The sequence below is a fragment of the Exilispira thermophila genome, from assembly GCF_055389015.1.
This window is the reverse complement of record NZ_AP042476.1, coordinates 2,076,172-2,133,842: the sequence shown is the minus strand read 5'-3', so window position 1 is coordinate 2,133,842 and position 57,671 is coordinate 2,076,172. Positions and strand designations below refer to the sequence as shown.

At 24.7% G+C, this 57,671-nt stretch carries 49 protein-coding genes and 4 tRNA genes (2 of these 53 only partly in view); 26 read left to right on the top strand and 27 right to left on the bottom strand.

All coding sequences use genetic code 11. From position 1 onward, the window contains the following. Positions 1 to 69: the beginning of a hypothetical protein gene (locus ACZ5EC_RS09010; protein ID WP_464302145.1), read on the bottom strand. 648 nt of this gene lie to the left of the window's left edge; the window shows 69 of its 717 coding nt (coding positions 1-69); it begins with the start codon at positions 67 to 69; its stop codon lies beyond the left edge, outside the window. Positions 70 to 450: 381 nt separating this feature from the next. On the opposite strand from ACZ5EC_RS09010, the gene ACZ5EC_RS09005 reads away from it, so the two are divergent. Next, the gene (locus ACZ5EC_RS09005; RefSeq protein WP_464302144.1) at positions 451 to 2,118 is read left to right on the top strand and encodes an IS1182 family transposase; all 1,668 of its coding nucleotides are present in this window, start codon (positions 451 to 453) and stop codon (positions 2,116 to 2,118) included. 68 nt (positions 2,119 to 2,186) lie between these two features. Here the strand turns inward: ACZ5EC_RS09005 and ACZ5EC_RS09000 are convergent. The 13 genes from ACZ5EC_RS09000 to ACZ5EC_RS08940 form a co-directional block, all read right to left on the bottom strand. After that, a tRNA-Lys gene (locus ACZ5EC_RS09000) sits at positions 2,187 to 2,259 on the bottom strand. 152 nt (positions 2,260 to 2,411) lie between these two features. Then, positions 2,412 to 3,572 (bottom strand): PorV/PorQ family protein, encoded by a 1,161-nt coding sequence (locus ACZ5EC_RS08995; RefSeq protein WP_464302143.1) that lies wholly within the window; start codon positions 3,570 to 3,572, stop codon positions 2,412 to 2,414. A gap of 31 nt (positions 3,573 to 3,603) precedes the next feature. Continuing rightward, the gene (locus tag ACZ5EC_RS08990) at positions 3,604 to 4,419 is read right to left on the bottom strand and encodes a hypothetical protein (protein WP_464302142.1); all 816 of its coding nucleotides are present in this window, start codon (positions 4,417 to 4,419) and stop codon (positions 3,604 to 3,606) included. Positions 4,420 to 4,779: 360 nt separating this feature from the next. Next, positions 4,780 to 5,874 carry a glycosyltransferase family 2 protein gene (locus tag ACZ5EC_RS08985; RefSeq protein WP_464302141.1) on the bottom strand — a complete coding sequence of 365 codons (1,095 nt, stop codon included), beginning with the start codon at positions 5,872 to 5,874 and terminating at the stop codon, positions 4,780 to 4,782. 157 nt (positions 5,875 to 6,031) lie between these two features. After that, on the bottom strand, positions 6,032 to 7,135 hold the full coding sequence (locus ACZ5EC_RS08980) for a FecCD family ABC transporter permease (protein WP_464302140.1): 1,104 nt from the start codon (positions 7,133 to 7,135) through the stop codon (positions 6,032 to 6,034). Next, positions 7,083 to 8,159: a BMP family lipoprotein gene (locus ACZ5EC_RS08975; RefSeq protein ID WP_464302139.1), complete on the bottom strand. Its 1,077-nt coding sequence runs from the start codon at positions 8,157 to 8,159 to the stop codon at positions 7,083 to 7,085. The genes ACZ5EC_RS08980 and ACZ5EC_RS08975 overlap by 53 nt, the downstream gene beginning before the upstream one ends. A gap of 46 nt (positions 8,160 to 8,205) precedes the next feature. After that, complete coding sequence (locus ACZ5EC_RS08970) at positions 8,206 to 9,162, bottom strand: ABC transporter permease (RefSeq protein WP_464302138.1); 957 nt, start codon at positions 9,160 to 9,162, stop codon at positions 8,206 to 8,208. A gap of 257 nt (positions 9,163 to 9,419) precedes the next feature. Continuing rightward, positions 9,420 to 9,502: transfer RNA gene (locus tag ACZ5EC_RS08965), tRNA-Tyr, on the bottom strand. A 10-nt stretch (positions 9,503 to 9,512) separates the two neighbouring features. Beyond that, positions 9,513 to 9,585: transfer RNA gene (locus tag ACZ5EC_RS08960), tRNA-Thr, on the bottom strand. 191 nt (positions 9,586 to 9,776) lie between these two features. Beyond that, on the bottom strand, positions 9,777 to 10,367 hold the full coding sequence (locus tag ACZ5EC_RS08955; RefSeq protein WP_464302137.1) for a nucleotidyltransferase family protein: 591 nt from the start codon (positions 10,365 to 10,367) through the stop codon (positions 9,777 to 9,779). Positions 10,368 to 10,588: 221 nt separating this feature from the next. Continuing rightward, positions 10,589 to 11,236 (bottom strand): sulfur carrier protein ThiS adenylyltransferase ThiF, encoded by a 648-nt coding sequence (thiF, locus tag ACZ5EC_RS08950; protein ID WP_464302136.1) that lies wholly within the window; start codon positions 11,234 to 11,236, stop codon positions 10,589 to 10,591. A 23-nt stretch (positions 11,237 to 11,259) separates the two neighbouring features. Continuing rightward, the gene (locus tag ACZ5EC_RS08945) at positions 11,260 to 11,493 is read right to left on the bottom strand and encodes a MoaD/ThiS family protein (protein ID WP_464302135.1); all 234 of its coding nucleotides are present in this window, start codon (positions 11,491 to 11,493) and stop codon (positions 11,260 to 11,262) included. Positions 11,494 to 11,670: 177 nt separating this feature from the next. Further along, positions 11,671 to 12,912, bottom strand: coding sequence for a DUF1015 domain-containing protein (locus tag ACZ5EC_RS08940; protein ID WP_464302134.1), 1,242 nt, complete (start codon positions 12,910 to 12,912; stop codon positions 11,671 to 11,673). Positions 12,913 to 13,134: 222 nt separating this feature from the next. Here ACZ5EC_RS08940 and ACZ5EC_RS08935 point away from each other — a divergent pair, with 222 nt between their 5' ends. Further along, complete coding sequence (locus ACZ5EC_RS08935) at positions 13,135 to 13,401, top strand: DUF370 domain-containing protein (protein WP_464302133.1); 267 nt, start codon at positions 13,135 to 13,137, stop codon at positions 13,399 to 13,401. A gap of 201 nt (positions 13,402 to 13,602) precedes the next feature. Then, positions 13,603 to 14,160 carry a guanylate kinase gene (gene gmk / locus ACZ5EC_RS08930; protein ID WP_464302132.1) on the top strand — a complete coding sequence of 186 codons (558 nt, stop codon included), beginning with the start codon at positions 13,603 to 13,605 and terminating at the stop codon, positions 14,158 to 14,160. A 179-nt stretch (positions 14,161 to 14,339) separates the two neighbouring features. On the opposite strand, the gene ACZ5EC_RS08925 is transcribed toward gmk, so the two are convergent. Further along, positions 14,340 to 15,209 (bottom strand): YicC/YloC family endoribonuclease, encoded by an 870-nt coding sequence (locus tag ACZ5EC_RS08925; protein WP_464302131.1) that lies wholly within the window; start codon positions 15,207 to 15,209, stop codon positions 14,340 to 14,342. Between the two features lie 293 nt (positions 15,210 to 15,502). Here ACZ5EC_RS08925 and ACZ5EC_RS08920 point away from each other — a divergent pair, with 293 nt between their 5' ends. The 8 genes from ACZ5EC_RS08920 to ACZ5EC_RS08885 all read left to right on the top strand — a co-directional run bounded on the left by ACZ5EC_RS08920 (position 15,503) and on the right by ACZ5EC_RS08885 (position 24,229). Continuing rightward, positions 15,503 to 15,799, top strand: a complete 297-nt coding sequence (locus tag ACZ5EC_RS08920; RefSeq protein WP_464302130.1) for a hypothetical protein — start codon at positions 15,503 to 15,505, stop codon at positions 15,797 to 15,799. Beyond that, positions 15,783 to 16,883: a tRNA (adenosine(37)-N6)-dimethylallyltransferase MiaA gene (gene miaA, locus ACZ5EC_RS08915; protein WP_464302129.1), complete on the top strand. Its 1,101-nt coding sequence runs from the start codon at positions 15,783 to 15,785 to the stop codon at positions 16,881 to 16,883. Before ACZ5EC_RS08920 ends, miaA begins: the two co-directional genes overlap by 17 nt. 21 nt (positions 16,884 to 16,904) lie before the next feature. Next, the gene (gene dxs, locus ACZ5EC_RS08910; RefSeq protein WP_464302128.1) at positions 16,905 to 18,974 is read left to right on the top strand and encodes a 1-deoxy-D-xylulose-5-phosphate synthase; all 2,070 of its coding nucleotides are present in this window, start codon (positions 16,905 to 16,907) and stop codon (positions 18,972 to 18,974) included. Positions 18,975 to 19,270: 296 nt separating this feature from the next. Beyond that, positions 19,271 to 20,344 (top strand): IS110 family RNA-guided transposase, encoded by a 1,074-nt coding sequence (locus ACZ5EC_RS08905; RefSeq protein WP_464301763.1) that lies wholly within the window; start codon positions 19,271 to 19,273, stop codon positions 20,342 to 20,344. A gap of 82 nt (positions 20,345 to 20,426) precedes the next feature. Further along, positions 20,427 to 21,647, top strand: coding sequence for a dihydropteroate synthase (gene folP, locus ACZ5EC_RS08900; RefSeq protein WP_464302127.1), 1,221 nt, complete (start codon positions 20,427 to 20,429; stop codon positions 21,645 to 21,647). Continuing rightward, on the top strand, positions 21,637 to 22,425 hold the full coding sequence (gene cdaA / locus ACZ5EC_RS08895) for a diadenylate cyclase CdaA (RefSeq protein WP_464302126.1): 789 nt from the start codon (positions 21,637 to 21,639) through the stop codon (positions 22,423 to 22,425). The genes folP and cdaA overlap by 11 nt, the downstream gene beginning before the upstream one ends. Continuing rightward, on the top strand, positions 22,418 to 23,413 hold the full coding sequence (locus ACZ5EC_RS08890) for a CdaR family protein (protein WP_464302125.1): 996 nt from the start codon (positions 22,418 to 22,420) through the stop codon (positions 23,411 to 23,413). Before cdaA ends, ACZ5EC_RS08890 begins: the two co-directional genes overlap by 8 nt. Positions 23,414 to 23,494: 81 nt before the next feature. Then, positions 23,495 to 24,229 carry a pyridoxine 5'-phosphate synthase gene (locus ACZ5EC_RS08885; RefSeq protein ID WP_464302124.1) on the top strand — a complete coding sequence of 245 codons (735 nt, stop codon included), beginning with the start codon at positions 23,495 to 23,497 and terminating at the stop codon, positions 24,227 to 24,229. Positions 24,230 to 24,233: 4 nt separating this feature from the next. Here ACZ5EC_RS08885 and ACZ5EC_RS08880 read toward each other — a convergent pair whose 3' ends face one another. After that, positions 24,234 to 25,292, bottom strand: coding sequence for an endonuclease/exonuclease/phosphatase family protein (locus tag ACZ5EC_RS08880; RefSeq protein WP_464302123.1), 1,059 nt, complete (start codon positions 25,290 to 25,292; stop codon positions 24,234 to 24,236). A gap of 21 nt (positions 25,293 to 25,313) precedes the next feature. Beyond that, a complete protein-coding gene (kamC, locus tag ACZ5EC_RS08875; protein WP_464302122.1) occupies positions 25,314 to 27,050 on the bottom strand; it encodes a lysine 5,6-aminomutase reactivase ATPase KamC in 1,737 nt (578 codons plus the stop codon). Positions 27,051 to 27,475: 425 nt separating this feature from the next. Here kamC and ACZ5EC_RS08870 point away from each other — a divergent pair, with 425 nt between their 5' ends. Then, on the top strand, positions 27,476 to 28,441 hold the full coding sequence (locus tag ACZ5EC_RS08870) for an Rpn family recombination-promoting nuclease/putative transposase (RefSeq protein WP_464302121.1): 966 nt from the start codon (positions 27,476 to 27,478) through the stop codon (positions 28,439 to 28,441). A gap of 565 nt (positions 28,442 to 29,006) precedes the next feature. Here ACZ5EC_RS08870 and ACZ5EC_RS08865 read toward each other — a convergent pair. Then, a tRNA-Gly gene (locus ACZ5EC_RS08865) sits at positions 29,007 to 29,077 on the bottom strand. A 74-nt stretch (positions 29,078 to 29,151) separates the two neighbouring features. Then, positions 29,152 to 30,030, bottom strand: a complete 879-nt coding sequence (locus ACZ5EC_RS08860; RefSeq protein WP_464302120.1) for a hypothetical protein — start codon at positions 30,028 to 30,030, stop codon at positions 29,152 to 29,154. 254 nt (positions 30,031 to 30,284) lie between these two features. Between ACZ5EC_RS08860 and ACZ5EC_RS08855 the strand changes: the two genes are divergently transcribed. Further along, complete coding sequence (locus ACZ5EC_RS08855) at positions 30,285 to 30,452, top strand: hypothetical protein (protein WP_464302119.1); 168 nt, start codon at positions 30,285 to 30,287, stop codon at positions 30,450 to 30,452. Between the two features lie 50 nt (positions 30,453 to 30,502). Here the strand turns inward: ACZ5EC_RS08855 and ACZ5EC_RS08850 are convergent, their stop codons facing one another. Further along, complete coding sequence (locus ACZ5EC_RS08850; RefSeq protein ID WP_464302118.1) at positions 30,503 to 31,795, bottom strand: hypothetical protein; 1,293 nt, start codon at positions 31,793 to 31,795, stop codon at positions 30,503 to 30,505. Positions 31,796 to 31,859: 64 nt separating this feature from the next. Beyond that, the gene (locus ACZ5EC_RS08845; protein ID WP_464302117.1) at positions 31,860 to 32,711 is read right to left on the bottom strand and encodes a bifunctional 5,10-methylenetetrahydrofolate dehydrogenase/5,10-methenyltetrahydrofolate cyclohydrolase; all 852 of its coding nucleotides are present in this window, start codon (positions 32,709 to 32,711) and stop codon (positions 31,860 to 31,862) included. A 291-nt stretch (positions 32,712 to 33,002) separates the two neighbouring features. On the opposite strand from ACZ5EC_RS08845, the gene ACZ5EC_RS08840 reads away from it, so the two are divergent. The 3 genes from ACZ5EC_RS08840 (at position 33,003) to ACZ5EC_RS08830 (ending at position 38,216) form a co-directional block, all read left to right on the top strand. Beyond that, complete coding sequence (locus tag ACZ5EC_RS08840) at positions 33,003 to 34,184, top strand: ABC transporter substrate-binding protein (RefSeq protein ID WP_464302116.1); 1,182 nt, start codon at positions 33,003 to 33,005, stop codon at positions 34,182 to 34,184. Between the two features lie 83 nt (positions 34,185 to 34,267). Continuing rightward, entirely contained in the window at positions 34,268 to 36,562 is a 2,295-nt protein-coding gene (locus ACZ5EC_RS08835) for an ATP-binding protein (protein WP_464302115.1), read from the top strand. Positions 36,563 to 36,758: 196 nt separating this feature from the next. After that, positions 36,759 to 38,216 carry an RtcB family protein gene (locus tag ACZ5EC_RS08830; protein ID WP_464302114.1) on the top strand — a complete coding sequence of 486 codons (1,458 nt, stop codon included), beginning with the start codon at positions 36,759 to 36,761 and terminating at the stop codon, positions 38,214 to 38,216. A gap of 170 nt (positions 38,217 to 38,386) precedes the next feature. Here ACZ5EC_RS08830 and udk read toward each other — a convergent pair whose 3' ends face one another. From udk to ACZ5EC_RS08810, 4 genes are all read right to left on the bottom strand, one after another. Continuing rightward, positions 38,387 to 38,995 (bottom strand): uridine kinase, encoded by a 609-nt coding sequence (gene udk, locus ACZ5EC_RS08825; RefSeq protein ID WP_464302113.1) that lies wholly within the window; start codon positions 38,993 to 38,995, stop codon positions 38,387 to 38,389. Between the two features lie 32 nt (positions 38,996 to 39,027). Then, positions 39,028 to 40,179, bottom strand: a complete 1,152-nt coding sequence (gene hflX / locus ACZ5EC_RS08820) for a GTPase HflX (RefSeq protein ID WP_464302112.1) — start codon at positions 40,177 to 40,179, stop codon at positions 39,028 to 39,030. A 190-nt stretch (positions 40,180 to 40,369) separates the two neighbouring features. Further along, a complete protein-coding gene (locus tag ACZ5EC_RS08815) occupies positions 40,370 to 41,626 on the bottom strand; it encodes a class I SAM-dependent RNA methyltransferase (protein WP_464302111.1) in 1,257 nt (418 codons plus the stop codon). Between the two features lie 83 nt (positions 41,627 to 41,709). Beyond that, positions 41,710 to 42,474, bottom strand: coding sequence for a hypothetical protein (locus tag ACZ5EC_RS08810; RefSeq protein WP_464302110.1), 765 nt, complete (start codon positions 42,472 to 42,474; stop codon positions 41,710 to 41,712). Positions 42,475 to 42,782: 308 nt separating this feature from the next. On the opposite strand from ACZ5EC_RS08810, the gene rny reads away from it, so the two are divergent. The 3 genes from rny (at position 42,783) to ACZ5EC_RS08795 (ending at position 46,673) form a co-directional block, all read left to right on the top strand. Beyond that, entirely contained in the window at positions 42,783 to 44,387 is a 1,605-nt protein-coding gene (gene rny, locus ACZ5EC_RS08805) for a ribonuclease Y (RefSeq protein WP_464302109.1), read from the top strand. A gap of 94 nt (positions 44,388 to 44,481) precedes the next feature. Further along, positions 44,482 to 45,285 carry a TIGR00282 family metallophosphoesterase gene (locus tag ACZ5EC_RS08800; protein ID WP_464302108.1) on the top strand — a complete coding sequence of 268 codons (804 nt, stop codon included), beginning with the start codon at positions 44,482 to 44,484 and terminating at the stop codon, positions 45,283 to 45,285. Positions 45,286 to 45,434: 149 nt separating this feature from the next. Beyond that, positions 45,435 to 46,673: an MFS transporter gene (locus tag ACZ5EC_RS08795; protein WP_464302107.1), complete on the top strand. Its 1,239-nt coding sequence runs from the start codon at positions 45,435 to 45,437 to the stop codon at positions 46,671 to 46,673. Between the two features lie 98 nt (positions 46,674 to 46,771). Here ACZ5EC_RS08795 and ACZ5EC_RS08790 read toward each other — a convergent pair whose 3' ends face one another. Beyond that, complete coding sequence (locus ACZ5EC_RS08790; RefSeq protein WP_464302106.1) at positions 46,772 to 47,530, bottom strand: purine-nucleoside phosphorylase; 759 nt, start codon at positions 47,528 to 47,530, stop codon at positions 46,772 to 46,774. A gap of 194 nt (positions 47,531 to 47,724) precedes the next feature. After that, a complete protein-coding gene (locus tag ACZ5EC_RS08785; protein ID WP_464302105.1) occupies positions 47,725 to 48,792 on the bottom strand; it encodes a BMP family lipoprotein in 1,068 nt (355 codons plus the stop codon). 247 nt (positions 48,793 to 49,039) lie between these two features. Between ACZ5EC_RS08785 and ACZ5EC_RS08780 the strand changes: the two genes are divergently transcribed. The 7 genes from ACZ5EC_RS08780 to alaS form a co-directional block, all read left to right on the top strand. After that, positions 49,040 to 50,371, top strand: coding sequence for a GntP family permease (locus ACZ5EC_RS08780; protein WP_464302104.1), 1,332 nt, complete (start codon positions 49,040 to 49,042; stop codon positions 50,369 to 50,371). Between the two features lie 421 nt (positions 50,372 to 50,792). Then, positions 50,793 to 51,452 carry a tetratricopeptide repeat protein gene (locus ACZ5EC_RS08775; protein WP_464302103.1) on the top strand — a complete coding sequence of 220 codons (660 nt, stop codon included), beginning with the start codon at positions 50,793 to 50,795 and terminating at the stop codon, positions 51,450 to 51,452. A gap of 40 nt (positions 51,453 to 51,492) precedes the next feature. Then, positions 51,493 to 52,869, top strand: a complete 1,377-nt coding sequence (locus tag ACZ5EC_RS08770; RefSeq protein WP_464302102.1) for a glycerate kinase type-2 family protein — start codon at positions 51,493 to 51,495, stop codon at positions 52,867 to 52,869. A 578-nt stretch (positions 52,870 to 53,447) separates the two neighbouring features. Then, a complete protein-coding gene (locus ACZ5EC_RS08765; protein ID WP_464302101.1) occupies positions 53,448 to 53,666 on the top strand; it encodes a hypothetical protein in 219 nt (72 codons plus the stop codon). Positions 53,667 to 54,204: 538 nt separating this feature from the next. Continuing rightward, complete coding sequence (locus ACZ5EC_RS08760) at positions 54,205 to 54,702, top strand: ferritin family protein (protein WP_464302100.1); 498 nt, start codon at positions 54,205 to 54,207, stop codon at positions 54,700 to 54,702. Between the two features lie 293 nt (positions 54,703 to 54,995). After that, positions 54,996 to 55,832, top strand: a complete 837-nt coding sequence (locus ACZ5EC_RS08755; protein WP_464302099.1) for a M55 family metallopeptidase — start codon at positions 54,996 to 54,998, stop codon at positions 55,830 to 55,832. A gap of 185 nt (positions 55,833 to 56,017) precedes the next feature. Further along, positions 56,018 to 57,671, top strand: the 5' portion of a protein-coding gene (alaS, locus tag ACZ5EC_RS08750) for an alanine--tRNA ligase (protein WP_464302098.1). It continues 1,142 nt past the right edge of the window; only the first 1,654 of its 2,796 coding nucleotides appear in the window; it begins with the start codon at positions 56,018 to 56,020; the stop codon falls past the right edge of the window.

Genomic DNA, 57,671 nt, shown 5'->3' with positions numbered 1-57,671 from the left:
ACCATTATATGCATATATGCTTAAACTAAAAAGTAAAAATAAAATCAGTAATAATATAAATTTTTTCATTTTGATTCCCTCCAGTTTTGTATAAAAATAGTTAATGTATTAAAATCATATACAATATAATAATAAAATCAATACCATTTTATATTCTTAAAAGGCATAATTTAATTAAATAAAATATAATATAATATAGTATAATATAATAACAGATTATAAGTACTATTAAAAAAGTTAAATTAATTAAAATTAGTTTTAATAAAAAAAATACAAAAAAAATAAAATTAAGAAAAAATAAGTTTAATTATAAAAATGTAAAAAATTTAAATTAATAAAAAATTAGATTTTATAAAAAATATTTAAATATAAAAGAAAATAAAAAAGGGGTTGTCTCAAAACTTGGGGACAACCTCTTTTTTTTTATAATTTATTTGCTATAATTGAATTATGAAAAAGAGAAGAACAAAAGTACATAATAAGGTAGTATTTAAAAGATATATACAGGATGAACCACTATTATTTCCAGAAAGATTAGAAGAATATATACCAGAAAATGATATAGTAAGAATAGTAAATGATTTAATAGAAAATATGGATTTAAATTTTCTTTACAGAAGCTATAAAGGAGGTGGTAGAAGTAGTTATCATCCGAAGATGCTTTTAAAGGTAATAGTTTATGCTTATACCCAGAAAATATATTCATCAAGGAAGATAGCCAAGGCATTAAGAGAGAATATATATTTCATGTGGTTAAGTGGGAAGAATTATCCAGATTTCAGGACAATAAACAAATTCAGGAAAGAGAAGTTAGGAAGACATTTGGAAGAAATATTCAGTATATTATTATCCTATTTATATGAAACAGGTTATGTAGATTTAAACAATTATTTTTTAGATGGGACAAAAATAGAAGCTAATGCGAATAAATATAGTTTTGTATGGTCAAAGAGCATAAAAAATTACAAAAAGAAGCTTAAAGAAAATGTAAAGAAATTATTAAAAGAGATAGATTATTTAAATGAAGAAGAAGATAGATATTATGAAGAAAAAGAGTCTGAAGAATCTAAAGGTAAAAAGGAAGTATTAGATTCAAAGAAACTAAAAAAGATAGCAAAAGAATTAGAAGATGTATTGAAAGAAGGAGGAGAAGATAAAAAAGATAAAAAGAGCAAACAATTAAAAAAAAGTATTAAGAAGTTAAAACAGGATTATATACCAAGATTAGAAAGATATGAAGAGCAGGAAAAGAAATTTAAAGGACGTAATAGTTATTCTAAGACAGATGAAGAAGCTACATTTATGAGGATGAAAGAAGATGCAATGTTAAATGGTCAATTAAAAGCAGGCTATAATGTACAGATAGGCACACAAAACCAATTTATATTATGGTATAGTATCCATCAAGACAGATCAGATACAAACACATTAATTCCTCATTTAGAAAGTTTAATATTAAAGACAGGGAGAAAACCAACAAATTTAATAGCTGATGCAGGATATGGTTCTACTTATAATTATTTATATTTAAAAAGGAGAGGAATAAATAATTATGTTAAATATTCAGGATATTTTAAAGAAAGTAAAAGAAGTTTTAAAAAGGATAAATTAAACAGACAGAATTGGAAATATGATGAGTCAAAAGATTGTTTTATATGTGCAAATGGGAAAGAATTAAAATATGTTTATACTGCAAGATCTACAAAAAGGAAGAAATTAGAATTATACAAAGTATATTCAACAAATGGATGTAAAGGTTGTATTTATCAGGATAGGTGTAGTAAAGGAAAACCTTACAAGAATATATGGGTAAATCCAGTATTTTTAAAATTAAAATCAGAAGTTAAATCGAATTTATCAACATTAATGGGACAGGAGTTATCATTTAGAAGGAAGATAGAAGTTGAGACCGTATTTGGAGATATTAAACACAATATGGGATTCAGGAGATTTATGTTAAGAGGAATAAATAATGTAAAAATAGAATGGGGATTAATAAGTATAGCACATAATATTAGAAAGTTGTTTAAACTAAATAAAGGAAAAATTTTACCTTATTTTTTATATTTATTAAATAATTCATTTGAAAATTCTTTTATTTTTTCCTTTAATTTATAAATTTTTATATTTTTATTTTTTTTAAAAAAAAGGACTGCCTTAAGATCTAAGACAGCCCCTTCTTTGAATGAGCTGCAAAGGATTCGAACCTTTGACCCTCGGCTTAAAAGGCCGATGCTCTACCGACTGAGCTAGCAGCTCAACCACTCATCGGTAGAAATAAACCAAATTTTACTAATTTTGTCAACTAATATTTTTATTTTTTTTAATTTTTTTTGTTTTACTAAATTTGTTTAAAAAATTCATTTTTAAAATATAATATATAATATAAGATTTATTATATTTTATTATAATTACCATATCATAGAAATATTAATTAAAAAGTTTTCTTCGGGTAATAATCCAGGTATTGGTGATAATTCTCTTGTAAAATAAGTAAAATTAAATTGAATTATTGCAAGATTTACAGTTAAGCCAAATGATGGATATCCCTGATATAAACCACCTCTAATTTTAAATAATCCTAAAACTCTTGCTTCTGCACCAAGATATAGTTTAGTTCCTAAAGTATATTTATTACCAGATTTATATTCTTCAATAAATCCATTTAGGTCATGTATATCAGCAGTAAGTACAACTTTATCAAGGATGATTGGTATTATTGAACCTATTCTCAATGCAATTCCTGTATTAATTTGCATTGGGATTCTAATGTTGTAAACATCATCTCCAACAGGTGTACCAACTTCATCTATATTATTTGTTGAATAATATTTAATATTAGTGCCAATATCTTTAGCAACTAATCCAATTTGTAAATTTCCTAATCTTAATAAAGCACCGAGGTCAAACCCAATTCCCTGACCTAAATTCATATCGAAAGGTAAGGAGTTTGGATCAAGAGATGATAAATCGGAAGTTAAAGATAATAAACCTGTTTCATAATTTGTCCACATTCTGTAAAAATATTTTACATTAGCACCTAAATAAATAGGACCAAGATTAATAGAATATCCTAAAATTGCTCCAATATCAGCAGAAAGATGAATGTTAACAGAAGGTGCAATACCTGAAGGTAATGTAACAATTGATGTATTAACAGTATCAAAAACGCCAATACCAAGGCCACCACCAACCCAGCCAACAAAAGGTAATCCAGAAGCACCTATACCTAATTTAGCAGATAATAATGAATTAATAAAATCAGGATCAGCCAATAAAGTAGCAGCATCAAAATTTGCATTGCTAGCTTTTTTAAGAATTTCAACACTATCCCTATTTAATCTAAAAGTTGCATCTATAAGAAATAAATCTTTATTTCCTGGTAAAGAATAACCTGCAGGATTAAAAAACAATGCATCAGGACCCATTGCATACCCTGTATAAGCTCCTCCCATTGCAGCTACTCTAGGTGAGGGATAAAAAATTGGTGGTGCTTTTTCTTGAGCAAAAACAGGTAAAGATAAAAACAATAATATTGTAAAAGTTATTAAAATATATTTTAATTTCTTCATATTTTACTCCTTTCTTATAAATAATTTAAAATTATGGTAACATCTGAAGTAAACCATCAGCTAATTGATATACAGGATTATCAGGTTGTAAAGTACTAGTCAATTCCTGTAAAGAATTTTTGGCTTCAGTTAAAGAAGCTAAAGCATCTGGAGAAGCATTATCTCCGATTTTTCCATCACCATTTGGATCATCAAAAACAGTAGTAATAGCATCTTGAATTGCAGAATCAGAAGGAACAGTAGCAGTATCCGCTGTACCATTACCATCAGAATCTTCTGTAGTAGTACCAGATTGAATAACAATAGCTGCACCAATGTTTAAAATAGCATTTGTAAGTTGTAAATCAGCGTCAGGTGTTCCATCAGGATTCGAAGCGTCATAATCAGCAGCCAGGTTTGTAAATGTAGCACCATTAAGTAATCCAATAACAAGACTTTCTTGAGATTCAGGATCCTCTGCAAGATTATTTAATATTCCTTCAATATCTGGTTCAGTACCAGATGCTTGAGCATTAGCAATTTCTCCGATAATATCACCAACAGGTGAAGCTTGAATATAAGCAGTTGCAATAATTTCAGCAGCATCTGCTTCAGTTTCATTATCAGCTGTTCCATCACCTAAAGCATTTTGAAATTCAGTTGCTAAGGCATCACCAATGTTTATGTAATCTTCATCAGTTTCTGCAGAAGATAATGCTTCCTGTGCAGTTGATACCTGTTGATCTGGTGGAAGATTTTTTATAACCTCATCAATATTTTTAGGTTTAAAAAGATTAAAACCAGTACATGACATAAACAATAGTATAAAAGCAACAAAAATAGCTAATATAAAACTCTTTTTTAACATAATTACCTCCTCAAATATTTAAAAAGAAATTGTTTTACTTAATTTATATTATACTTCCTTTTTTATTCTATAAACAATTTTCTATAAGATTTTTATAAAAAATTAGTTTATACTTCATAAAATTTCAAATTTTACTTACTTTAATAATATAATACAAAACCTACAAAAAACAACTGATAATTATTTTAAATGAATATTATTTTCAATAATTTATTTAAAAATTTTTGTAACATTTTTATATTTTTAATAATATGCTATAAATAAAAGTTTGTAAAAGAGCAAATAATTTGCTTAAAGCAAATAAATAAAAAAATAATCGAGTTCTATTTTAGGTTAAATATTTTAAATAAATTTAAAATATTATTTTGAATTATATATTTCAAGTAGTATTAAAATATTTTTTTGTATTTTAAAAATATCTAAAAACTTATCCCTTTTTATTTTTCCTTTAATCAGGATCAAATACTTTTTAATTATTTCAATGATAATTTTAGTAAACAATTTTTTATTGTTTATTAAATCTTCAATATAAATTAAACAAAATCTAATAAGGCTTTTAATACGAATTTCCTCATAATTTTTATATTTATGGCTTAAATTATTGTATTTTTTTGACTGCCTTATAACTGTTAATTTGTCATTAATAATTAAAACTTTAAAATTATATGTTAGGTTTAAATAAAAAAAATAATCTTCTAAAACCTTAAAATTTTCAGGAAAAAACTCAAAATTTTTATAAATAGATATTAATTTATCAATAATTTTTCTATGAATAAATAATGATGAAATAGAAATCCTGTTTTTTTCTAATTGTTCTAAAAATATATCTCCTTCAATTTTTTTTCTTGATTTAGGTAATTCTATCCTTTTCCCTTCTTTCAAATAAATATCATAAGATTGACACGCATAAACTTTTTTCTCTTTTAAGAAATTTACACACTTTTCTATTTTGTCTTGAATAAAAAGATCATCAGAATCTAAAAATCCAATATATTTAAAATTAGAAAAGTATATGCCTAAATTTTTTGCAAATGCAGTTCCTTTGTTTGTTTTTAGTTTTATATATATAAAATTTCTTAAAAAAAGTTTGTTTTTGTTCATTTTGCTAATAAAAGAAGTAGTACCTGTTATTATAGATGTAATGTCTTTTTTTGTTTCTATATTTAGATTTTTGATTTTATCATCAATAGTTGTTTTATCATATATTACTTTATAACTATCTTTTTTTATTGAATGAAAAAATTTAAGAAAAGTGTTTTTAAAAGGAAAATTTATATTAATAAAATATGAAAATGGATTTGTAATAAATTGATTAAATTTTTGCATTGAATTATCATATGAGCCATCATCAATGATAATTATTTCAATTTTTTTAAAATTTTGAAAAAAAACAGAACTTATAGAATCAAATAATGTATTGCTTCTATTATATGTTGGAATGATAATGCTAGCCATAGAGATTTATCTTTGAATCTTTTTAGTTTTTGTTTAACTAATAGTATTTAATTTTTATTCATTTAATTATTTTAATATAATTTTGATAATATTTATTTTAAATTATAAAGATATAAAAAAGTAAATGATATTATTTTTTTGTAAATATTAAAAATGATTATACAAAAAAAACTGAACGTTTTTTTAACAAAATATATAAAAAAAATGGAGCACCGAACAAAGCAGTAATAACTCCAATAGGTAACTCAGAAGAAAAACCAAAAAATGCTGGAATTAATTGAGATAATATATCTGAAGCTACGAGAAAAATTCCTCCCCAGATAAATGAATATATAGATAAAATATGATAATGCGGTTTAGTAATATTTCTTAATATATGAGGGATAATGATTCCAACAAAACCAATAATTCCAGTTTGAGAAACAATAATTGATGTCATTAAAGATGAAAAAATAAAAATAATTTTTTTTATTTTTTCAACATCAATACCAAGATTTAAAGAATATTTTTCTCCGGTATAAAATATGGTTAATTCTCTTGAATAGATAAAAGTAAGTATGAAAATAGATAATTCAATTAAATAGAGCCATTTTAAACTAATATTTGGGGAAGAAGTAATATAACCCATCATCCATGAAATCGCAATATATGATTTATTGGATAATAAGGAAATAAAAAGTGTGATAAGAGCAGAAAAAAATGAATTTAAAATAACTCCAATTAAAATTATTATAACATTGTTAAATTGTTTTATTTTTAAAGAGATAAAAAAAATGATAATGATAGAAATTATACCCCCAATAATAGCACCGATAGGTAAAAATTTAAGTAAAAAATAATTACCAGAAAAAAAAGCAAGATAAACAGTTATAACTGCTCCAAAAGAAGCAGATGATGATATTCCAAGAGTAAATGGGCCAGATAAAGGGTTTCTCAATATAATTTGTAAAAGTAATCCACTTATTGATAAGATGCCACCAGCTAAAAAAGCTAAAAGAAACCTGGGTAAACGGATATGTAAAATAATATTATAATAGTTTAAAAGATTAGAAGAAATTAAATTTTTATTAAAAATATGACTAAGAATAAAAAAGAAACTGTTTATGTTAATTTTTACTGAACCAAAATACAATCTTAATATAAATATTAAAATTACAGATAGCAGAGAAAATATAAAAAAAGCCAGGTTAAACCTGGCTTTTTTATAATTAACCTTCGTAACCTGCTTCTTTTCTTGAAGCTGGAACTTTGATTGTACCATTTTTGATACCTTCAATAGCTTTATTTACAGCATCTTTAACTTCTTGTGGAATTATAGAGTCAAATGAATGGAAAGGAGAAATTCCAGTAGCACCTTCATTAATACCAAAAGTTAAGTTTTCTCCACCTTTGAATTCACCATTTAATAATGATTTAATAACAAGGAAAGTAGCCTGTGTAATACCTTTTACTGCAGAAGTAATAATAGTATCAGGAGCAAGATAGTTTTGGTCAACATCAACACCAATTGCTAATATTCCTTTTTCTTTAGCACCATTAAATACACCAAGACCTGTTAAACCAGCGATCTGGAAAACAATATCAGCGCCCTGTTCTGCTAAAGCGATTGTAGCTTCTTTTCCTTTTGCCTGGTCATTAAAAGAACCAGAAACAACAGAAATTACTTTACAATCTGGGTTAACAGATTTAACACCAGCATAAAATCCAGCTTGATATCTTTCAACTGGAGGGATATCCATACCTAAAACCATACCAACAACATTCTGGTCATTTAATTTAGGTGATATAGATGCATATTTTTTTGTTAAAAGACCTGCAACAACACCTGCAAGATATCCTGATTCCTGTTCTTTAAATAAAATACCTACAGCATTTTTAGGTGCTTTAGCAGGATCTAACCAGATATCAATACCTGCAAAGTAAGTATCAGGGTTATTGTTTGCAGCTTCAACAATAGCATCAGCCATTAAAAAACCAACTGCAAATACAAGTTTACAACCATCTTCAGCTAAACCTGTTAAGTTAGGAATATAGTCAGTTTGTTGTTTTGATTCTACAACTCTAGTTTCAACCCCTAATTCTTCTTTAGCTTTTAAAAGACCATTATAACAACCATCATTAAAAGATTTGTCACCAAGACCACCAACGTCAGTAGCCATACCAACTAAAATTTTTTCTTTTTCACCAGTTTCTTTACTACCACCAGTACCAGCTATCAAAAACATTGATAATGCAAGTAATAAAATAAGTGATAGAGCAGTTACAATTTTGTAACCTTTTTTCATAAAAATCCTCCTTAAAATTGTAAATATATTTTTATAAATTAATAAATTAACTTTCCTCTTTTTCAACAATAAAATCCTGACCATCAACTTTTGGAGGTCTTGATTTTCTAACAAGTCCAGCAACAGCTAAAACAGTTAGTATATATGGAAGCATAATAAAAACTTCCGATGGTACAGCTATAAATTTAATAGCCTGTAATCTATATTGTAAAGCATCAGCAAAACCAAAAAAGAATGAAGCCAAATATGCACCAATTGGATTCCAACCACCTGATATCATAGCAGCTAAAGCGATAAAACCTCTACCACTACTCATCCCTTCAGTAAATGCAGTTGAATTTTCGATTGACAAAAAAGCTCCAGCAAGACCGGAAGTGAAACCTGATATTAAAACAGCAATGTATCTAATTTTATAAACAGATATACCAAGTGTTTCCAATGCTAAAGGGTGTTCACCAGAAGCTCTAATGTGCAATCCAGTTTTTGTTTTAAAAAGAAATATGTAAAGTATAATAACAAGTAAAAATGACATATATACAATAGGAGTTTGATCAAAAAAAGCTGGACCAATTACTGGAATTTTTGAAAGTAATGGGATTGCGAATTTATACTTTTGTAATGAAATAGGAATCTGTTCAGATGTTCCTGGATGTCCAAAAGTTAAAATCATAAAAAATCTAGTAATTCCAAATGCCAGGATATTTAAAACTGCACCAGAAACTATATGATCAAGATGCAAAGAAATTGTAGCAACAGCATGAATTCCAGAAAAAAGAATTCCTGCAATTACACCAGCCATTAGCCCTATCCATGGATTTCCAGTAAAATATGCAATTTGAGCTGAAAAAAAAGCTCCTATAATCATTATCCCTTCCATAGCAATATTAACAATACCAGCTCTTTCACATACAACAGCACCAATAGCTGCTAAAACAATTGGTGTAGATAATCTAACTGTAGCATTTAATAACTCTGTATTGAAAATAGAAAGAAAAGGTGACATTTTTTATCCTTTGAATTTTTATTAAATCTTTTTTACTTTTAATTTATAAAATATTATACAACAAGGAATAATTAAAAAAAGTAAAAGTTACTTAGTAAATAAAGCTATTTAAAATATATCTTCCTGTATAAAGTAAAATAAAATCAAATTTAAAAAAATCAAGATAAACTTATTAAAAATTGCAAAAAAAATAAAAAAATTATGTGATTTATAAAAATGTGATTTATAAAAAAAAGAAAAAGGAAAGAATATAAAAATGGGGAGGGCAGGATTTGAACCTACGAAGCCGTCTGGCAGCAGATTTACAGTCTGCCCCCTTTGACCACTCGGGAACCTCCCCGTTTGAAGATAGCTGGCGAAGGGAATTGAACCCCCAACCTGCTGATTACAAGTCAGCTGCTCTACCGATTGAGCTACGCCAGCATTTTGCTTGTGTTTACTTATTTACTTATTTATTTTTTTTTGTCAAGAAATTTTTAAACAATATTTATAAATATTTTAAATAAATTTACTAAAAAATAACTTAAAGATATTAAATAAAATTTATGTATAATATTTTATAAGAGATTCAAAATTTTAATAAAATTATGTGGATAGTTTTTTTAATATAGTTTTTAATATAAGGTAATTAAATTGTCTATGTCATTTTTCGAATCTATATCAATAATTATCCCTTTATCATCAATCTCAACATACTTTTTTCGAAACCTGTTTATAACATCTTTTAAAGTAGTTGAATTATCTGCTTTTAAAATAGCCTTTTTAACATTTTGTGATATTAAAATTGGATGTCCTCCTTTCTTATTATAAGAAGGAATAACTACATCTGCCATTTCTTTGAACAATTTTAAAGTTTCATAAACATAAGTTTTTATAAAAGGCATATCAGCTGGAACAATAAAAATATATTGTGACTTAATATTTTTTACACCAAGTATTACAGATTCAAACATATTTCCATTATTGTAGTTTTTATTAAATATTAATTTCGTTTTATTTGAAATGTTTTTTTCATAGTATGTGAGTTTATGTTTAATGATGTCAAAGTTAAATCCACCAACTACAACAATTTTATCTACAGAAGGAGCCATATGTGATATTGAATGATAAAACAAACTTTGACCATTCAATTTATAATCAAGTTTCCATTCAGGGAATCTTGAGGAAAGACCTGCAGCTAAAATAATACCACCAAATTTTTCCATTATTAATTCCTCATCTAATATATAAATAAATTAATAACACACAATCCATTAAAAAAAAACTATTTTATTTTTATTGATTGTCAATAGTAAATATTTGTTTTTTTTTAATAGTTTTATCTTTTTTTATTATAGTCAAAATTTTAAAAAAAATAAGCTAAAATTATCTATTTTTGCTAATTAAATTTGATTACCAATATATTAAAGTTTATAAAAATAATTAATTAAAGTGATATTACATTATTCATAATTAAATCAAATGCTAAATTTACCTGATACATTGCACTAAGAATAACTTTAGGTGCTACTAAACCCATTTCTGGGGAAGTTTTAAAATCGCCTATTATATAAATATTATGAGCTAATTTTTCAATATGAATTTTATTTGATAATCCAAAACCTGAAACCCCAGCTGCTCCAATAAGCAATTTATCTGAAAATAAGGGATTTCCAAATGATTTTATAATTAAAGATTTAGCTTCAACAGAATCAAATGCTTCAAAAACAATATTACATTTTTTAAATAATTTAAAAATATTGTTATTATTGATTTTTCCTATTATTGCTTTAACTTCAACAAATGGGTTAATCTTTTTAATAATATTTTTCAATGTAGGTGCTTTAAATTTTCCGATATCATTAAAAAAATATTGTTGCCTATTTAAATTTGAAATTTCTATTTTATCAAAATCAACTAGAATAATTTTTTTTACACCACATCTTGCTAAAGTTAATGCAATATTTGATCCCAGCCCACCACATCCAGCAATTCCAAAATTGATATCATTAAGTTTACTTAATAGATTTTCTGGCATTTTTGAAAACATTTGATTGAAAAGTAAATTTGAATTATTGTTTCTAGCATCTTTCATTTTTTTAATTTTTTGTGATTTAATTACCCACCACCAATTGGTAAAAAAAGACTAACTTCGTCATTGTTTTTTAATATATAATTTGCTTTAACTTCTTTTTGATTAACAAAAGCAATTATATATTTTTTATGCTCATTTTTGATTTTTAAAAAATCTAAAAGTTCATTTATTGAATAATTAGTGGGGATTTCCAGATAATCCCCACTTTTAATATTGTCAAATTTTAAAGTTGCAACAAATTTTAATTTTATTTTCATAATTAATTTTCTTAATTTTTTTAAAATACTATGATTATAGATTTTTTTCTTTTTATATTTTTTTGTATTATATTAATTTTTAAAATATTATATGGTTTATAATAATGTTTTTGTTATATATTTTTTTTTAATAATTATATTGTCTAGTTTTAGTATTTAAAAAAACATTTTTTTTAATCAATCTTCAAGTTTATGGATAACAAGTCCTGATCTTAATTTAGGTTCAAACCATGTTGATTTAGGAGGCATTATTTTATTTGCTGCAGCAACTTCAATTAGGTCATGAATTGATGTAGGAAACATAGAAAAAGCAACTTTAAAATTACCTGAATTGACAAGATTTTCAAGTTCACTTACACCCCTTATACCTCCAACAAATTTAACCCTTTTGTCAGTTCTTGGATTTGAAATACTTAAAATTTTATCTAATACATTGTTTTGAAGAATTGCAACATCTAAAGAATCAACAGGGTCATCAGAAATATATTTGTTTTTTACAGACAAAGTATACCATTTGTTATCAAGATACATACATATCTCATGTTTTTTTTCAGGTTCCTTTTTCCCATTTTGTTCTATATTGAAAATATTTTTTAACTTGTTTATAAATTCTTCATTTGATAAATTATTTAAGTCTTTGACAACCCTATTATAAGGTAAAATTCTTAATTGCTCAGCAGGAAAAATTACAGAAAGAAAAAAATTATAATCTTCAGTTCCAGTATGATTTTTATTTTGTTGTTTCTTTATTTTCCATACATTTGTTGCAGATGCAGACCTATGGTGTCCATCAGCAATAAATAGGATATCAACATTCTGAAAATATTTTTCCATTTTGTTAATTAGTTGATCATCTTTTAAGACATAAAAAATATGTTCAACATCTTTTTCATCAGTTATGTCATATTCAGGTTCAAGATTTTTAATTACATCGTCAATAAATTTAACTATTTCTTCATGATCCCTATAAGTTAAAAATACAGGCCCAGTATTAGCCTTTGTAATTAATATGTTTTTTGTTCTATCTTCTTCTTTATCTTTTCTTGTAAATTCATGTTTTCTAATAATCCCTTTATCATACTCTTCACAGGAAGTTACTGCAACAATTCCAGTTTGTGAATGACCTTTCCAGTTCTGTTTATAGATGTAAAAAACAGGTTTATTATCCTGAAAAAGAATTCCCTGTTTTAAAAAATTTTGCAAATTGTCATTTGCTTTTTCATAAACTTTTTCATCATGCTCATCAACATTATCTGGAAAATCAACTTCTGCTCTTGTTATATGCAAAAAAGAATATGGATTGCCCTTAACCATCTCTTTTGCTTCATCTCTATCCATAACATCATATGGAGGACAGGCAACTTTTTCAACAAATTCTTTTTTTGGTCTAACTCCTTTAAAAGGTTTTACAATTGCCATAAAAGTTCTCCTATAATTTTATTTGTCAAAATATTAACTAAATTAAAAAAAAATTCATCATAAATTTTAAAAAATCAGGATTTAAAAAATGTAAAAAAAATAAAAAAATATTATAAATAATTGTTTTTTTTTATAAAAAATATATAAATTTGCTAATGTATAGTAATTTGACATCATTATAATATTTATATATTATTCTATAAAATCAAGAGGGTAAATAAGATGAATAATAATTCTGGATTTGTTAGTATTGGATATGGTAATTATTTAAATCTTTCTAGAATAGTTGGGATTTTAAATCCTGAAGGGTCAGCTTCAAAAAGGCTTAAAGAATATGCAAGGGAAAAAGGGGTTTTATTTGATGCTACTCAGGGTAGAAAAACAAGGTCTATAATTGTTTTGGATTCTAACCAAGTTTTTTTATCAGCATTTCAAACTGAAACATTAATACAAAGAATATCAATCGATATAGATAATATAAAAAATTAGTATTGATTTATTCAGATTTATTTAGAATGAAATATTAATAAAAAAAGAGGCAAAAGTAAAATATAATAAAAAATCAAAAATAAAAATAACAAAAAAACTACAAATTATATTAAAGAATAGAATATATTTTTAAGATAAATTTATATTTTATATATAAACTTATAATAAATAATTATTATTTTAGAATTAAGGAAATAAAAATTGAGAAGAAGACTTATTTTGATTTCTGGTCCTTCAGGGTCAGGTAAAACAACTTTGAGAAAAATGATCGAAAAAAAATTTCCTGAAATAGAATTTTCTGTTTCTTATACCTCCAGACCAAGAAGAAAAGATGAAATTGATGGTAAGGATTATTTTTTTGTTTCAAAAGAAGAATTTGAGAAAATGATTGAAAATGATGAGTTTATTGAATGGGCAAATGTATATGGACAATATAAAGGTACATCAAAAAAATATGTTGATAGTATTTTAGATAAAGGGAAAATAGTTTTACTTGAGCTTGATGTACAGGGAGGTGAAAGAGTAATAGATTTGTATAATAACCTGTGTTCAATATTTATTTTACCTCCAGATTTTGATACTATGAAACAACGACTTATAAAACGGGGTGGCGAAAAAGATTTTGATTTAGAGAAAAGACTTGAAACTGCTAAAATTGAGCTTTTAAAAAAAGAAAAATATAAATATTGGGTTGTTAATGATGACCTTGAAAAAGTGTTTGCAATTATCGAGACAATTATTAATGAATATATAAAATAAAAATTAACTAAAGTTTTTTAAACTATCTGATTTCTTTAATTTGTTTTTACATAATTTAATTAAAATATCTATTAATGTTGTATAAAACAATAAAATTTTTATTAAGAAATAAAGTTTTTATTAAAAAACAAATATTGAATTTTAATTAAAGTTTAAAACCTTTCTTTATTTAATGATTTTTATTCAACATTTCTTGCTTGTTCTCTTATCTTTTCGATATAATCTTTCATTTCTATTGCTGCTTTTTTTATATCAGTTATTATTGATTTTGAGCATATTGTATTAACTTCTCTCATAAGTTCCTGGCATATAAAGTCAAGTTTTTTTCCAATAGATTCTTTACTTTCAATAATAGAATAAAAGTAAGTTAAGTGTTCATGAATTCTTTTTATTTCTTCAGTGATATCATATCTAGCAGCATATAAAGCAGCTTCTTCTACAATTAACTTTTCATCAAGATTAAGGTCTTTGATTAGTTTTTTCATTTTTTCTTTAACATAATCAAAATAATATTTTGTCTCTCTTGATTCATTATTTTCTATAAAATTTAATTTTTCATAAAGTTTAGATCTAGTTTGAATAAAAAAGTTATATATTGATTCCCCTTCTCTTTTTCTTTCTTCAACCAATTTCTTTAAAGTATCTTCAAAGTCAGATAAAAGTGAATCTTTGTATTCTCCAGAATTAAAAGAATTATTGATATTGACTATACCTTCAAAATGCATAATATGACCAAGATGAATTTTTTCTTTAATTTTTAGTATTTTTTTTAACTCTTCAAGTTTACTTTTAAAAGCCATAGCAAGTTTATGATTAATTGTAATTTCTTGAAAAGAGTTCAGGCTTATAAATCTAATATTAATTTCTAATTTCCCTCTTTTAATATAATTTTTAATGATATTCCTTAAATCTTTTTCAATTTCTCCAAAAAAATAGGGTATATTAAATTTTAAATCAAGATATTTATGATTTAAACTTTTAATTTCAATTGCATAAGAGTATTCAGAAGTTTCGCGTTTAAATATAGAATATCCTGTCATACTATTCATTTACATATCCTTATATATATAATAAAAAAAGAACAAAATTCTTTATCTATGAAAACAAAAGGTTTAATTTGTAAAAAGAAAAATTAAATGCAATATTTAAATTTTATTGAGTTTCATAATAAAAATTTGCATTTAAATATATCTATAAATATAAAAACAAAATTTTTAACAAATTTATAATTTTTTAAAAAAAAATCAAAGAAAATTTTTTAAATTTTGTAAAAAAAGTTGAAAATAAGAAAAAAAAATGTAAACTTTCCTTGCTTTAAAAATAATCCCGGGAGTATTTGTGGATGAAAAAAGATATGATTTTTCCTTTAAAAGAAATTATTAATTTTGAAGGGAATAGATATACACTTGTAAAAGCATGTTTTAAAAGAGTTTATTCTATTTTACTGGAAAAACAGAAAGAAGAAGAATTAAAACCAGCTGTTCAAAAAGACAATATGCCTATTCTTAATAATTATGAGCCTCTTACTTCAAAAGGGGAAAATGCTGAAATTGAACAAAAAATAACAGGTCTTGCTATGTTTGATGTTCTTACAGGAAAAGTTAAGTACTATAACGAAAAAGATGAACCATCTGACTAATAATGCTATTTTTATAGTAGGACCAACAGCGTCAGGTAAAACTGCCTTAGCACATAAAATTTTTGAAAATTTTAACATTTCTCTTATTTCAATGGATTCAATGCAAATTTATAAATATTTGGATATTGGTACTTCCAAACCTTCAAAAGAAGAGATAAATTATTATAAATATTCTGGAATAGATATTGTTGAACCTGATGTTCACTTTTCTACAGGTGACTATTTAAGATATTGTGAAAAAGTTCTGGATAATATTTATAAAAAAAACAAAATTCCTCTTTTTGTTGGAGGCACTGGACTTTATTTTGATTCCTTAACTAAAGGATTTGATGATATTCCTGAAGCTGATATGTCTATTAGAAGAAAACTTGAAGAAAAGGTTGCTAAATATGGTATTGAATATCTGTATAATGAGCTTAAACAGGTAGATGAAACTTATGCTATAAAGATAGCTAAAAATGATAAAAAAAGGATTATAAGAGCATTGGAAGTTTATATTTTAACTTCTAAACCTTTTTCAGCATTTCATAAGAAGATGTTATTTGATAATAAATCTGATTTTAAAAAATCAAAAATCATATTAGAAAATAGTAAAATTAATTTTAAAGATAAAAAAAATAATCTTGAAAATAATAAATTAAATTATGTTCATCTTGATAATATTGATTTAGATAGATTAGAACAAATAATATCAAAAAAAGAAAATAAAATTTTAAAAATAGGTACATATTTACCAAGAGAGATTCTATACAAAAGAATTAATGAAAGAGTAGATTTGATGATTAAACAGGGATTTGTTGAAGAAGCTAATTTTTTGTATAACAGGTACAAAGGTATAGATGCACCAGCTTTTAAAGCTATTGGTTATTCTCATCTTTTTAAGTATTTTGAGGAATCTTCAAAAGGGAATGAACTTGATGAAGTTATTGATAGAATAAAAAGGGATACAAGGAGATATGCAAAAAGACAGCTTACATGGTTTAAAAGGGATCCAGAAATAATATGGATTAATTTACTGAATATTGATAAAAATATTGATAAAATAATAAAAATAGTTAAAACATATATTGGTGATATATATTGATAATATTCTTAAGGTGTTTTTATGGACAATGGAACAATTAACTTAAATAATCAATCCAATGATAAACTATCATATTTAAAAAAATATCAAATTTTTGATAATTTTAACAACCCAGAATATTTAAAGTCATTAAATCGGCATCAATTAAAAGAAATTTCAGATAATATAAGAAAATTTTTAATAGAATCATTGTCTAAAACTGGAGGTCACCTTTCTTCAAATTTAGGGGTTGTTGAATTAACTATTGCTTTGCACTATGTATTTAACTTTTTTAAAAAAGATAAAATTGTTTTTGATGTTGGTCATCAAACTTATGTTCATAAAATATTAACAGGAAGGTACAAACATTTTCCAACTTTAAGACAAAAGGATGGACTTTCAGGATTCCCTGATCCAGAAGAGCATCCAACAGATTTATATAAAACAGGGCATGTTGGTACAGCAATTGCAATGGCAGCTGGTTTTTGTATAAACAATATTAGTAAAAACAATAATTTAAAAAAACATAAAAAAAATTCATATAATGATAGAAATATTATTGCTGTAATTGGTGATGGTTCCTTAACAAATGGGGAAATGCTTGAATCTATAAATTTTATAGCTAACTATAAGATTAAAAAGATGATTATTATTTTAAATGATAACGGGATGTCAATTTCAAGAACTGAATCTGCAATTAGTAAATCTTTAACACGATTTTCAACTGGAATGAAAATTAGATGTTATTTAAACAAGCTGGAAAGAAAAGGGTTATTACCTAAAAAGGTTAATAGAATATTAAAAAGAACTATTACCGGAATAAAAAGCACTTTTACTGCTAATGGACTTTTTGAAGAGTTAGGTATACCTTATGTCGGTCCAGTTAATGGACATAATTTAGATGAATTGATAGAATATTTAGAATTTGCTAAAAATTATCCTGAAACATTAATTTTGCATGTTATAACTAAAAAAGGATATGGATTTTCTAAAGCTGAAAGTGATCCTGAGGATTTCCATTCAGCTAAGCCGTTCAGTATTATTTCAGGAAATTTTGTAAAAAAGAGTGAAAAAACATTTACTCAAGTTTTTCAGGATGCAATTTCTATTTTAGGAGAAAAATATAAAAATGTTTATGCACTGACTGCAGCGATGAGAGTTGGATGTGGATTAAAAAAATTTCAATCCCTTTTTCCTGAAAGATTTATTGACACAGGGATTGCAGAAAGTTTTGCTGTGAGTTTATCTGGATCTTTATCAAAAGAATCAAAAAAAGCAGTTTGTTGTATTTATTCAACTTTTATTCAAAGAGCTATGGACCAAATTTATCATGATATTGTTTTAAACAAATTACCTGTTTTATTCTGTGTTGATCGTTTTGGACTTGTAGGTCCTGATGGTCCAACTCATCATGGTGTTTATATGCAAACATTTTTACAAACTCTTCCCAATACTTTTGTTGTTAATCCAGCATTAGAAGAAGAGTTTTTATATTTTTTAGAAAAAGGATTAAACTCAGATAAAACTTTTTTTATCCAATATCCTAAAACAAGAGCTTATTCTATAAAAGAGATAGAAAATGAATTTTTCAAAATAGATGAAGATGCTTTTGTTAAAACACTTCCTGATTTAGACAATTTTAATGAAAAAATAAATAAATTTAAAAATAATAATCATCTTATTGAATATTTAAGTAAATTAGATGATATTTCAGGTTATAAATTATCAAGTGGTGAAGAAGTTGCAATTATTGCTACTGGTTCTTTGTTAATAAGAACAATAAAAGCTAAAAAGCTCTTATTAGCAAAAGGGATAAATCCTGCGATCTATTCTTTTCCAATTATTAATCCTCTTAAGAATAATTTGCTTCTAGATATAATTAAAAATTATAATAAATTAATTATACTGGAAGAATCTCAATTTCCATCTCCAATCTATTCAAAAACTTTAGAAATTTATAAAGATATAAAACAAAGTAATAGTAAATTTAAAAAAAAAGAGATAATAGGATTTTATTTACCTAAAGAGTTTATTCCACATGCAAAAAGGGATGAACAACTTGATATGGCAGGATTTTCAGTTGATAGAATTGTAAATGTTGTTTTAAGCTAATATGTTTTAATTTAATATATTGGAATTTAAGTAAGTTTAGGAGATGTGATAAAAATCAATAGCAGGGGATAAAGAAACTGCTTTCAGGCAACGAAAATAAACCTGAAAGCAGATAGGCTTAGGTTCGACATTTAATTTGGTCAAAAAGACCGTTTAGGAGAATGAAGAGCCTACAGCCGAATCAACATAATAATCGGATTTTAACAATCCAGATTGAATAGGAGAATGGATTATTCTCTGTAATAAATATCGTAAAGAATCTGCTTTCAATTAAAAAAAATAATTGGAGGAGGCAGATGAAACTATCAGTGGGAGTTGATTTACACAAGCATCAAATGACAGTATGTATAAAAAATTTAGAACAAAGGATTGCAGATATTAATTGGAAATTTTCTACAAAAAAAGAAGGATATATGGAATTTGTAAGATTGTTAAAGAAATTATCCCAACCAGAAGAAATTGAAATAGCAGTAGAATCTACAGGAAATACAAGATATTTTAAAAGAGAAATGGAAAATTATGGATTTAAAGTACATGTAGTAAATACCTTAAAGTTTAAAGTAATAAATGAATCAATAAACAAAACAGATAAACATGATGCAAGGACATTAGCAGAATTTTTATCAAAAGATATGATACCAGAAGTAAATTTATGTAAAGAAGATAGTAAAAATTTAAGAGATTTATTAAAGCATAGGTCAGTATTAAAAAAGACCAATGTAAGTTTAAAGAATCAAATACATGGAATAATGTTAGAAATGGGTATAGAAACAAAGAATGGACAGCTTAACACAAAAACAGGAAGGGTAAAAATTATAGAACAAATATCGGACCCAATAAAAAAAAGTATAGTATCAGGGATAATAAAAACAATAAATAGTATAGAAAGTTTAATATCAGAAATAGAGAAAGAGCTTTCAAAGATGACAGAAAAAGATGAAGCAGTAAGAATACTAAGGACAATACCAGGATGTGGATTGATAACTTCAATTACTTTAAGGGCTTACATAGATGACATAAATAAATTTAGTTCATATAAAAAGCTTTCTTCTTATTGTGGATTGGTACCATGGGTACAAAATTCAGCAGACAAGGAAAGATATGGGAATATAACTAAAAGAGGTTCTAGTGAATTAAGAACAGCATTTGTACAGATGACAATGGGTATGATAAGGGTAAAAAGAGAAAGAGAAAACAGATATATGAAATCTTATAGAAATATGAAAAAGATAAAAGGAAGTGGAAAAGCAATAATAGCGACTTCAAGAAAGTTAAGTAAATTGGTATGGACATTATTAAAAAATGGTTGTGAATATGATCCAGGAAAATCAAATGATATATTGTTAGATAAAGATTATTCTGTTGCCTGAAAGCAATGATTTGAGGTTTTACCTCGTTTAGATAAATTAGCAGATTTTTTGATATTTAATATTGATTTTTATAGGAGAATATATGTTAAAACTAAAAATTTACGATTTAAGCCCACTAGATTATATTGATATTAAAAAAGAGCTTAAAGATATAGAAGTATCTCCAGAAGCTTTTGATATACTAATCCCAAAATCTAGATTTTATAGATTTTTGATAAGAGACATAAATTATAAAGCTGCGAATATTTTAAAGCAGGAAGCACTTTCTTATGGTGCAGAACTTTCAATTTCTTATAAAACATTTACAATGGAAGCTGAAAATAGTAATGTTTTACTTTCAGCTACTGAATATCAAATCCAGAAGTTAATTAAAAAACTGAAATTTCAACCATTTAAAAGTTTAAGAAATCTATCAGAAGATCTTGATAATATTCTGAAAGATAAAAATGATAAGGAAACATTTATTGAGATTGGTGATAAAAAATTTTTCTGGAAAAAAAATAAATATATAATGGGAATACTTAATGCTACACCTGATTCTTTTTATCCTGATTCAAGGGTAAATGAGAAAAATTTAGCTAAAACAGTTGAAGACATGATAGAAAATGGGGTACATATTTTAGATGTTGGTGGTGAATCAACACGACCGGGATCAGAAAGAGTTCCAGTAGATGAAGAAATCAAAAGGGTTAAAGAAATAATCTCTTTTATTAAAAAAAATTATAATATTCCTGTGTCAATTGATACTTACAAATCAGAGGTTGCTAAAATTGCATTTGATATGGGAGCTGATATGTTAAATGATATATCAGCTTTAAGATTTGACCCTAAAATGCTCGATATTATAAAGGAGTATGATGTTCCAGTTTGTTTAATGCACATAAAGGGAGAACCTAAAAATATGCAGAAAAACCCTTCATATGATAATTTAGTTGATGAAGTGTATGATTATTTTTATGAAAGGGTCTCTTTTTTAAAAGAAAATGGGGTAAGTGAAAAAAAAATAATAATAGATCCAGGAATTGGATTTGGAAAAAGACTTGAAGATAATTTAAGATTAACAAAATTTTTAAATCTATTTTCAACATTTGGTATGCCAATATTGTATGCAGGTTCAAGAAAATCTTTTATAGGTATGGTTTTAAATAAAGAGGTAGAAAATAGACTTTATGGTTCACTATCTTCCCATCTTATTGCAGCACTGTTTGGTGCAAGTTTTATACGGGTACATGATGTTAGTGAAATGAAAGATGTTTTAGAAATTTATGAAAATGTTATTAAGGTGAATAGATTTGAACTTTGAATATTATTTAAATATTATTCTTGAAAAATATTTAATCCCCAGTCTGGATATTACTTTTATGACTCTTATTATATTTTATATATATATTTTTATTCAAAAAACAAAAGCAGGTAATCTTGCTAAAGGGTTGTTATTAGTTTTCATCATCCTTTTTGTTTTAGATTTTTTCAAATTCCCAATTTTTTCATGGTTATTTGAAAGGATAATTTCATACCTTGTAATAATTTTAATTTTAATTTTTAGTCCTGAGATAAGATCATTACTTATTATGCTGGGTAAAAAATCTGGATTAAAAAAGTTAACCAAAGAGGAGTTAGAAAGTTTAAATATAATTGTAAACTCATGTGAACAATTATCTTTAAAAAAAATTGGAGCTTTAATAGTTATTGAAAGAAAAGAAAATATACTTCCTCTATTAACAAGTTATGTTCCAATTGATTCAACTTTATCTGAAGAGATTTTCTTCTTTATTTTTGATAAAAAGTCCTTAATTCATGATGGAGCTGCTGTAATTAAGGGAAATAGAATAATGTATGTTTCAGCAATATTACCTTTATCTGAAAAAGAACTACCAGAAAAACATATGGGTACAAGACATAGGGCTGGTATGGGTATTTCTGAAGAGTCAGACGCTATATCAATAATTGTTTCAGAAGAATCTGGGAGAATTTCATTATGTGAAAATGGGTCAATGCATGTTAATTTAACAAAAATTGAGTTAAAACGATTATTAAAAAATTTGTTGTTCATTGAAGAGGAAATGGAAAAGAATGGATAGTAAAAATATTTTTCAAAAATTTATTTTAGATGTTAAATCTCATTTTTTTGCTTTTATTTTAAGTATAATCTTTTCTTTATTGTTTTTTTACTATATAGAAGATATACAACTTTCCTCTGGTTTAATTGTAAATGATATTGATTTTAAAAATCTAGATACAAATTTTATAATAAAAGAAGTAGATAATACAAAAGTTAGTATTTACTTTAAAACAACTAAAGAAAATATTTCTTTAATAGATAAAAAGATATTAAAACCTTATATAGATTTAACAAATGTAAAATTAGGGAAAAATATAATAAAAATTAAATTAGAACAGGATTTATTACCTGATAAAACAAGAGTTTATAAAATTGAACCCAAATTTGTTACTATTGTAGTTGATAGAAAGGTTTCAAAGTTTTTAAAAATTAAACCTGATATTATAAATGACCCATTAACTGGATATGTAATTTCTAATGTTTATTTTACTTCTGATAAAGTTCTTGTAGAAGGACCTAAATCTATTCTTGAAAATATGGAAACAATTAAAACTGATCCAATTAATGTAGATGGTCTTGATAGAACAGTTTTAAAAGATATTACTTTTAATATAAAAAATATAAGAATAATATCTCCCAAAAAAGTTTCAGCGATAATTGAAATTAAGAAACAATATGAACTTCAAGAAATTAATAACATTAAGATAATCATTATTAATAAAAATCCAGATTTTGAGTATATTTTAAATACTGACAAATTATCAGTAAAACTTTTAGTACCACCAATGTTAAAAAATGAAACAGTTCTTAATAATTTATCTTTTAAAATCAATGGGGATTCTTTTTTTAGTGAGGGATCGTATAAAATTATTCCGGTTTTAAAAGTACCTGAACAATATGATATATTGGAAATAGTTCCTGATGAAATAATTTTAAAAGTAAAAAAGAAAAATATAGTAAATGATAAAGCATCAGATACTGTTCCTTACAATTTAAAAACTAAATAAAATTGACATCCATTTTATTAATGTCAAAATATTAAAAATAAGATTAAAAGGGTAAAAGATAATAATTAATGGAGATAAATTATGAACGAAATTCTTTTAGGAGTCAATATTGATCATGTTGCTACATTAAGAAATGCAAGGGGTGCAAAATATCCATCAATAGTGCAGGCAGCTTTAATTGCAGAATCTTCAGGAGCAACATCTATTGTTTCACATCTTCGAGAGGATAGAAGACATATTAAAGATGATGATATTTATCTTTTGAAAAAAGTGATTACAACAAAATTAAATATGGAAATGGCTTTAAATGAGGAGATAATAAAGATCTCTTTAGATCTAAAACCTCATAAAGTTACTTTAGTTCCTGAAAGAAGGGAGGAGATTACAACAGAGGGTGGACTCGACATAAGAAAACATGAGAAATTATTGAGAGAAATAGTTCCTGAATATAAGAAAAATGGGATTGAAACCTTTTTGTTTATTGAACCAGATATTGAGATGATTGAGTTATCATCAGATATTGGGGTAACTGGAGTTGAATTACATACTGGGAAATATGCAAATTCTAAAACAGATGAAGAAATAGAATTTGAATTTAAAAGAATTTTATATGGTTCTAGAAAAGGATTTGAACTTGGATTAAAAGTTGCAGCAGGGCATGGACTTGATTACCATAATGTATATAAAATAGCTTCCATTAAAGAAATATATGAATTAAACATTGGTTTTTCAATTATTGCACATTCTATATTTTATGGTTTGGATAATTCAATAAAGCAATTATTAGATATAATGTATAAAGCGCGAAATGGATGATTTTTTATTTAAGTTTGAGTTTAATTAATACGGGATTATGATCACTATCTTCAAATTCTAAATTAACACCCTTAACTGAAATGATGTCTATATTTGGAGACACTAAAAATCCATCAATGGTAGTAAGGAAATTGTACCCTTTTGTATAAGGAACATCATCAGATCTTGTTGTAGGGCATTGTGTATCAACTCCCCATTTCCATCCATAAGGTGTCCAGTCAGAAGGAAATTGAATAACCCAGTCAGGAGTTCCCTGCTTATGTGGGAAATAATTGTTGTCAACACCAGGAAGTGTATGGTTCCAATCTCCTCCAACTATAACATAGTTCCCTTTTTTATACTCGTTTGTAATGAATTCTTTTAGAAAAGCTAATTGTTTTTTTCTTAAAAATCCACCTTTATCAAATGCAGAGTTGTGTGTATTGATTAATATAAGTTTATTGTCTTTATTTTTTAGTTTAATTTCAGTTACAAGAAAACATCTATCAAGTTGAAATAATTTAACAGGCCATGGATAATTTCCTGGAAAAGAATACCTTGTGGCATTTTCTATTTTGTAATTGGAGATAGTCATATTTCCAGCTTTAACTTTTCCTAAAGGTGCAGAAAGTGGTACCGGTACAAATAAAACTTTATAATTTGTTGCAAATACATACTCTTTGTTTTGTAATGTATTTTTAATTTTATCATATTCATTAATATGAAAAGACCTTTTTGAATTAACATCTACTTCCTGGATAAGATAAAAATCTACATCATTTGAAGCTAAAAAATTTGTAATATTTTTAATATGTTTTTCTACAATACTTTTGTTAGCTGGAAGTGAATGTGTTCCCCCATCCATAAAAAAATCTGCTTCTTTTCCTAGTCCTGCATATCCGATATTCCATGTTAGAATAGTAAAAGTATCAGGAAGTTTTGTATAAGGAGCATTCCCTTCCACTTTCAGGGGAATAATTGGTTTTGGATTATAATCAAGAATTGTGAAAATTAGTAGAAATAATGCAAATAAAACTATTGGTGTAGCAATAATGATCAAAGTAATTTTTAATCCTTTTTTCATAATCTCCCCTTTAAAATTTGTTTAATCTTTTTTTTCTTCTTTTAAATATTTTTCACATAAAGATATAAAACCTTCATCAAAATTAAATAATTTAATTAATTTTATAGCATTTTTAGGAACTTCAAGTTTATCTTTAATTTCGATAATATTATGATCTATAAATTTATGTATTTTTTTTATATCCAGATTATCTTTTATAAGATAATTATTATTTAATTCATTATTTTTTGTTTTTTTATCAGTTTTATCTATATTTTTATTGTCGATATTAATTCTACTCTTTTTGTATAAAAAATCAATATATTGTATAAATTTTTCTTCATTAATACCTTTAATAATGAATTTTTTGCAAATAATACCATTTATAATTTCATCATAATGAGTTGTTATTACAGAAAAAGAATTAGAGTAAGCTAATGTTTTTGCTAAAGCTTTGACTATAGATTTCCCTTCGTAAGGGTTGGTTCCTTTAGCAGGTTCGTCTAGTAAAATCAAATAAAAATTATTAATAAAATTCCAGATTAATCTTAAAGAAAAAAGTTCAAATCCAAATGAAGATAATCCTTCCATTGATTGTAAATTCTGTGAACTGCTTATGAATATTCCATTGAATAAAGGGATAGAAACTTTTTGTGCAGGTACCATTAATCCAGCATGTACAATGTATGCAATTTGAGCAATTGTTTTTAAAACCCAGGTTTTCCCTCCCATATTTGAACCTGTAATAACAGCAAGCCCCTTATTTAACTCAATTGATAAAGGGGTATATTCAAGGTTTTCTTTTTTTAACATATTTTCTAAATAAAGGTTTTTTGCATTTACAAATAACAATTTGTCATAGTTAATTTCAGGAATAATTCCATTATATTTAATAGCAAATGTTACTTTAGCAAGGAAAGAATCAATTATTCCAATATATTTAAATGATTCAAGAATTATCTCCCTTTTTTCAAATATTTTTTTTGAAATGTTTTCAAGGATATTTTCTTTTTCATCAATAATTTTTTCATTGATATCAGAAATTAGATCTTCAAGTTTTTTAATAAGTTCAGTATTTTTTAATTTGATTTTTATATAAACAGGATTATCTTCAATTATTTCAAAAAAATTAATATAATCATTAAATTTTTTATATTTTTCTGATTCCTTTAAAATTATTTTCTGGTTACCAAAAGAGATATCAAGGAAATTTTTATTTATATTTTTTTCAATTTTATTTTGCTCTTCTAAAAGTTGGTTTTCAACTTTTTTTAATTTTTGATAGAGATTATGAAGTTTTTCAGTATAATCTTCAGATATATAAAATGTAGAAATATCTTTGTTTTTTTTCTCAAAAATATCTAAAATAGAAATAACATCTGGTGTATCTTCAATAAGTTTAATATTAGTTGTTTCAAATAACAAACTTATTTTTTTAAAATTCAAGATAAATTGTTTTAAATCAAAAAGATCAGTTTCTGATAGTTTGTAAAATTTGTTTCTGTATAAATTTCTTATATTTTTTATTTTAGATATTTTGATTTTGAGATTAGAAAGAATATCAGGTTGCTTTTTAAAAAATTCAACCCCTTTTTGTTGGGTATTATAATCTTTAATAAGATTTCTTTCATCCCCTTTTTTATAAAATTTTTCAAAAACAAAAAACTGCTCTTTACCAAATATAGATGAAAATTCTAATAGATTCTGGATTTCAGAAATATTTGCTTCATTTTTGTTAAATATAAAATTTTCTTCAAATGGGATATTTTTAAAAAACATTACAAATCAATATTAAATAAAAATTTTAAAAAATAAACCTCTTTTTGTTAATAATAAAATTGAAATTATTGGGATATTTAAAAAATAAGAAATAATTCTATCATTGTTAAAATTTTTTTCGTTAGGTTAGTTATGTAATTTTATAGTTATATCCATTATAGCATTAAACAAAAATAAATATTTTATCTTTTATGTCTTTGACAACAAACAATCACTCAAAAAATTTTAACAATGATAGAGATATAATTTTTAATTATTTAAGTAAATATTAAAATTTCAAATTTTGTCATTAACTGCACCAACCACGGAAATAAATTTTTTCATTTCTGCAACTTTTTTGAATATTTTTTTGTCTATATATAATAAAAGACAAAAAAATTATATAATGGAATAATTAAAAAGAATAATAAATGGAGATATATTTTATGAAAGAACTATATCATAATTTTATTAAACATCCTCATGACACTTTCTTTAAAATTGTTTTTAAAAATATTAATAATGCTAAAGATTTTATTAATATTATTTTACCTGGTAATATTAAAAATTATATTGATATTGATAACCTAAAAATTGTTGACTCTTCATACATTACAAAGGAATTTAAAAATAGATTTGCTGACCTTGTTTTTGAAACTAATTTAATTAACTCTAAACATAATATTAACATTTACTTCCTTTTTGAACATAAATCATATAAAGATAATGCTATCTTTATTCAACTATTACGATATATGTTAGTTAAATGGGAAAAAGATTTTCAAAACAATAAAGATTTATCTTTAATAATACCTGTTGTTTTTTATCATGGAAAAAGTAAATGGGATATTGATACAGAATTTATAAATAATTTTAAAATAGATAAAGAGATTAAAAATAATTTTAATAAATATTTATTAAATTTTAAATATCTATTTTTTAATGATAGTAAGAATAAATTAAGTTATAAAGTAATGAATTATAATAGATACTTGAAATTAGCACTTGATGTATTAAAATATAAAGCAGAAGAAGATAAGGAAATAATATACAGGATATTTGATATAATAGATGAAGAGATTGAAAATAGAGAGATAAAAGGAATATTTTATGTATATATATTTTCAATATTGAAAAGTGAAGATAGGGAAATGGTGATAAAAAAACTTGAAGAGAAGGAGAATAAGATGCCATCAATATTGGAATCATTGATAAAAGAAGGAACACTAAAAGGGCAAATACTTGATAAGCAACAGGTTTTAATAAAATTGCTTAATTTAAAGTTTGGAATAACTGAAGAAGAAAGACAAGTTATATTAAATTGTTTTGAAAAAGATAAGCTTGAGAGGGGGATCGAAAAAATCCTATTTGTTAATAATAAAATTGAAATTATTGGGATATTTAAAAAATAAGAAATAATTCTATCATTATTAAAATTTTTCTCGCTAGGTTAGTTATGTAATTTTAAAATTTAATCAAGATAAGCATTACTAATAATTTAATATTAAGTCTTTTAAGTCTTTGACAACTAACAATCGTTCGAAAAATTTTAATAATGATAGACATATAAATTTAATTTATTTTATCAAATATTATAATTTCAAGTTTTATTATTAACTGCACCTACCACGAAGTCATTATATTTCTTTAGCCTTTGGTAACTGACAACCATTCGAAAAATTTTAATAATGATAGACATATAAATTTAACTTATTTAATCAAATATAACAATTTCAAATTTATTATTAACTGTACTAGCTACGAAGTCATTATTTTCTTTTGTCTTTGACAACTACAATCCAGTCAAAAAATTTCAATTATGATATATATAGTTTTTATTTATTTAATTAAATACAACAATTTCAATTTTATTATTAACTGCACTAGCCACGAAGTCATTATAGTTCTTTAGCCTTTAGCAACTAACAACTACTTGTAAAAGATTTATTATTTTAAAAGAGGTAAGCAACAAAAAAAAGCGCCTGAGGGGAGTCGAACCCCCGTATCAAGCTTGGGAAGCTTGCATTCTACCGTTGAATCACAGGCGCTTTTAGTGAATATATATTTAAATTAATTTTAATTTTTGTCAATTAATTTAACGAAAAAAATCTTCTTTATTTTACTAAAATCCATTTTCTTTTAACATTTTATTTACATCATCTTTTTTTTCCTGATCCCATTTATGATAAACTTTTAAGTTTTGGAGTTTTTGATTTAATTTCAAAATTTCATCATGGTCTGATAAAGTTGGTTTATCCATTATACCATAAAAAAAGTATTGTCTCTTATAAGAGGTTTCTTTTGCATATCTCTTTTTAAAATCATTCCACAATTTTATTTTACTTTTTAAACTATAATTTCTTTTAATTAAAAACTCTATTAAATCATGATAGTATAAAGAGGCTATATCTGTTTGGTCCTCCCCTTTCTCATAAAGATCAATTGCTTTGTAAATTAATGAAATTCCTATATTTTTTAAATAAGATGATTTAAAAGGGTTAACAACAGCTCGACCTTTTACAAAAAGTGCTCCTAATACATAATATGCTCTTGAAAAATTAGGATTATATTTAATAGCAGCTACACACTCATTTTCCATTGGATCCATTAAAAAAACAGCATTTAAAGGTCCTTTGATTTCTCCAATTGTTCCTAAAACTGCAGCTTTCCAGTAGTGGGCAAAATCATTTTCAGGTTTTAAATTATTTGCTTCTTCTATATATTTTTTGGCTTCATCAAGCATAGAAAGCCTTTTGTCTTTGTTTTCTTCAAAGTCATCTGAATAATTTTTTAAAGCTCTTGTTAATTTCCAGAGTAGTTCAAAGCTTTTATTCCCTTTATCATATTCTGATTTTAAAATTTCATAGGCTTCTTTATATTTATCCTGAGAAAAAAATTGGTCACTTTTTTTTATAGGGTCTGAAGCAGAAATAAAAAGTATAAATCCAAAAACAATTATTAAAATTGTTATTATTAGTTTAGTAAAATTATTGTTTTTCATTTATTCCTCCTGTTTGAAAAATGAATATGAATTTATTTTTAATATTTTATGTTATTTTTTTTATTAATCAACTTTTTATTTTGTTTATTTTTACTTTTTAGTTATTTTCCAAATCCAGATTAAATACAAAATCTATTTTGAATAGCTATTTGAGAGATTTTCAGCCGGAATTGTTTTATTGAATAAAGATAAAAACAGGAGTAAATATACAGTTACTATTATTGATTTAATTGTTCCTTTGAGATTTAGGTGGTTTGAAATTAAACTATATTATAAAAACTATTGATGAAAATATAAAAACTGTTGTTGCCAGTGGATATTCTAATGATGATGTTATAACTGATTATAAAGATTATAATTTTGATGAAATGGTAAAAAAAAAAAACCTATTCTTTAAAAGATCTGGAAAAAATTTTAAATAATTTAAATTAAAAATAAATTTTGTTTAATTAAATTAACTTTAATTAAGTTATTAATCTGTAAATAGATCAATTACAGGAAAATTATCAAAATATTTTTTAATTAAAGCTTTTATAATTTTTGGATTTTTTAAATTTAATGATTTTGACAAATTTGAAAAAGATGAAATTGTTATCCCTTTTAATTCAGAGTAAAATAGTGGTAAAATAGCTATATTTCTATTTAATAATTTTTTATAGTAAATATTTGTCAAAAAGTATTTTGTAAAATCTTTAATAATGATATTAAAGTTATTTTTTTTAAAGTTTGCATTAAATAGAATTTCTGCTATGGAATCTGTTAAAGCACCGGGTGTGTACAATCCAATTAAATTGTATTTGAAAAAATATTGTAAAATAAAAGTTAATTTTTTGCTAATAGTTATAAGAGAGTCTGTATTTAAAATAACAATAAAAAAATTAAGATTATTATAAAATTTAAACTTAATTTCTTTATTATTTAAAAATTTATCCATTATACTTTTTATGCTTTTCATTATGGAAGTTTTTGTGTTATTAAAATTTTTTTCATTGTATTTTTTTGAATTATTAAAATCAGCTATATTTGTTGAAAAAGAAAATATAAAAAATACTTTTGATAATGTTTCAGATTCTTTTAAAGAAATGTTTTTTATAATGTTTTGAAAAGTGGTAGCAATATTTTCACTGTAGTTATAATGATTTTTACTAATATTAATGTCTTTATAATCTTTCCCCTTTTTCTTTTTAAGAAGCCAGGTATTATTTATAGAAAGTTTTATATGTAAATCATTTATAGATTTTTCAAATTGTGCAAGAGATTTATATTGAGATATAGAAATTGCATATATAAAACCATCACAAATAAAGGGTGATGCAGAGGTGACTCTATCAAATGCACCATCAACTAAAACAATATCAGAAACCATTCTTAATCTTTTTAATATTTTAAGCATATTTGAAAGATTAGTAGAATTTATAAGTTCAATTTTTGATTTTTTTAATGATTTTGCAATATATATATTTCCATATATGTTGTTAATTCCAGTATTTTCTATAATTTCATAAATTCCAGGATTTTGTAAAAAAGACAATTGAGAAGTAGCAATATAAAAGCCAGGGTATGTAATAATTTCAGGCTTTGGGTGTTTAAAAACAGAATCTTTTTTTTCCCCATCTATTCCAGTTGTTGTAATTCCACAAATTAGATTATTATTGTAAGCTTCTTTTAATATCTGATTTAATGTAGTTGTTTTTCCACTGTTTTTAGAAATACCAACAATTGAATAAATTTTCCCTTTTTCTAAATTAAATTTTTCTAAAATCACAATAAAAATATAAATTAAAATACAAAAATATATATATTTTTTTAATTTTAAAATTCAATTGTTATTAATTGTTATTTATATTATACAAATTCAATATATTTCTTAAAATCATTGTATTTGTGACAGGACCAATTCCACCTGGTACTGGTGTTATTGATGCAATTTCTTTTATCTCTTCATAATTAGCATCACCACACATTTTCCCATCTTTAAAATTTATTGCTGCATCTAAAACAATAGCTCCATTTTTTATATGTTCCTTTGTTATTAATCCTGCTTTACCAGCTGCTGTGATAACAATATCTGCAAGCTTTAATGTACTTTTCAAATCTTTTGTTTTTGAATGGCAGGTCATTACAGTTGCATTTCTGTTTAATAGTAAAGGAATTAAAGGTTTACCGACAATTAATGACCTATTTACAATTGCAACAAGCTTTCCAGTAAAATCAACTTTATAATATTCAGCAACTTTTATAACAGAATTAGCTGTTGGAGGAACAATTGTTTCATCTCCTGAAAATAATTTACCAAGATTGTAAGGGGTAATTCCTTCAATATCTTTTTTAGGATTAAGATTTTCAACGATAATATTTTTATCAATCTTTCCAACCAATGGCATTTGTACAAAAATGCCAGTAACATTTTTGTCATTATTATATTGATTAAGAAGATTTAAATATTCTTTTTCAATCTCTTTTTTATCTTTTTCTTTCCCACTATTATTAATATTTTTTATTTGAATAGAGATAAATTCTATTCCTACATTTTTAAACATTTTTTTTATTTGATTTGCATAAGAAACAGAAGCAGGGTCATAGATATTTTCAAATAATGCTATTTTTATATTTTTGTTTTCAAATTCTTTTTTATAAAGATCCAGATAATATTTTTTTACCTCTTTCCCAGAAAGTATCATGCTAATTCTCCCTTTAATATTTGCTTTTGTCAAATATTAATGCACTTTACAATTAATGCAAGACAAAAAAATGCATTATAAAAATTTATATACAAAATTGTAAAATAATATGATTAAAAAATAGTTAATTTATAAGGAAAAATAAATTACAAATTTATATTATTTCTTGAAAACAAAAAAATATTAATTATAATCAAATTGAGATTTTTTATAAAAATTTTATCTGGAATATTAATTTTTTTATTAATATATGTATGCTTTTTAAAAAAATATTGAAAGAAGAAAATAACAATGAATAAAAAATTTAGCAAAAAAAAGTTATTTTTTTTATATTTAGTTATTTTTTCATTTATTTTTTTTTATTGCTGCTTTTCACAGAATTTATTAAGTTCCCCAGGTGAAAATACATTAAAAATAGGGGCAATTTTTGCATTAACTGGGAAATCTTCAAAAGGAAGAATAGAGAGTGTTAATGGGATTAAATTAGCAATTGATGAAATAAATCAAAAAGGGGGAATTTTAGGTAAAAAGGTTGAATTAAAAATATATGATAATAAATCAAGTCCTATTTATGCTCAATATGCTGCAAAAAAAGCAGTTAATGATGGGGTTTATGCCGTTATTGGGTGTACTTTTAGTTCTTACTCAATTGCAGCAGCAAAAATACTGCAAAAAAATAAAACTATAATGATTTCAAATCTTTCAACAAATGTTGAATTAACAAAAATTGGGAATTATATTTTCAGAGTTTGCTTTTCAGATGATTTTCAGGGAAAAGCTTTAGCAAAATTTGCTTTTAAAAATATTAAAAGTAAAAAAACAGCAATCCTTGTTGATATAGATCAGGTATATAGTATTGGATTGGCAAAATATTTTAAAAATGTGTTATTGAAATTTGGAGGTAATGTTGTTTATGAAGGTAGATATAGTGAAACACAGATTTCTTTTCAAGAGATTATTGATAATTTAAAAAAAGTAAACCCTGATTTAATATTTATTCCGGGTTATCCTAGAGCTTCAGGATTTATTGTAAAAGCTATTAGAAAAAGTAACATAAATGCTATACTTTTAGGTGGTGATGCCTGGTATAAGCTAATAATTGATTATGCAGATGGTTTTCTTACTGATTCTTTTTCTGTTTCTCATTGGAATAGAAATTTAAAACTACAAAAAAATATAAATTTTATAAAAAATTATGAAAAAAGATTTGGTCAAATATTTTCTGATAGTCCAGCCTTAGCTTATGATGCTGTTTACATATTAAAAAATGCAATAGAAAAAGCTAAGAGTTTTGATAAAGCTAAAGTGCGTAATGCTTTAGAAAATATAAAAAGTTTTGAAGGTGTTACAGGAGAAATTTCTTTTAATAAAGAAAGAAATCCAATTAAACCTTTATATATAATAAAATATGAAAATAATGATGCTGTTTATTATAAAACCATTTATCCTGATAAATATGAAGAAAAAAAATAAATATATATAAAAAAATTATAAATATGAACATGTTTAAAAAAGTATATTAGTCTAAAATATTATATGGATTTATTATAATAATTATGAAAAAAAAATTAAAACATCAATTTATTTATACTGTAATTAGTGTTATCTTTTTTATTTTTGCCCTTATTTTTATTCTTTTTATAATTTTTAATAATATAGAAAAAAAATTTATATACAATTTAGTTGAAAATTTGTTGATTCAAACTTTTGAAGCTAATAAGGATGATATTGCTGATGCAATATTTGAAAAAAGGTATGAAGCTTTAGAATTTTATAGCAAAAATCTATTGGATGTCAATAATGTCTTGCTTGTTCAATTTTATGATGAGAATGATAATGAAATTAAAACCTATAAAAATAAAGATATTAATCTAGATGAATATGAAAATTTTAAAAAAGAAAATTTAAGCAATAATTTTTATGTTTTGAAAAGAGGATTTAAAAGGATAATAGTTTTTAATAAAGTTATAGACATTTTAGGAGAAAAGTATGGTAAGATTATAGTATATTTTGATATAAGTAATTATGTTTTTAAAAAAAGTATTATTTTAATATCACAGATTTTTATTCTTCTAACTCTTATTGCAATTTTAATAATCATTTTGAATTTATATTTTGATAAATTAATTATAAAACCAATCTATAAGATAATGGATAAAATGAAATCTATTTTAACAGAAAATTATGGGGTAAAAATTGAAATAAAGCAGGAAAATGAAATTGGCGAGTTAGCTAAAATTTTCAATAAAATGACTCAAAAATTAAAAAATAATGTTGATTCAAAAGAAAAAATTTTAAATGAATTAAAAATTTCAGAAACTTACTTTCGTTCAATTTTCGATAATATACATTCAGGGTTAGTAGTGGTAAACAAAAATTTTGAAATAATAAAATATAACAAATATTTTGTGAATATGTTTGATTTGAATGAAGTAAACTTATATAATTATCAAATTGATAAGATATTTCCATTTTTTAATAATTATAAAGAAAATATTGTTAAAAACCTTATAAATGAAAATAATGAAGAATTTGTTTTTGAAGAAAATTATTCCGGTAAAATACTTGATATATTTTGTTACAAGTTTTCGGTATATGAAGAAGTCAATCTCATATTTTTAATAGATGATGTGACTTTAGAAAAGGAAAAAGATGAAAGGATATTAAACCAACAAAAACTGGAAACAGTTGGTATTCTTACAAATGGTATTGCACATGATTTTAATAATATTGTTGGAGAAATGACTGGAAATATGTTTTTACTTGAGAATCAATTGAATTCAAAAAAAATTAATTTTAATGAAGTTAAAGATTTAATTAATGATTTAAATAGTTCTATTTCTAATGCAAAAGATCTAATAAATCAACTTAAAGGGTTATCCAGAGAAAAAGGAAGTGAGAAAAAGATTTGTAATTTTAAAGATATAATAAAAAGATTAGAAAAAATATTAAATAGAACAGTTGATAAAAGTATTACAATTAAAATAAAAAAACCTGATCAGGATATATTTTTAAATTGTGATAAAGCTTCAATTGAATTAGCTTTACTAAACATCTGTATTAATGCATCTCATGCAATGACTATTATGAGAAAAAATTCAGAAGAATGGGGTGGTGACCTAAAGATAGATATTTCGATAGTTGAAGGTGATATTGAAAAAATTAATGATAATTTTGTTTTCTATATCCCTGATAAAGGTATAAAAAAAAGATTTTGTAAAATTGAAATAAAAGATACTGGTGTTGGAATCAAACCGGAAAATCTTGATAAAATTTTCGATCCACTTTTTACTACTAAAAAAGGGAGTACTGGTACAGGTTTTGGCCTTACCATGGTAAAAAATACTGTAATAGAACATAATGGTGCAATTGATGTTTTTTCAGAAGTAAATAAAGGAACTAATTTTATTGTTTACCTTCCATTAGTTGAAGATAAAAATGTAAAATATGAATATAGTTTAGAAAACAATAAAATGCAAAAAGGAAGTGGAAAAATACTTGTAATTGATGATGAAGAAAATATTTTGAAAATAACTTCCAAAATTTTAAAATTACTTGGTTACAAGATTAAAAGTACTAAGTCCCCAAAAGAAGGGATAAATCTTTATAAAAAGGAACAAAATAAGATAGATCTTGTTTTGGTAGATTTAATAATGCCTGAACTTAATGGAGAAATGGTTATTAAGAGATTAAAAGAGATCAATAAAGATATTAAAATTGTTTTAATGACAGGTGGAATAGATGAGAGAGTTGAAAAAATTAAAAATAAATATAAAATACAGATTTTAAAAAAACCATTTGATATAGAAATGATGTCAAATATTATTTATAGAACAATTACTAACAATTAAGTTATTGTTTTTATATTATTCAAGTAATCTGATTATATAAAATTTAAGATTTAATAAGAAAAGAGTATTATGAAAGAAAAGGGTATTATGAAATAAAAAATATAAATTAGATAGATACATAAATTGGATTTATAAATATTTTAATGAAATAAAAATGTTAATAATAGTTTATTAAAATTAATTAAAAGATAAAAAGATGGATACAAAAAAATTTGAAAAAATTGATGAAAATATTTTTCAATATAAGAATATAAGGTTTTATGCAAGTTTAAAATTATTACAACAGATGGACGAACAGGTTTTGATTCAAGCTAAAAATATATCAAAATTACCTGGTCTTGTTGGATATGTAACAGTTTTAGCTGATGCACATTGGGGATATGGGTTTCCTATTGGTGGGTCCGCTGCTTTTGATATAGATAGTGGAGTTATCTCAATAGGTGGTGTTGGATTTGACATAAATTGTGGTGTTAGAACATTAAAAACTGATTTAAAATATAATGATATTAAAAAGGATATTGAAAAGTTAGCTGATATCCTTTATAAAAATGTACCTGCAGGTCTTGGCTCAGAAGGCTCAATTTACCTATCAGGAAATGCAATTGATGAAATATTAGTTAAAGGTGCAAAATGGGCTGTAGAAAATGGCTATGGTGATGAAAATGATTTAGAATATATTGAAGACAATGGGAGAGTTGATTTTGCAAATCCAGATATGGTTTCTAATAAAGCGAAAAAAAGGGAACAAAATCAGGTTGGTACATTGGGTTCCGGGAATCATTACCTTGAAGTTCAAATGGTGGAACAAATATTTGATGAAAATATTGCACAAACTTTTGGTTTATTTAAAAACCAGATTGTAATTTCTATTCATTGCGGATCAAGAGGTTTAGGCCATCAGATTGGCATCGATTATCTGGAATCATTTTTAAAAAATGCCAATAAATTAGGGTTAAATATTCCTGAAAAAGAGATAGTTTATTTGCCTTTTAAGTATAAAGTTGCTCAAGAATATTTTCAGGCTGTTAATTGTGGTATAAATTATGCTTTTGCAAATAGGGAGGTTTTAGGAGACATTGTTAGAAAGAGTTTTAAAAAGTTATTCAAAAGCTCTAAAATTGAATTGCTTTATGATGTTGGACACAACACTGTTAAAATAGAAGAACATGATATTAGATTTAATAATAGTAAAAATGCAAATAAAGATTTTAATAATAATGGTAAAAAAAAGTATATTAAAAAATTAATTGTACACAGAAAAGGCGCAACAAGAGGATTTGGTCCAGGAGTAAATAATATCCCTTTAAAATATAAAGATGTTGGGCAACCTGTTATAATTGGGGGAGATATGGGGGATCATTCATATATCTTATCTGGAACAAAAAAAGCAATGTATATGAATTTTGGTACAACTGTTCATGGAGCGGGTAGAGTTTTATCAAGGCATAAAGCTAGAAAAAACTATAGAGCGGAGCAAGAGATAAATAAGCTTTTAAAAAAAGGGATTATTATTAAATACCATTCCATAAGGTCAGTTGCTGAAGAGATTCCTCAAGCTTACAAAGATGTTGAAGAGGTTGTTAATTCAATAGATAAAGCTGGTATTTCTAAAAAAGTTGCAAAACTAAAACCAATCATAGTTATAAAAGGGTAGTAGAAAGATTTTTAGGTTATGTTTGTAATTGTATTTAAATCAGTTATAATTCTATAATCGTATTAGTAAGATAGCATGCATGTTAAAAAGAATTGTATTAGTAAGATAGCGTATATATTTAAAAGAATTGTATAATAATGTAAATAATGTAAATAATATAATTAATGAAACTAAATAATATCTTTGATAAATGAGATTAAAACCTTTAAAGCATTAACATTAAAGCCACCTTCAGGAATAATTAAGTCAGCATACATTTTTGTAGGTTCTATAAATTCATAATGACCAGGTCTAACATATTCAAGATATTGATCAATTACTGAATCAACAGTTCTACCTCTCTCGTTAATATCTCTTTTTAATCTTCTTATAAATCTGATATCATCAGGAGTATCAACAAAAATTTTTAAATCAATTAGATCCCTTATCCTTTTATCAAAATAGATCATAATACCTTCGAAGATAATGACCTTTTTAGGAAGGATTTTTATTGTTTCTTTTTTCCTTTTATGATGTACGAAATCATATTGTGGCATTTCTATTGGTTCAAAATTTTTTAGTTTGATGAGGTGTTCCAATAAAAGATTATTGTCAAATGCATCTGGATGGTCAAAGTTAAAAGCAGTAATAGTTTTATTAGTTATATATTCAGCTGATTTATAATAATTATCTTGAGGAATAAAAACAAAATCTGAAATAATTTCTGATATTTTTTTTACAATAGTTGTTTTTCCAGAACCAGAACCGCCACTTATTCCAATTATTTTTGGACCTTTCATTAATAACTCCTTCTTACTAAATGATTAAAATATTACGCAATAGTAATATTTTTAAAAAAGTTTTTTAAATAAACCTTAAGTTCTTCAATTCCTTCACCAGTTTTTGTAGAGATAAAAAAAGCATCTTTATATTGTTTTTTCAAGGAATTTAAAATTATTGAATAATCATTTTTTATTAAATCGATTTTATTAAATACTAAAATATAAGGGATTTTATCACATTTAATTTCCTTTAGTGTATCAAAAACAATTTTTAGATGATCATTAATAAAATCAGAAGTTGAATCAACAACAATTAATAATAAATTGGAATATTTAATTTCCAGCAAAGTTGTTTTGAAAGAATCAACAAGGTTATGTGGTAAATCCCTGATAAAGCCAATTGTATCAGATAAAATTGTGTATTTGCCATTTCCTAAATAAAATTTTTTACTTTTAGTGTTTACTGTTGAAAAAAGTAAATTCTTTGCTTCCTGTTTTGCATGACTAAGTTTATTTAAAAGAGAAGTTTTCCCTGCATTAGTATATCCAACTATTGAGATCTGAGAAATGTGCTCTCTATTTTTATAAATAGTATGAAAGTGAGTTTCGTATTTTTTTAGTTTTTTATTTAAAAATGAGATCCTTTTTTCAAGATTTCTTCTATCAAGTTCAAGCTTTTTTTCTCCACTTCCTTTTATCCCTATCCCACCTCTTATCCTATCATATTTGTCATATGAACCAACAAGCCTTGATTTAATGTATTTTAAATTAGCAAGTTCAACTTGAATTTGTGATATTGCAGAATTTGCCCTATTAATGAAAATTTCATAAATAAGTTCAGTTTTTGAAATAATTTTATGCCCCAGGATAGAAGTTAAATTTTTTTGTTGTGATGGAGAGATATCAATGTTTAATATAAAAAGTTCAGGATGATACTCTTTTGCTATTTCTAAAATTTCATTGATTTTTCCTGAAGATATAAAATATTTTGGATTAATTTTTTTTATTACAAAGTTTATAATATTACTACTATTTATTATTTCAATATTAGCTGCTTTAGACAAGGATATAATTTCATTATTTATCTCAGTTGCCCATATTTCGGAATAGTTTTCTTTCTCAAATACTGGAATATAAAAAGCTTTAATTCCTTCATTATGACTTTTATTCTTTAAATTTTTATTATGTTTATGTTTGTTCATATATTAATTTTTACCTTTATTTAAATTTTTTTATTTTTATAGTTATTTTTATTTATATTTATTTTTTTTATCAATTTTCTATTATTTTATTTATCATTTATTTTTATTCTTTTATTTTATCTATTTTTAAATTCGATCTAACAATATTTTTAAAATAGTTTTGATTTTATATTTTTTTATTTTTATCTCTCTATTTTAATTCAAGAACACCAATAACCTCAATATGGTAAGTTAAAGGGAAATTATCTATCATCTTTAAATATTTTAGTTTATAGTTATTTTCTATAAGAGATTTTATATCTCTTGCAAAAGTTGAGGGATTACAGGATACATATATAATTTTTCTTATTTTTTTACTAATAATGTTCTTTATTATATTGTTAGTTAGCCCAGCTCTTGGTGGATCGACTAATAATGTATCAATATTATCTATTGAAGAAATGAATTCTTCTGAATCCATTGCTTCAAAAGTTGTATTAAAACTATTTTTTATATTGGATTTTATTTTTTCATTAAAAATATCATAAGTTTTAAAACTATTAATTTCAGTAGATGAATTATCTCCTAAATTTGAATAAATATTATATATTGCATTATTAACTGCATTTTTTGATAACTCGCATGCATAAATATTTTTTATATTTTTATTTTTTATTATAGGTAAAGTAAAAAATCCAACACCAGCATATAACTCAACAAATGAATCTATTCCTTCATCTATAAATTCAACAACATCTTTTTGAAAAGTATTGTTATTAAACCTATTTACCTGGAAAAAACCATCTATATCAACTCTATATTTAAATTCATTGACATCATAAAAAGCAAATTTATCATTTTTTAGAGTAGGAATCCCTTTTTGATAAATTTTATCACCAAGCCTTATTCTAAAACCTTTTGTAAATAGAAAAATATCTTTTTCAATTTGAGATAGATATTTGTTCATTTCTTCTGGCAAAAGTTTACAAAATTCATTAAATGGGATAATTTTTAAACTTTTGCTTTCAAAAAATCCCAGATTTCCTTTATGATCTACTTTTAAAATAGCATTATTTCGATATCCAAATCTATTTTTAGACTTTAAAATTGAAAAGGGGAGTTCATTTAAAATAAACTCTTTTGTAATTTTTGTATCTTTTTCTAATATTTCAAATAATATTGCTTTTTTTAATTCAATCTCATAATCATAATTTGTATGACCATAATTGCACCCGCCACATTTTGTAAAAACCGTGCAGTGAAAACCTGATCTTTTAGGTGAAGGTGTAATTATATCGATTACTTTTCCAAAAGCAAAATCTTTTTTCCCACCTGTTATCTTAACTTTTATTTTTTCAGAAGGTAAAGTGAATGGTACAAATATCACTTTTCCATTTGAAAGTCTTCCAAGACCTGCACCGGTATTAACAACTTTTTCAATGGTTATAATTTCTTCTTTTGAATCCATAAATTAAGTAAAACATAAAAATATTAATTCACAATTAGATAATTTTAATTAATAGAGTTTTTAAACCAAAATAATACTATTTATTATTTTTTACTTTCTTCTTCTTCAGAATCAATTTTATCAGATTCTATTTTCTCATCTTTTTTGTTTTTAGTTTTATTTTTAGTTTCAGTTTTTTGATAATCAGTTTCATCTTCTGGAGGTACAACTTTAATCCCCCCAATAAAGTTTAAAAAATTATCAAGTTCTTCTATATCTTTTATGTAAAGAAAGAATAAAACAATAATTGGCCCTAATGTGAAAGATTGAAAAATGATTTTAAGCAATAACTGAATACTTCTAGCATTAAATACTTTTGAAAGAGGTAAGAAAATATTACCAAATATTGTAATAAGTAAAAAGTAAGAAATCATTCCCCATAACATAGTATTTAAAGTATTATTTTTATGTAAATTAATAATTGATTTGAAATATTCAACAGTTAAAGCCATAGAAAGTGTAAAAATAAATCCAAATATAGCAAAATTAAATGCTAATGATACAGAATTATATGATCTAAATACAGCTGGTGAGAAAATAAGGAATACAAAAAAACTTAGTAAGGAAATTATTGTAAATTTAAGTAAATTTAAATTCCAATTTTTAAAAGAAGGAACTTTTTTTATAGTTTCTGTAAGAAATAGAGAAATATATGGAATTAAAACAAAAACATAACTAAAAATAATATTTTTAAATAGTGAATCTGAAATTTCAGAAATTAACCAGAAAAAAGTACCAGCAATAAGTGTAAAAACTAAAAGTTTTGTATCAGGTTTCAAATTTTTTAATTTTTGTATTAAAGTGCTCATATAAAGCTCCTGTTTATAAGTATTAATTTATTAGTAAATATAAATTTGTTATTATCTTTTTTCAAGTAAATGATAATTATAAAAATAGGTTTTGTCAATTTTTTTATTTATTTTTTAAAAAATCTTTTATCCTTTAATTTATACAAGTTTTAAATTTGTTGGATAATAAAAAGAAATAAAATAGGGTTTTAAAATTTATGAATTTATAAAATTCTTGATTTATTAAAAAAATAATATAATATTTCTTTATAACAAAGTATGAGAATTATCTTTGTTTTAATTTATAATATTACCGTGAGGGGGAAAGTATGGAAAGAGGAATTATTCCCTCTCTCATCATTGCGATTATTGGAGGAGTAGTTGGATATATTATTCGAATAGTATATGCTAAATACAAATTAGTTACTTCAGAAACTAAAGCAGAAGAGATAGTTAAGAATGCAAAGGAGGAAGCACAAAAGTTATTAAGAAAATCTGAAGCTGAAAGTAAAGAAAGATTACTTGAAGCTAAAGAAGCTATTCTTAAAGAGCGAAGAGAATTTGATAAAGAAATAAAAGAAAAAAGAAATGAATTATCTTCTTATGAGAGAAGATTAATCCATAGGGAAGAAAATCTTGAAAGAAGAATTGTTAATCTTGAGGAGAAAGAAAAGAATTTAACTGATAAAGAATCATTTATTAAGATAAAACTTCAAGAAATTAGCGATAAAGAAAAAAGTATTGATAAAGAGCTTGAAAGAATAGCTAATCTTACCAAAGAAGAAGCAAGAAGAAACTTGGAGGCAAGAGTTAAAGCTGAAGTTGATGAAAAAATGCTTGAATATTATAATTCAACAATTGAAGAAGCTGAACTTAATGCTGAAAAAAAAGCAAAACATATTCTTGTTTCAGTAATGGAAAGAATTGCTTCCGAAACAACAAAAGAAACTAACATTACCAACTTAACTCTTCCAGATGATGAGATGAAGGGAAGAATAATTGGTCGAGAAGGTAGAAATATTAGAACATTAGAAAACTTATTGGGTGTTGATATTATTATTGATGATACACCTGAAGTTGTTACTATTTCTGGTTTTGACCCAATTAGACGAGAAATTGCAAAAATCACAATGTCAAGACTTGTAAAAGATGGTAGAATACATCCTGCAAGAATTGAAGAAGTTTATTTAAAAGTAAAAGGTGAAATTGAACAAAAGATTTTTGATGAAGGTAGTAATGCTGTTTATTCTTTAGGATTACACAATGTTCCAATGGAAATTATTAAGCATTTAGGAAGACTATATTTTAGAACTTCATATGGTCAAAATGTTTTGTATCATTCTATAGAAGTTGCAAGAATTTCAGCATCAATTGCAGCAGAGATTGGTGCAAATGTTGAGATAGCTAAAAAAGGTGGTCTGTATCATGATATCGGTAAGGCTATTTATACTGAAGAAGGGAACAAACATGTTGAAGAAGGTGTAAAACTTCTTAAATCTGTAAAAGAAAATGAAGATGTTATTCAATGTGTTGCAAATCATCATGAATCAAGTGCGTTTTTACCTGGAGAATTAAAGGATTATAAAGAAAAGAAAACAGAACCTATTGAAGCTATTATTGTTAGAATTGCTGATACTGTTTCTTCAGCAAGACCTGGTGCAAGGTTTAATGAAGGTGCATGGGAAGATTATATTAGACGAGTTGAAGAGCTAGAAAAAGAAGCTAAGAAATTTGATGAAGTTGAAAAAGCTTTTGCAATTCAGGCAGGAAGAGAAATAAGAGTATTTTTAAATATAAATACTCCTGAAAATAATGTAGAAAAAATTGCAAAAGAGTTAAAGAAAAACATTCAGTTAAACAAATTTATAAAGTATCCTGGAAGGATTAAAATTACTGTAATTAAAGAAACAAGACAGGTTGAATTTACAGATTAAAGTATTGTTAATATAATAGGATTATTATTTATATATGTTTTAGGTTATCTATTATATTGAATTTTTTGTTTTAAATTTTATTTTGGAGAAATGGTTGAAAATTAAAATAATTTGTTTAGGTGATATAATAGGAAAAAAGGGAAGAGGGCTTTTAAAAGCCTATCTTCCCTATCTTATAAATAAATATGAAGCTGACTTTGTAATTGTTAATGGAGAAAATGCAGCAGGTGGTTTTGGACTTACTCCAAAGATTGCTGACGAATTTTTAAATAATAATGTTGATGTAATCACTTCTGGAAATCATATCTGGAGAAGAAGGGAAATTTTTGAGTATTTAAACAATTCAAATAGAATTTTAAGACCATTAAATTATCCAGAATCAAGTCCAGGTAAAGGATATTCTTTGATTCAAAAAAATGGGATAAAATATCTTATAATAAATGTTCTTGGTAGTGTATATATGGAAAGTATTATTCCACCTTTTTATTCATTTAACAATTTTTATAATTCAAATAAAGAGTTATTTAAGAAAGCTGATGTAGTAATTACTGATTTTCATGCTGAAGCGACTTCTGAAAAAATTGCATTTGGATATTTTTTACAGGATAGAGTAAATCTGGTTTTTGGAACTCATACACATGTTCAGACAGCTGATGAAAGAATTATTTCTGAAAAAACTGCATATATTACTGATATAGGAATGACTGGCCCAATAGATTCAGTAATAGGAATGGATAAAGAGATTATTTTATATAAATTTTCTAACCTTATACCAAAAAGATATAAAATTGCTGAAGGAAAAGGGATTATAAACGGTTGTTATTTTGAATTTGATCCTGTTAATAAAAAAGCTCTTAAAATTGAAAGAATTAAAGTTGTTGAAGATCAGAAACTATAAAACCTTAATCAATCTAAAATCAATGTTTTATGAATTAGATTATGAGATAAATAAAATCTTTAAGATGAATATAATTGTAGTTTTAAAAATGAATATAATTGTTGTTTAAAAAAAAGAATACAAAAAATAATTCCATTAAATAAATGTTAATGAAAATAATAAAGATTAATGATGTTAATAGAAATTATTTTGCTTTCCTCTGGCATGCATTATTTCTAGCTTTAGCAAAAAATTTTACAGAAGTTAATACTATCTTTACCTCAATGATACTAAAAGCAGGTGGAAACAACATTCATCTTGGGATTTTGACTGGAATCCTTGTTGGTGGAGTTGGATTTATGCAGTTATTTTTTATAGTTTTTTTATATTCTAAAATTTATAAAAAAAATTATTTAATAATTGGGATAACATTAAGATTTTTATCTTTATTCTTTTTAAGTTACTTTTTTTTACGAGTAGAAAACTATCAAAAAAATTTTGTACTTTTTTTTATCTTTTTTTTAAGTTTAATTTTTTCATTCAGTGGGGCTTTTGCAGGAATTAGTTATACTGATATTTTGGGAAAATCCCTTAAAGGGGATTTGAGAAAATCTTTTTTTACTACAAGACAAATTGTAAATAGTATAGGTATTTTATTAACAGGATTTATTGTCAGGGAACTTGTCAAAAAATATTCTTATCCCCTGAATTACAGTATTCTTTATTTTATTGCAGGGTTTTTGTTATTTTTAGCATCTTTAGGATTCTGGGCTATAAAAGAAACCCCTAATAAAATTGATTTAGATACTTTAAAAAAAGGGTCCTTTTTTAAAACTTATATTCAGATTATAAAAAATGATAATAATATAAAATATTATATTTTACTTTTAAATACTATGAGTTTTGGGATATTGATTATCCCATTTTATGTATCCTATTTTAAACATTTAACAGGATTAACAGGAAAAGATATTGGAAACTTTTTAATATTACAGGTTTTAGGAATGTTAGTATCTTCTTTTATATGGAAATATATATTGAAAAAATATAATTATAAGTTTTTAACTAGAATTTATGTTTTTATGGGAATCCTTGTTATTTTTCTAGCTATTTTACTTTCAAAATATGTGAAAATATTTCCTGTTGTTTTCTTTTTAGGAGGATTTAATTTAACAGCATACAGGATTATTTCACCTGGAATTTTACTTGAAATATCAAATGATTCTACAAGAAGTTTATATACAGCAATTTCTGGTGCTGGAAATTTATCTTTAATACTTATTCCCCTTTTGAATGGGTTATTAATTCAAGCTTTAGGTTATGTATTTGTTTATATATTAAGTGCTATTGCATTAATATTCTCCTTATTTATAATCAAAAAACTAAATTGTACTTATTCCTATTTATAATAGTTGTGTTAATTTTTGGATTTATTAGTTTTCAATAAAAAATTGAAGATTATATTTTATATTAAAAAAATATATAAATTTAAAAAATATATAAATTTTTATTCAGAATTTTTAGTAAGATAATCATAATTTTCTACAATTGTATCCAGAGCTAATTCAGTCATATTATCAATTCCTTCAAGTAATTTATTTTTATCAATCCATACAACTTTATGTATTAGTTTATCACCTTTCTTTTCAAATAGTGTATCACTAATTGTTAAAATGCTTGCAGCTTTAATGTTATATTTAGCAGCAATTGCAAATAATGCATAAGTTTCCATCTCAACTGCTAAAGTGTTATATTCAAGATATTTTTTTAATAATTCTTCATTTTCTTCATACAGAAAAATAGAGGTTAAAACTGATCCCATGTAACTTTTTATGTTTTTTTTAATAGCATTTTTATATAATATATTGGAAAGTTTGTAGGTAGAAGAAGCAGAAAATCCACCATTGTTGAAATTATGATCCCATAATTGGTGACTTATATGAGCAGTTGTAGCAATAACTAAATCAGTAGCTTTTATATCAGGATTAATTGCACCAGCTGTTCCAATTCTTATCATTGATTTAACATTTAACATATTTAATTCTTCTGCAACAATAGCAAAAGAGGGAATTCCCATTCCAGTAGTTTGAATGCTGATTTTATAACCTTTATAAAAACCAGTATAACCTAACATAAACCTTTCATAAGTATAAAGTTTAGATTTTGATAAAAATCTTTTTGCTATGTATTGTGCTCTTAAAGGGTCTCCAGGTAAAAGAACAACTTTTGCAATTTCGTTTTCTTTTGCTTTAATTACCACTGGCATTTTAAGCTCCTTTTGAGAATAAAGAGAAATACAAAAAATAAATAATAAAGATAAAAATTATATGTTAAAATAAAATATTAATAGATGCTTGTATAAAAACTTATAAAATTAATATTTTTTATTTAAAATATGTATTAGAACAAGAAAAAAGAGGCTATCCCTTAAGATTAAAGATAGCCTCTTAAAAAAATGATTTATCCTTCGTATCCAGCTTCTTTTCTAGTAGAAGGAACTTTGATTGTGCCATTTTTGATGCCTTCAATAGCTTTATTTACAGCATCTTTAACTTCTTGTGGAATTATAGAGTCAAAAGAGTGGAAAGGAGCAATACCAGTTGCACCTTCTTTAATACCAAAAACAAGATTATTTCCACCTTTTAAGGAACCATCAAGTAAATATTTGATAACAAGATAAACAGCTTGAGTTGTTTTTTTCAAAGCAGAAGTAACAACTGTATCTGGTGCTATGTAATTTTGATCAGCATCAGCACCTATTGCCAGTATATTTTTTTCTTTAGCGCCATTAATTACACCAAGTCCTGTTAATCCAGCAATCTGCAAAACTATATCAGCACCCTGTTCAGCTAAAGCAATAGTTGCTTCTTTTCCTTTAGCCTGATCATTAAATGCACCAGCTACAATAGAGATAACTTTACAATCAGGATTAACTGATTTTACACCTGCATAAAATCCAGCTTGATATCTTTCTACAGGAGGGATATCCATACCCAGAACAATTCCTACAACATTTTGATCATTTAGTTTATCAGAAATAGATGCATATTTTTTAGTTAAAAGACCAGCAACAATACCTGTTAAATATCCAGCTTCTTGCTCTTTGAATAAAATACCAATAGCATTTTTAGGTGCTGTTGAAGGATCAACAAAAATATCAACACCCCCAAAATAAGTATCAGGGTGTGTTTTAGCTGCTTCTACCATTGCATCAGCCATTAAAAATCCAACAGCAAAAACAAGTTTACATCCATCTTCTGCCAAACCAGAAAGATTTGGTATATAATCTGTTTGTTGTTTTGATTCAACTAATCTAGCTTCTATTCCAAGTTCACTTTGTCCTTTTTGTAATCCGGCCCAGCATCCATCATTGAAAGATTTATCACCAAGTCCTCCAATATCTGTAGCCATACCAACTAAAATTTTTTGCTGTTTTTCATTGTTTCCACTTTTTCCAGCAATTAAAAAAAATGAGGTAAGCATAAGTAAAAAAATCATAGAAATAAGAAAAATTCTTCTTGTTTTCATAAAATCTCCTTAAAATATTTATTAAATTAAATTTTTTCTTCTTTTCAATATATTTTAATAGGTTTTGACAATATTTCAAGATTTTTATCAAAAAGATTGTTATATAAAACAATATTTGACACTTGAAAATAAATTCAAAAGATTATTGAAAAATGTTTAATTGTATAAAAAAATATAAAAATTATATTGACTTTTCAATGTTTGGGATTATCAATAAAAATAGACAAAAAAAGAAGGGGGTTTTTTTATGGTTTCAGGTCTTGTTGCACTTATTTATCTTGTTATTGCTATTTTGCTGATTATTTATTTAACAGCAAAGACCAAATTAAATGCTTTTGTAACATTGATTTTAGTTGCATTTTTATATGGTCTTTTTGTCAAAATGCCACTTGTTGACATTGTAAAGAACATTAGAAATGGATTTGGTGGTACTCTGGGTTATATTGGTATTGTTATTGTTGCTGGTACAATTATAGGGACAATACTTGAAAAAACAGGTGCTGCTTTGTCTATGACCAATGCAATATTAAAGCTAGTTGGAAAAAATAGGTCTCCTTTAGCTATGAGTATTGCAGGGTATATTGTTTCTATTCCTGTTTTTTGTGATTCAGGATATGTAATTTTGACACCATTAAATAAAGCTTTAGCTGAAGAAACTGGTAAATCTATGGCTGTAATGGCAGTTGCATTAGCAACAGGGTTATATGCTACACATAGTCTTGTTCCACCTACACCAGGACCAATTGCAGCAGCTGGTATATTGGGAGCTGACCTTGGTTCAGTTATAATCTGGGGTCTTGTTGTATCAATTCCAGCTATGTTAGCAGGCTACTGGTGGGCAATAAAAGTTGCAAAAAAATATGATATTAAAGCTCAACTTTCAGAAACTTATGATGATTTAATGAAAAAATATGGGAAATTACCTTCAGTATGGCTTTCATTTGCACCTATAGTTGTTCCTATTATTTTAATCTTCTTAAAATCTATAGCTGATTTTCCAACTGCTCCATTTGGTAAAGGTGGTGCTAAAGCATTTTTTGATTTCATAGGTGATCCTGTAACAGCTCTTGTTCTGGGAATATTTATAGCTCTATTTTTAGTTAAAAAGAGTGATTTAAAAGAAAGTGTAAGTACATGGATGGCTCAAGGTGTTAAAAATGCTGCATTAATTTTAGTTATAACAGGTGCAGGTGGTGCATTTGGTAAAATTTTAAAAGCATCTCCAATGGGTGCTTATTTAGGCCAGGTTTTAGCAAACTGGAATTTAGGTATATTTTTACCTTTTATTATTGCAGCTGCATTAAAGACTGCTCAAGGGTCTTCTACTGTTGCAATAATTACAACATCTTCAATAATGGCACCATTAATTGGTAGTCTTGGGTTAAATCCTGTATTAACAGTACTCGCAATTGGTTCAGGATCAATGATTGTTTCACATGCAAATGATTCATATTTCTGGGTAGTATCACAATTTTCAGATATGGAAGTTCCTATTGCTTACAAAGTTTATACAACTGCAACATTGGTAGAAGGGGTTGTTGGAATAATTGGTGTTGCAATTTTATCAATTTTCCTCTAAACTTTTTAAATTATACTTTAAAAATAATGGGAAATTAATAACTAAAGAAAGTTATATAAGGAACTTGTTTTAAAAAAAAATAAAAAAGCAATTTATTGATCTATAAGGTGAGGGTTCATCCCTCACCTCATTTTTAAATATTTAAATAGAAAATTTATATTAATGATTTTGTTTAATATTATTTAATATATAAAATATATTATTTAAACAAATATTTCAAATAAACTATTTAAACAAATAATTTAAATGAAGATCAATATTAATGTTGATAAAGGGATATGGTGGTTTATCATACTAAAATACGATGAAAATTTATATTTACAAAATTGATTAAAAGATATAATAATTACTTGTGGTTAAATAAGATAAATGAAAATAAAAAAATCTATAATTATTGTTTAAAATATTATCAGGAGAAAAAATGAAAAACTTACTTACTAAATATTATACTCATATGGGTTTGAATGCTCTTGTTGAGAGTAAATTTGAAAAGGCATATAAATATTTTAAAAAAATTTTAAAACTTAATCCTGATAAAAAGGGAGTTAATTTAAATATTGCAACTGCACTTTTAGGTTTGAGAAAATATGAAGAAGCTGAAAGACATTATCTGGAAGAATTAGCAAAGTTTGGTGGTAATTATTATATTTTTAAATCATTAGCTGAACTTTATTATATCTGGGGAAAAAGAGAAAAAGCAACTCAATTTTTTGAAAAAGCTTTAACAAAATGTGCATTTGAAAATGAAGAAAAATTTATTAAAAAAAGAATTAAACTATTAAAGGATGAAGATAAATATAATAAAATGTTAAAAGGGTATGATTTGTTTATTAAAGGAAATGAATTAATGGATAAAAAAGAATATGATGATGCATTAAAGTTGTTTTTGGAATCAATAAAATATGATGCGATAAATCCATTTGCTTATAATAACATTGCAACAATTTATATGAACCATAAAAAGGATTATAAAAATGCATTAATTTATTTTGAAAAAGCATTAAAAATATTTGAACAACCTGTGATTAAAAAAAATTATTTAAAATTAAAAACATACTTACAAAGTAAAAATAATTCTTGATTTATAGATTATAAAATCATTAAAATAAAAGGATTTTTATATGGATAATAATAAATATGTTAATCTTTTAATTGATGCTTTTAATGCAGCAGTTGAAAGGGTTGAACCTTATAAAATGATTAAAAAATATATTAAACTTGATGATAATGGGTTAATTATAAAATTTGAAAATAAAGAAATTATCTATAATCTTGACAATTATGAAAAGATTTTTGTTTTTGCAATAGGAAAAGCTGCATTTAATATGGGGTATGCAATTGAGACTATTTTAGGAAAAAGAATTGATAAAGGTGTAATTGTTACAAAATATGGGCATATTGATAATAATATAACTCTTCAAGATTTTGATATTATTGAAGCAGGACATCCTGTACCAGATGAAAATTCTATAAAAGGAGCAAAAAAAATATATGATCTTGCAAAAGATTCAGATGAAAAAACATTAATTATTAATTTAATTTCAGGTGGAGGTTCTGCTTTATTTACTTTGCCTGATTATGGTTTAACTTTAGAGGATATGCAAAAAACAACACAGGTTTTGCTGGAATGTGGTGCAAATATAACTGAGATAAACAGTTTAAGAAAACATATTTCTAAAGTTAAAGGAGGGAAATTTGCCAGAGTTTGTTATCCTGCAAAAATGATAAATATTATTCTTTCTGATGTTATTGGGGATAGGCTGGATTCGATTGCCTCAGGTATTTCTGTTCCAGATAATACCTCATTTAATTATGTTTATGATGTTATTAAAAAATATAATATTGAATCAAAATTACCTGAGCAAGTTATTGAAATTATAGAAAAAGGTTTGAAAAAAGAGATTGATGATACACCAAAAGAGGGGGATCTAATTTTTAATAATGTTGAAAATATTTTATTGGGGAATAATTATTCTGCTTTATTGGCTGCAAAAAAAATTTTCAAAAATCAAAGTATTATTAAAGATATTTCACCATACATATTAACCTCACATATTTCTGGAGAGGCAAAAGAGATAGCAAAATTTTTTGCATCCATTGCAATTGATGGAGTTAAAAATTTAAATGATTATAAAAAGCCTTTTGTCATTATAGCAGGTGGAGAAACAACAGTTACAATTAAGGGAAAAGGAAAAGGTGGAAGAAATCAGGAAATGATTTTATCTTTTCTTCTTAATATTATGAAATATAGAGATGTTATTAAAGATAAGGTTTATTTTCTATCTTGTGGTACTGATGGTACTGATGGCCCAACAGATGCAGCGGGGGCTGTTTTTCAAAGTGAAATTTATGATGTTTTAGAAAATAGAAATCTTAACCCTCTTGAATATTTAAATAATAATGATTCATATAATTTTTTTAATAAAATTGGATATCTTATAAAAACAGGACCTACAAATACAAATGTTTGTGATATCCAAATTTTGTTGGTTATATAATTTTAGTTAAGCAATTTTATTTGTGTAATGCGAATTTTATAATGTTAGTTGTAATATAATCAATCATCTTCTTGTTTTTTGCTATTCATTTTTCTGTGGTATTTTACTATTTTAATTTTTATAACTAAAATAGTAAAAAAAATTTAAAAAAAAGTTGAAAGTTGATATAAACCTAATTAAATTAAGAAAATAATTGATTATAAAATTAATATTAAGATTATATTGATTGTTTGGTTATTAAATAACATTTGTTTTCTTATTAACATAATTTAATAAATTAAAAAATGCATAAAGTTACCACACCACCCTGAAAATTCGGTAGATTATAATTCTTGATTTTTAAAAATTTTTCTTAAAATTAATATCTATATTACTTGATATAACAGAAATCATAATATTAAAATTGTAAATATTTTTTATATTTAAACATAAAAGTAATAACTAAAAAATGAATAAAAAATGGGAAAATGAAAAAATAACTTGACATATTTTTAACATTTATTAAAAATTTTCAAAATCATTTTTAAGTAAATTAAATAATTAATTAAAATTAATATAATACAGTATTGGAATCAAATATGGATTTAAAAATAAAAATAAGTATTATGAAAAAAATTTTATTTAGTTTGTTAATTGGTTTTTTATTATATTTTTCATCATCCTTCCTTTTTTCACAAAATAATCAAAACTCAAATAAAAAATTATCTAGTTTTAGCTTTAATCTTGTTAACTATAATAATCAATTACTTAAAATAATTTTAAAAAAAGAAAAAAGATATTGTTATGGATATAAATAAGGTTTTGATACTTCATGCGGTATATAAATAGTTACAATTTTTTTTTCGTGGCTGTTGCAGTTAATAATAAAATTATAAATTGTTATATTTGATTAAATAAATAAAAACACTATATATATCATAATTGAAATTTTTCGACTGGATTGTAGTTGTCAAAGACTTAAAAGATTAAATATTAATTTTTAGTTAATGTTTAAAAAAGTTTTAATTTTTAAATTACATAACTACACTAAGGAGAAAAATTTCAATTATGATATAATTAGTTCTTATTTTTTAAATATATCAATAATTTTGATTTTATTATTAACAAAAAGGATTTGTTTTAAATTAAATATAATAGATATATATAATAATTATAATTATGGATAATAAACAATAATGTAAATTGAACAATTTAAAAAATAAGATAAAATAATAAGTAATGATAATATAATGAGAATTACATATTAAATAAAATAATATTCATTGACAAAAGTTGTATTAAATATTATTATATAAATATAATAAAAAGTAAAGAAATCTAAATTAGGGGGCAGTTATGGATTTAAAAGAAGCTTTTAAAACAGCTATCTTAGGTGAAATTGAAGGAAGGGAACTTTACAAGGTTGCTTCAGAAAAAGTTAGTGACCCTAAAGCAAAAAAGGTATTTGAAAAACTTTCAAAAGAAGAACATTCTCATTTTGAAACTTTACAAACCCTTGCAGAGCAATATTTTAATGGACAAAAAATTGAAGTACCTGAGCTAAAAAAACTTGAAACATTTGAAGATGCTCAAAGTCCAATTTTTTCAAAAGATTTTAAAGATTTTATAAAAGACAAACATTTTGAAGTTGCAACTTTAAAAATTGGAATGAAACTTGAGCTTGAATCAATGAAATTTTATAAAGAAATGGCTGATAGTACTGACAATAAAGAGCTAAAAGAATTTTTGTTGTCACTTTCAAAATGGGAAGAAAGCCATTATGAAGCTTTAAAAAAACAGGTTGGAATTTTAGAAGAATTTTATGGCACAAAAAACAGCTTGTTTAGATTTTAATTTATATAATTAAAACAATTTTTTTTATAATTAATTTTTTTTCTAAAAATTTATTGTTTAAAATAACTAAAAGAAATAGGGACTATCCTGAAATTTAGGGGATAGTCTCTTTTTTTATATTTTCAATTTAAAAAGTAAAATGTAAAAAATCTAGTTTAAAAAATTTTAATATGATGTAATATAGATTAAAATAATACAAAATTTTAAATAAAAAAATATACTAAAATAAAAATAATCTGAATTAAATAAATTATAAATTATAAAATATTGGTAAAAATAGATGAGGAGTTAATATGAAAGTTTTTATTTCATTTGATTATGAAGGGATTGGAGGAATAACATCATGGGATGAAACTTACCATAAAAAAGATAAAGATAAATTAGCAACAAGTCAAATTAATGCTTTTGTTGAAGGGATTTTAGAAACAGATAAAAATGCTCAAATTTATCTTTGTGATTCTCATGCATTTGGAACAAATATTTTGTGGGAAGAACTTAATTCAAAAGTTATTCTTATTAAAGGATTTCCAAGAGTTTTTTATATGATGGAAAATCTAGATGAAAGTTTTACTCATATAGTATATTTTGGTTATCATTCAAAGGTTGGTGGTGGAGGAATGATGGACCATACATATTCATCTTCTTCTATTTATAGAATAACTGTAAATGGGATTGAAGTGGATGAGTTGTTGATTAATAGTATTTATGCTTCAAAATACAATGTACCTTTTTCTTTTGTTTATGGTGATGATAAAACAATTGAACAAACAAAGCAAACTATTTCATCCCTTTATAAAGATAAAAAAAGTGATTTTGATTACCTTATTTCAAAGCAGGCTATTTCAAGATTTGCAGGAGTATTAAAACCTTATGATCAACTACTTTTAGAATTAAAAGATAAAGGGAGAAACCTTGTAAATATTAAAGGGATTGTAACAAAATTTGATTTTCCATTAAATGTTGAAATTGAATATATAGATGCTACAAGAGCTTATCTTTCTTCTATGTTGCCATTTGTAAATTTAGTTGAACCAAGAAAAATAATTTTTAAATCTTTAGACCCTGTTGAATTTTATAAACAGATTGTTTCTGCTGTATTTATAACATCAATTGCAAAAGACCTGAAATAGTACTAACAAAATAATATTATTTTATTATTGTATTAATTTCTGTTATATTTGACAAAAATGTAAATCTGTATAAATTTTTCTAATAAATAACAATATATATATAATTTATATAATTGTTTGTAAATAAGCTACAATTATAAAAAAATATATCTAATTATTTTTAATATATTATATGAGGAGTTTTTATGAAATCAAATGAAGTTAGAAAATTATTTTTAGATTTTTTTGAAAATAGAGGACATAAAGTTTTTGAATCTTCTCCTGTTGTACCTTATGATGATCCAACTTTATTATTTACAAATGCGGGAATGAATCAATTTAAAAAGATATTCCTTGGTGAAGTTAAAACTGACCTTAAAAGAGCAGTTTCATCACAAAAATGTATAAGAGTTTCCGGGAAACATAATGATTTAGAAGAAGTTGGGAAAGATGGAAGGCATCATACTTTTTTTGAAATGTTAGGTAACTGGTCATTTGGAGATTATTACAAAGAAGATGCAATAAAATGGGCATGGGAATTTGTAACTGAGGTAGTAAAACTTGATAAAGATAGACTTTATGTATCAGTTTATAAAGATGATGATGAAAGTTACAATATCTGGAAAAATATAATTGGTCTGGATGAAAAAAGGATATATAAGTTTGGAGATATTGAAAAGGGTGATGAGGAGAATTTCTGGTCAATGGGTGAAACTGGTCCATGTGGACCATGCACAGAGATTTTTTATGACCAGGGACCTGAAGTTAAATGTAAAGAAAAAAATCCAACTGTTGGAAGTGATTGTGATAGATATTTAGAATTATGGAACCTTGTTTTTATGGAATTTAATAGAGATGATAAAGGAAAATTAACTCCTCTTCCATTCAAATCTGTTGATACAGGTATGGGATTAGAAAGAATTGTTGCAGTATTGCAGGGAGTTTATTCAAATTATGAAACTGATTTATTCCAACCAATAATGGAAAAGCTTGAACAAATTAGTGGTAAATCATATAATGATTCCAGATTTAAAGTCCCTTTTCAAATAATTGCTGACCACATCAGAGCATTAACTTTTGCAATTGCTGATGGTGCTTTACCTTCAAATGAAGGAAGAGGTTATGTTTTAAGAAGACTTTTAAGAAGAGCTGCAAGACAATCTAGAAAACTGGAAATTAAAAATGAGTTTTTATACCTTTTAATTGAACCTGTTGTTAAAAAGATGGGAGGATATTATAAAGAACTTGAAAAACACAAATCTAAAATCGAACAGATTATAAAAGAAGAAGAAGAGCGATTTAATAAAACTCTGGATAAAGGTCTTTCAATTTATTTTGATATAAAAAATACACTAAAAAAAACATCTAAAAAGATTATTCCTGGAGATAAAGTATTTTTGCTACATGACACTTATGGGTTCCCACTTGATTTAACAAAGCAGATGGCTGAAGAGGATAATCTTGATGTTGATGAAGATGGATTTTATAAATTAATGAAATTACAAAAAGAAAGATCAAGAGTTTTAAAAACTAATATAGATTTTACAAATATACTTGGGAATGATTGGAGCATAAAAGAGAAAAAGGTTTCAACATTTACAGGGTATAAAAGTTATTCCGAAGTTACACAATTAATCTCTTATAAAAATATTGATCAAAATAGAGGTTTACTATTTCTTGATAAAACCCCATTTTATGCAGAAAGTGGAGGTCAAACATCTGACAAAGGGATTTTAGTTTTTATCAATGAAAAAGATTCTAATATATTAAATATAGAAAAATTTGAAAACCTAATTTTTAATTTTGATTTAAATTCGGACTATTCAGGGTTAGATTTGCTTGAAGAAAAAAAAAGAAAAG

Coding starts and splice junctions, on each gene's coding strand:
- ACZ5EC_RS09005 (WP_464302144.1), top strand. CDS start 451: ATGAAAAAGAGAAGAACAAAAGTACATAATAAGGTAGTATTTAAAAGA.
- ACZ5EC_RS08995 (WP_464302143.1), bottom strand. CDS start 3,572: ATGAAGAAATTAAAATATATTTTAATAACTTTTACAATATTATTGTTT.
- ACZ5EC_RS08990 (WP_464302142.1), bottom strand. CDS start 4,419: ATGTTAAAAAAGAGTTTTATATTAGCTATTTTTGTTGCTTTTATACTA.
- ACZ5EC_RS08985 (WP_464302141.1), bottom strand. CDS start 5,874: ATGGCTAGCATTATCATTCCAACATATAATAGAAGCAATACATTATTT.
- ACZ5EC_RS08980 (WP_464302140.1), bottom strand. CDS start 7,135: ATGGTACAATCAAAGTTCCAGCTTCAAGAAAAGAAGCAGGTTACGAAG.
- ACZ5EC_RS08975 (WP_464302139.1), bottom strand. CDS start 8,159: ATGAAAAAAGGTTACAAAATTGTAACTGCTCTATCACTTATTTTATTA.
- ACZ5EC_RS08970 (WP_464302138.1), bottom strand. CDS start 9,162: ATGTCACCTTTTCTTTCTATTTTCAATACAGAGTTATTAAATGCTACA.
- ACZ5EC_RS08955 (WP_464302137.1), bottom strand. CDS start 10,367: ATGGAAAAATTTGGTGGTATTATTTTAGCTGCAGGTCTTTCCTCAAGA.
- thiF (WP_464302136.1), bottom strand. CDS start 11,236: ATGAAAGATGCTAGAAACAATAATTCAAATTTACTTTTCAATCAAATG.
- ACZ5EC_RS08945 (WP_464302135.1), bottom strand. CDS start 11,493: ATGAAAATAAAATTAAAATTTGTTGCAACTTTAAAATTTGACAATATT.
- ACZ5EC_RS08940 (WP_464302134.1), bottom strand. CDS start 12,912: ATGGCAATTGTAAAACCTTTTAAAGGAGTTAGACCAAAAAAAGAATTT.
- ACZ5EC_RS08935 (WP_464302133.1), top strand. CDS start 13,135: ATGAATAATAATTCTGGATTTGTTAGTATTGGATATGGTAATTATTTA.
- ACZ5EC_RS08925 (WP_464302131.1), bottom strand. CDS start 15,209: ATGAATAGTATGACAGGATATTCTATATTTAAACGCGAAACTTCTGAA.
- ACZ5EC_RS08920 (WP_464302130.1), top strand. CDS start 15,503: ATGAAAAAAGATATGATTTTTCCTTTAAAAGAAATTATTAATTTTGAA.
- miaA (WP_464302129.1), top strand. CDS start 15,783: ATGAACCATCTGACTAATAATGCTATTTTTATAGTAGGACCAACAGCG.
- dxs (WP_464302128.1), top strand. CDS start 16,905: ATGGACAATGGAACAATTAACTTAAATAATCAATCCAATGATAAACTA.
- ACZ5EC_RS08905 (WP_464301763.1), top strand. CDS start 19,271: ATGAAACTATCAGTGGGAGTTGATTTACACAAGCATCAAATGACAGTA.
- folP (WP_464302127.1), top strand. CDS start 20,427: ATGTTAAAACTAAAAATTTACGATTTAAGCCCACTAGATTATATTGAT.
- ACZ5EC_RS08890 (WP_464302125.1), top strand. CDS start 22,418: ATGGATAGTAAAAATATTTTTCAAAAATTTATTTTAGATGTTAAATCT.
- ACZ5EC_RS08885 (WP_464302124.1), top strand. CDS start 23,495: ATGAACGAAATTCTTTTAGGAGTCAATATTGATCATGTTGCTACATTA.
- ACZ5EC_RS08880 (WP_464302123.1), bottom strand. CDS start 25,292: ATGAAAAAAGGATTAAAAATTACTTTGATCATTATTGCTACACCAATA.
- kamC (WP_464302122.1), bottom strand. CDS start 27,050: ATGTTTTTTAAAAATATCCCATTTGAAGAAAATTTTATATTTAACAAA.
- ACZ5EC_RS08870 (WP_464302121.1), top strand. CDS start 27,476: ATGAAAGAACTATATCATAATTTTATTAAACATCCTCATGACACTTTC.
- ACZ5EC_RS08860 (WP_464302120.1), bottom strand. CDS start 30,030: ATGAAAAACAATAATTTTACTAAACTAATAATAACAATTTTAATAATT.
- ACZ5EC_RS08845 (WP_464302117.1), bottom strand. CDS start 32,711: ATGATACTTTCTGGGAAAGAGGTAAAAAAATATTATCTGGATCTTTAT.
- ACZ5EC_RS08840 (WP_464302116.1), top strand. CDS start 33,003: ATGAATAAAAAATTTAGCAAAAAAAAGTTATTTTTTTTATATTTAGTT.
- ACZ5EC_RS08835 (WP_464302115.1), top strand. CDS start 34,268: ATGAAAAAAAAATTAAAACATCAATTTATTTATACTGTAATTAGTGTT.
- ACZ5EC_RS08830 (WP_464302114.1), top strand. CDS start 36,759: ATGGATACAAAAAAATTTGAAAAAATTGATGAAAATATTTTTCAATAT.
- udk (WP_464302113.1), bottom strand. CDS start 38,995: ATGAAAGGTCCAAAAATAATTGGAATAAGTGGCGGTTCTGGTTCTGGA.
- hflX (WP_464302112.1), bottom strand. CDS start 40,179: ATGAACAAACATAAACATAATAAAAATTTAAAGAATAAAAGTCATAAT.
- ACZ5EC_RS08815 (WP_464302111.1), bottom strand. CDS start 41,626: ATGGATTCAAAAGAAGAAATTATAACCATTGAAAAAGTTGTTAATACC.
- ACZ5EC_RS08810 (WP_464302110.1), bottom strand. CDS start 42,474: ATGAGCACTTTAATACAAAAATTAAAAAATTTGAAACCTGATACAAAA.
- rny (WP_464302109.1), top strand. CDS start 42,783: ATGGAAAGAGGAATTATTCCCTCTCTCATCATTGCGATTATTGGAGGA.
- ACZ5EC_RS08795 (WP_464302107.1), top strand. CDS start 45,435: ATGAAAATAATAAAGATTAATGATGTTAATAGAAATTATTTTGCTTTC.
- ACZ5EC_RS08790 (WP_464302106.1), bottom strand. CDS start 47,530: ATGCCAGTGGTAATTAAAGCAAAAGAAAACGAAATTGCAAAAGTTGTT.
- ACZ5EC_RS08785 (WP_464302105.1), bottom strand. CDS start 48,792: ATGAAAACAAGAAGAATTTTTCTTATTTCTATGATTTTTTTACTTATG.
- ACZ5EC_RS08780 (WP_464302104.1), top strand. CDS start 49,040: ATGGTTTCAGGTCTTGTTGCACTTATTTATCTTGTTATTGCTATTTTG.
- ACZ5EC_RS08775 (WP_464302103.1), top strand. CDS start 50,793: ATGAAAAACTTACTTACTAAATATTATACTCATATGGGTTTGAATGCT.
- ACZ5EC_RS08770 (WP_464302102.1), top strand. CDS start 51,493: ATGGATAATAATAAATATGTTAATCTTTTAATTGATGCTTTTAATGCA.
- ACZ5EC_RS08765 (WP_464302101.1), top strand. CDS start 53,448: ATGGATTTAAAAATAAAAATAAGTATTATGAAAAAAATTTTATTTAGT.
- ACZ5EC_RS08760 (WP_464302100.1), top strand. CDS start 54,205: ATGGATTTAAAAGAAGCTTTTAAAACAGCTATCTTAGGTGAAATTGAA.
- ACZ5EC_RS08755 (WP_464302099.1), top strand. CDS start 54,996: ATGAAAGTTTTTATTTCATTTGATTATGAAGGGATTGGAGGAATAACA.